Below are 57,199 nucleotides of genomic sequence, written 5' to 3' on the forward strand. Positions count from 1 at the left end.
ACGCATGGGTCGGCGGCGAGTCGATAAGATCCTGCGGGTGCGCGTGCGGCAATATACGATCGAGCGCGAAATAGCCGAGCAGGCCGACGATAAACATGCCATAGCCCAGCACCGGTGACATGCCTTCTTCGCCGAGCGCGGCGGGCAGCATTTCCATAAGCGAAATCAGCAGCATAATGCCTGCGGCAAAGCCCAGCGAGAAGGCCAGCAGCCGGTTGGAGGGTTTCTGCCCCAGCACACCGAGCAGCGCGCCGATAAACGTGGCGCCACCCGCCAGTAAGGTCAGGATCAGAGGCACTGACATCGAACACTCCTTTTTGATAATAATTATCATTAATTTATCGGGCGGAACGGAAAAGTCGAGGCCCGTCCGTGGCTTTTACAGATTACTTACATTCAAATTTTCTGACGGTCTTCATCACGGTTATCTCCGTTCTTTCTCTGTGCGATAAGCGTAAGGTAGCGTTATTGATATTACCGTTTCAGGATACAAAAATGACTGCTTCCACTCGCATGCCCGCACTGTTTTTGGGCCACGGCAGCCCGATGAACGTGCTGGAAGATAACCGTTATACTCGCGCCTGGCGCACGCTTGGCGAAACGCTGCCGCGTCCGAAAGCCATTGTGATGGTCTCGGCCCACTGGTTTACGCGCGGCACCGGCGTGACCGCGATGGAGCAGCCGCAAACCATTCACGATTTCGGCGGCTTTCCGCAGGCGCTGTACGATACGCACTACCCTGCGCCCGGCTCGCCCGCGCTGGCACAGCGCGTCGTGGATCTTCTGGCACCGCTGCCAGTCACGCTTGATAAAGAAGCCTGGGGCTTTGACCACGGTGCCTGGGGCGTACTGATAAAAATGTATCCGCAGGCCGATATTCCGCTGGTGCAACTGAGTATAGACAGCACCAAACCCCCGGTCTGGCACTATCAGATGGGCCAGCGCCTTGCGGCATTACGTGACGAAGGCGTTATGCTGGTGGCGAGCGGCAATGTCGTTCATAACCTGCGTACCGCGCGCTGGCATGGCGAAGGCGAACCCTATCCGTGGGCAGAGTCGTTCAATAACTTTGTTAAAGAGAATCTGACATGGCGCGGCGAGGCGGCGGATCACCCGCTGGTCAACTATCTGGCGCATCCCGGCGGCAGCCTGTCGAACCCGACGGCGGAGCACTTCCTGCCGCTGCTGTATGTACTTGGCGCGTGGAACGGCGTCGAACCGGTGACGATACCGGTCGACGGGCTGGAAATGGCGTCGTTGAGTATGTTATCGGTGCAGGTGGGTTAACCATGGCGCCCTGGGGCGCCATTTCGGTTATTCCACAAACATGTGAGGGTAGAAGCGGGAGAGATCCTGGGTGATCAGCGCTCTGTCTTCACGAATACCGATCCCGGCGGGCTGATCGTTGATAAGCCAGCTGCCGATAAGCGTGTAGCTGTCACCGAATTTCGGCAGCGGATGGAACTGCTGCACGATGGTGCCTTCTTCGCCATACGGGCCTTCCACCTGCGCGATAGTCTGGCCGTTTTCAACGATCGACACGTTAGCGCCTTCGCGGGAGAAAATGGGCTTCACCACATATTTCTCCATCGGCGGCGGGTTATCTTCGCTGAAGTACGCCGGCAGCAGGTTAGGGTGATTTGGGTAGAGTTCCCACAGCAGCGGCAGCAGCGCTTTGTTGGAGATAATGCTCTTCCACGCCGGCTCCAGCCAGCGCACTCCTGCGTCCTCAAGCTTGGTGGAGAACGTCTCGCGCAGCATGTACTCCCACGGATAGAGCTTAAACAGGTTACTGATGACCTGATCCTGGAGATCGGTAAACTGCCCCTTTTCGCCAAGGCCGATATCTTCGATAAACAGAAAATCGTTCTCGATCCCGGCTTCGCTGGCGCAATCCTGTAAATACTGCACCGTACCGCGATCTTCCACCGTATCGCGACAGCAGGCGAGATGCAGGCGGTTAAAGCCGTACTGCGCTTTTAGCTCACCGAAACGCTCGATGATCTTCTCCTGGAGGCTGTTGAACTGATCGCTGCCCTGCGGGAGATTCCCGGCGCGCAACTGATCTTCGAGCCAGATCCACTGAAAGAATGCCGCTTCATATAAAGAGGTCGGCGTATCGGCGTTATTTTCGAGAAGCTTTGGCTCGCCGTGTCCGTCCCAGGCGAGATCGAGACGCGAATAAAGTGACGGCTGGCCGCTGCGCCAGGACTGGCGCACAAATTCCCATGTGTGCTTCGGAATGCGGAATTTGGTCATCAGCGCGTCGCTCGCGACCACTTTCTCCACCACCTGTAAGCACATCTGGTGCAGCTCGGCCGTCACCTCTTCGAGCTTTTCGACCTGCGCCAGCGTCAGGCGGTAGTACGCGTCTTCGCACCAGTACGGCTCGCCGTACATGGTGTGAAAGTTAAAACCGTACTCCGTGGCCTTATCGCGCCAGTCCGGGCGCTCGCTGATAGCGATTCTTTCCATGTGTCAGCCGCCCATTGAACGAGAAGAAGAACCCGCCGCGCTGCGCTGCATCGTGGCCTGTTTCGCGACGGAATCACCAAAACCACCGCGGGTGATGGTTGACGTGGTCGCCGGTTTCGGTGCCATCGCGGATTTCGGTACGGTCATGGTACGGCCCGGCTGCGCGGCACCGTAATTACGGCCGCTGGCGTCGGTATATTTACCGTAAGCCGGGCTTGCCGGGTTGCGCGAGCTGAACAGCGGTTGTTGGGCGAATCCCATGCCGCCGCCCATCAGACGGCCCATCATGTAACCCGCCATCAGCGGCATCCACATGCTGCCGGTCTGCTGCGTGGCCTGGCTGGTATTGGTGTTATTGACTTGTTTGCACTGATCTTCGCCAAATTCCGCCACGCAGTCTTCACGCGTGGCGTATTTCGGCGCGGTGCGTTCCGCCTCTTTCAGGGCGTTGTTATACGCGGTGGTGCATTCAGCGCTTTTGCCGGGGTTGGCGGCCGAGCAGTCGTCTGCGTTTTGATAAAGCTGGACGGTTTCATCGCTCTTTTCGCAACCTGCCAGCATAAAGGCTGCCGTGACCGCGAAGGCCACCGGCGTTAAATGACGCGCGTTCCAGCTTTTGCGAAACATCGCGCGGTTAATCTGTTTTGTCCGTTTCATGCCTGCATCCTGACCCAGTGGTATTGCACAGTTATGGTGCTCAGGATAGTGGATGAGTGGTTGAAATTAAAGCGGGAGGCCGGAGGGGGCGGGGATCTTTACGTTGACTTACGTTCAGGCGGGAGGCCGTTGCGCCTCCCGCCACAGACGTTACTGACGGAACGGGTTGCCGCTGTTGCTGCTCCTGCGGGTGGCCGCGGCAGGCTGCATGGCAGGCGCATTGCCGCCGCCGTTCGCCATGTTATTCACGGCGGCGTCCTGCTCCGGGTTTTCCGGGGCGACGCTTTCAGGCGCGGTAGAGACCGGTTTGCCCAGCGAGTTATTCAGCGCGACCAGATCCTGCTCGTTGAGCGTACCCAGCGCAGATTTAATATTGAGCTGGTTGATCAGGTAATTATAACGCGCGCTGGAGAGCTGCTGTTTGGCGTTGTACAGCGTGGTGGTGGCGTCGAGCACATCGACGATGGTACGCGTACCGACCGAGTAACCGGCTTCCATCGCATCCAGTGAGCTTTGCGCGGACACGACCGCCTGCTCATAGGCTTTGATGCTGCTGATGGAGGCGTTAACGTTGTTATAAGACGAACGCACGGTCTGCACGACGTTGCGGTGCGCGCTTTCCAGTTTTTCACTGGCACCCACGAAGCTGTACTGCGCCTGTTTAACTTGTGATGTCACCGAGCCGCCGCTGTAGAGCGGCAGGTTGAAGCTCAGGCCGATGGAGTTCTGGCCGATTTTGCTGTCAGCGTAACGGCTTGCCGCTGCGCCGCTGGTTTTGCTGCCGCTGTAGTCGGTGTCCGACACGCTGCTGGACGCCGTTAAGCCGAGCGTCGGCATATGGCCGGTTTCAGCGTAGCGGATCTGCTCACGCGCCAGATCCTGGCTCAGACGCGCCTGCAGCAGCGTCAGGTTACGCTGTTCTGCCTCTTTCAGCAGCGCGTTAACGGCGGCCGGTTTGGTGGTTTTGAAATTATCGACGTTCAGCGACGCGAGCTGCGGGTAGTAGTTGCCCGTCACCTGGCGCAGCTGTTCCAGCGCGTTGTCGAGGTTGTTACGCGCGGTCACTTCGTTCGCCAGCACGTTATCGTACTGCGCGCGGGCGTTCTGCACGTCGGTAATCGCCACCAGGCCCACGTTAAAACGCTGGGTGGTTTGATCGAGCTGGCGGTAGATCGCCTGTTTCTGCGCTTCGGTGTAGGAGAGCGCGTCAATCGCGCTCAGCACCTGGAAATAAGCTGTCGCGGTGTTCAGCATCAGCGTCTGCTGATCGGTCTGGTAGGTCACATCCTGAATGCCTGCGGTTTTTTCCTGCAGGGTCAGGGCGCGCCATTTGGACATATCGAAAATGGTCTGCGTTAATTGCAGCGACGCGCTCTTGGCAGTGCTGTCTACGCCGTCGTTATCGCGAAAACCGCTGTTGTAGGTGTAATCTGCACCCAGGCCGAGCTGCGGAAGTAAAGGACTGCGGGCTTCGTTAATTTTTTCGAATGCGGCGTCGCGGTCAGCAGCGGAGCTGCGCAGGTCCGGGTTACTTAAACGTGCCTGCTGGTAAACCTGCAACAGGTTTTCTGCCTGGCTCATGGCGCTGAAGCCCGTCAGGCTCAGGCCGATAAGGATGGGGAGCAGTTTCTTCATTTGCATTCCTTGTTGTGAAGCATAAAGAATTTATTAGCGCTGTCAGAAGCCGAAAAATTGATCGCCGATTCTACCAGAGTCAACCCGCCGTGAGGCTTGGCGTAACGTGCCTTCTGCCGCTAAATTTCCACAATCTATCACATGGGCAATGAAACGGCAGGTAAACTGGCTTGAAATGCCCAGATTCGGCACCATCTCGAACCGGAAACCATCATGAGCAAATCAACCCCACGCCCCGTTACTTTCACCAAAAACGATGTAGAAATTATTGCACGGGAAAAGCTATATCGCGGCTTTTTTTCGCTCGATCTTTACCGCTTTCGCCACCGCCTTTTCAATGGCGAAATGAGCGGGGAAGTGCGGCGCGAAATTTTTGAGCGCGGCCATGCCGCAGTCCTGCTACCCTTTGACCCTGTGCGTGATGAGGTGGTACTGATCGAGCAGATTCGTATCGCCGCTTTCGATACCAGCGACACCCCGTGGCTGCTGGAACTGGTCGCCGGTATGATTGAGCCTGGCGAAACGGTGGAAGAGGTCGCGCGCCGCGAGGCGATGGAAGAGGCAGGCCTTTCCGTCGGGCGAGTAAAAAAATTTATGAGCTATCTGGCAAGCCCTGGCGGCACCAGTGAGCGCCTGTCATTAATGGTTGGCGAAGTGGACGCCACGACCGCGCAAGGCATACACGGTCTGGCTGATGAAAACGAAGATATTCGGGTTCATGTGGTAAGCCGGGAACAGGCATACCAGTGGGTAGAAGAGGGGAGAATCGACAACGCAGCCTCCGTCATCGCATTGCAATGGCTGCAATTACATTATCAAGCATTGAGAAACGAGTGGAACACCTGAATATGAAGCGTTATACACCTGATTTTCCAGAAATGATGCGCCTGTGCGAGACCAATTTCGCGCAGCTGCGCCGCCTGTTGCCGCGTAATGACGCGCCGGGCGAAGCCGTAAGTTATCAGGTGGCGGGCGCGCAATACCGTTTAACTATCCTCGAATCAACCCGGTACACCACGCTTGTACAGATAGAGCAAACCGCGCCGAAAGTGAGCTACTGGAGTTTGCCGTCAATGAGCGTAAGGCTTTACCATGACGCCATGGTCGCGGAAGTGTGTTCAAGCCAGCAGATCTTTCGCTTCAAAGCGCGTTATGATTACCCAAATAAAAAGTTGCATCAGCGCGACGAAAAACATCAAATTAACCAGTTTCTTGCCGACTGGCTACGCTACTGTTTAGCGCATGGAGCAATGGCGGTTCCGGTTTGTTAGCGTCGTGAAACCTAAGGACACCATTTGGAAAGCCTGTTAAATCTTCCTGTTGCTGGTGGGGCCAGCGTCAGGATTCTACAAATTACCGATACTCACCTGTTTGCCGGAAAGAACGATACCCTGCTCGGCGTCAACACCTGGGAGAGCTACCAGGCGGTGCTGGCAGAGCTTCACGCCGAACAGCGCGAGTGCGATCTGATTGTCGCGACAGGCGACCTGGCGCAGGATCATACGCCTGAGGCTTATGAACACTTTGCAACAGGTATCGCCTCTTTGCCCGCACCCTGCGTCTGGCTGCCGGGCAATCATGATTTCCAGCCCGCGATGTACAGCACGCTGCAGGACGCCGGCATTTCGCCCGCCAAGCGCGTGTTCGCTGGAGATAACTGGCAGGTGCTGCTGCTCGACAGCCAGGTCTTCGGCGTGCCGCACGGCGAGCTGAGCGACTACCAGCTCGAGTGGCTTGAGCGCATGCTTCAGGCGGCGCCGGAGCGCCATACGCTGCTGCTTTTGCACCATCACCCGCTGCCGTCCGGCTGCGGCTGGCTCGATCAACACAGCCTGCGCAACGCGCAGGCGCTTGACGATGTGCTGAACCATTACCCGCAAGTGAAGCATCTGCTTTGCGGGCATATTCATCAGGAGCTGGATCTCGACTGGAACGGACGCCGCCTGATGGCGACGCCGTCTACCTGCGTTCAGTTCAAACCTCACTGCGCGGGCTTTACGCTTGATACGGTCGCACCCGGCTGGCGCTGGCTGAATCTGCACCCTGACGGCTCGCTCACTACGGAAGTGTGCCGCCTCGAAGGCGCGCAGTTCCGCCCTGATACCGCATCAGAAGGATACTGATGTCTACGCTCCTCTACCTCCACGGTTTTAACAGTTCTCCTCGCTCGGCGAAGGCCACCAGCCTGCAACGCTGGCTTGCGCAGCAGCATCCAGAAATTAATATGGTCGTTCCGCAACTGCCGCCGTATCCGTCTGATGCCGCGGAGCTGCTGGAATCGTTAGTGCTTGAGCACGGCGGCGAGCCGCTCGGCGTCGTGGGCTCCTCGCTTGGCGGTTATTACGCGACCTGGCTTTCGCAATGTTTTATGCTGCCCGCAGTGGTGGTGAACCCGGCGGTACGCCCCTTTGAGCTGCTGACCGATTTTCTCGGCGCGAACGAGAACCCCTACACCGGGCAGCAATATGTGCTAGAGTCTCGCCATATTTACGATCTGAAAGTGATGCAAATAGAGCCGCTCGAAGCCCCGGATCTTATCTGGCTGTTACAGCAGACAGGCGACGAGGTGCTGGATTACCGCCAGGCGGTGGCGTACTACGCGCCGTGCCGTCAGACGGTGGAAACCGGCGGCAACCACGCTTTTGCAGGCTTTGAAGATTATTTCACGCAGATTGTCGATTTCCTTAGCCTGCGTTAACGCTAAGGCAACGATCCCGTTTTGTGACCTGACGATAAAATCATGACCCAATCCTATAATGCCGATGCCATTGAGGTGCTCACCGGGCTTGAGCCGGTGCGCCGCCGTCCGGGGATGTATACCGACACCTCCCGTCCCAACCATCTGGGCCAGGAAGTTATTGATAACAGCGTCGATGAAGCGCTGGCGGGGCATGCCAGACGCGTCGACGTGATCCTTCACGCCGACCAGTCGCTGGAAGTTATCGACGACGGGCGCGGCATGCCGGTGGATATCCATCCGGAAGAGGGCGTTCCCGCCGTGGAGCTGATCCTCTGCCGCCTGCACGCGGGCGGTAAATTCTCGAACAAAAACTACCAGTTCTCCGGCGGCCTGCACGGTGTTGGGATCTCGGTCGTTAACGCCCTGTCAAAACGTGTCGAAGTGAACGTGAAACGCGACGGGCAGATCTACAACATCGCCTTTGAAAACGGTGAAAAGGTCAAAGAGCTGAGCGTGGTCGGCACCTGCCCGAAACGCCAGACGGGTACCAGCGTCCACTTCTGGCCGGATGAGAAATTCTTCGACAGCCCGCGTTTTTCCGTCTCCCGCCTGACGCACCTGCTGAAAGCAAAAGCGGTGCTGTGTCCGGGCGTTGAAATCAACTTTAAAGATCAGGTGAACAACACCGAGCAGCGCTGGTGCTATCAGGATGGTCTTAACGATTACCTCTCCGAGGCGGTAAACGGGCTGATTACGCTGCCGGAAAAACCGTTTATCGGTAACTTCTCCGGTGAGACGGAAGCGGTGGACTGGGCGCTGTTATGGCTGCCGGAAGGCGGTGAGCTGCTGACCGAAAGCTACGTCAACCTGATCCCGACTATGCAGGGCGGCACCCACGTCAACGGCCTGCGCCAGGGCCTGCTGGACGCGATGCGAGAGTTTTGCGAATACCGCAATATTCTGCCGCGCGGCGTGAAGATCTCGGCGGAAGATATCTGGGAGCGTTGCGCTTATGTTCTGTCGGTGAAAATGCAGGACCCGCAATTCGCCGGCCAGACCAAAGAGCGTCTCTCCTCGCGTCAGTGCGCGGCGTTTGTCTCGGGCGTGGTGAAAGACGCCTTCAGCCTGTGGCTGAACCAGAACGTCCAGGCGGCGGAACAGCTCGCCGAGCTCGCCATCGCCAGCGCCCAGCGCCGACTGCGCGCCGCCAAAAAAGTGGTGCGTAAAAAGCTCACCAGCGGCCCGGCGCTGCCCGGCAAGCTTGCCGACTGCACCGCGCAGGATCTCAACCGCACGGAGCTCTTCCTGGTGGAAGGGGATTCCGCAGGCGGCTCCGCCAAACAGGCGCGCGATCGCGAATATCAGGCGATCATGCCGCTTAAGGGTAAGATCCTGAACACCTGGGAAGTGTCGTCGGATGAAGTGCTGGCCTCGCAGGAGGTGCATGACATCTCGGTGGCGATCGGCATCGATCCGGATAGCGACGATCTCAGCCAGCTGCGTTACGGGAAGATCTGTATCCTCGCGGATGCGGACTCTGACGGTCTGCACATCGCCACGCTGCTGTGCGCGCTGTTTGTGAAACACTTCCGCGCGCTGGTGAAAGGCGGTCACGTCTACGTCGCCATGCCGCCGCTTTATCGTATCGATCTCGGTAAAGAGGTTTACTACGCGCTGGATGAAGAAGAAAAAGCGGGCGTGCTGGAACAGCTCAAGCGTAAAAAGGGCAAGCCGAACGTCCAGCGCTTCAAAGGTCTCGGCGAGATGAACCCGATGCAGCTGCGCGAAACGACGCTCGACCCGAATACCCGCCGCCTGGTGCAGCTCACCATCAGCGATGACGACGACGCGCGCACGCTGGCGGTGATGGATATGCTGCTCGCCAAAAAACGCTCTGAAGACAGACGTAACTGGCTTCAGGAGAAAGGCGATATGGCAGATATCGAAGTCTGATAACGCCCGTTTTGTAACAACACTCCTTTCAGCGGCGCCTTTGGCGCCGCTGCTGTTTCCCTGATGTAACTCCTTACTTTTATGGCGGATTGCGTTTTACCGCTTCGTTTGCGATCCCGATCAAACACGCCAGCTTCCATCCGTCGTACTCAACAGGACACGATTCGCCTGCATCTCTTGTTGACGCTTTTGGCTGAAAAATACTGCACCGATTATCCGTCGCATTAGCAAGGCACAGGCTATCGAATCCGTAGATTAATTCAGGTAGGACTTATCAAAAAGCGGGGCTATCGTAGCCTGAAAATGGAAAACGGAGCGAAACATGAGCACGCCATCTGATCAACACAATACGTTATCTGCCGGGAAATGCCCTTTCCATCAGGGCAACAGCAACCAGACCGCGGGCGGTGGCACGTCCAGCCGTGACTGGTGGCCGAATCAACTGCGCGTGGAGCTGCTGGCCCAGCACTCAAACCGCACCAACCCTTTGGGGGAAGATTTCAACTACCGTAAAGCGTTCAGCGAGCTGGATTACGCGGCGCTGAAAGCCGATCTGAAAGCCCTGTTAACCGATTCCCAACCGTGGTGGCCTGCCGACTGGGGCAGCTACACCGGGCTTTTCATCCGCATGGCGTGGCACAGCGCGGGCACTTACCGCTCCGCTGACGGGCGCGGCGGCGCGGGCCGCGGGCAGCAGCGTTTTGCGCCGCTCAACTCCTGGCCAGACAACGTGAGCCTTGATAAAGCGCGCCGTCTGCTGTGGCCAGTGAAACAGAAATATGGCCAGAAAATCTCCTGGGCCGACCTGTTTATCCTCGCCGGTAACGTGGCGCTGGAAAACTCCGGGTTCCGTACTTTTGGTTTCGGTGCCGGGCGTGAAGACGTCTGGGAGCCGGATATGGACGTGAACTGGGGCGATGAGAAAAACTGGCTTGAGCATCGTCACCCGGAATCGCTGGCGCAGGCACCCCTCGGCGCGACCGAAATGGGCCTTATCTATGTTAACCCGGAAGGGCCGAACCACAGCGGCGATCCGGCCTCCGCGGCCCCCGCCATCCGTGCGACCTTCGGCAACATGGGCATGAACGATGAAGAGACCGTGGCGCTGATCGCAGGCGGTCATACGCTCGGTAAAACTCACGGTGCGGCAGCAGCGAGCCACGTCGGCGTCGATCCGGAAGCCGCGCCTATTGAAGCGCAGGGGCTCGGCTGGCACAGCAGCTTTGGCAGCGGCGTGGGCGCAGATGCCATCACCTCCGGGCTGGAAGTGACCTGGACCCAGACCCCAACCCAGTGGAGCAACTATTTCTTCGAGAACCTGTTCAAATATGAATGGGTGCAGACTCGCAGCCCGGCAGGCGCCATCCAGTTTGAAGCGGTCGACGCGCCGGAGATCATTCCTGACCCGTTCGATCCGTCGAAAAAACGTAAGCCGACGATGCTGGTGACCGATCTGACGCTGCGTTTCGACCCGGAGTTCGAGAAGATCTCACGCCGTTTCCTTAACGATCCGCAGGCGTTCAACGAAGCGTTCGCCCGCGCCTGGTACAAACTGACGCACCGCGATATGGGGCCGAAAGCGCGCTATATCGGCCCGGAAGTGCCGAAAGAAGATCTGATCTGGCAGGACCCGTTACCGGCGGCGATTTATCAGCCGACGCAGGCAGATATCGACAGCCTGAAAGCGGAGATCGCCAGCGCCGGTTTAACGGTTAGCGAACTGGTCTCCGTTGCCTGGGCGTCGGCGTCCACTTTCCGCGGCGGTGATAAACGCGGCGGCGCTAACGGCGCGCGTCTGGCGCTTGCCCCGCAGCGCGACTGGGAAGTAAACGCCTCTGCCGCCCGTGCGCTGGCGACGCTTGAAGCTATCCAGCGTACCGCGAATAAAGCATCGCTCGCTGACATCATCGTGCTGGCAGGCGTGGTCGGCGTTGAGCAGGCCGCGAAAGCCGCAGGCGTTGAGATTACCGTGCCGTTCGCGCCGGGCCGCGTCGATGCACGCCAGGATCAGACCGATGTGGCACTGTTTGAATTCCTGAAACCGAAAGCTGACGGCTTCCGTAATTATCGCGGCGTGCGCAGCAGCACCCCGACCGAGTCGCTGCTTATCGATAAAGCGCAGCAGCTGACGCTGACCGCGCCGGAACTGACCGTACTGGTGGGCGGGATGCGTGCCCTTGGCGCAAACTACGACGCCAGCGCGCACGGCGTGTTCACAGACCGCGTGGGCGTGCTCAGCACCGATTTCTTCGTGAATCTGCTGGATATGCGTTACGAGTGGAAAGCGACTGACGCGACCGCTGAAGTGTTTGAAGGGCGCGACCGCGAGAGCGGCGAAGTGAAATACACGGCGACCCGCGCGGATCTGGTATTTGGCTCGAACGCGATTCTGCGTTCTTTCGCGGAGGTCTATGCGAGCCAGGACGCGCACGAGAAGTTCGTGAAGGATTTCGTCGCGGCCTGGACCAAAGTCATGAACCTGGACCGCTTCGATATTCAATAAGCGTGATGCGATAAACAAAAAAGGCGATGAATATTCATCGCCTTTTTTATTCGCATTTAAGCGTCAGACGCCGCTTTCCAGAATGCGAATGGTGGTGTCCAGCACATCGCCTTTCACCGCGTCACGAAAGCCCAGCATATGCGGCGTTTCCAGGTGCGCTTTTAAGTGTTCTGCGCTCGCCCACTGTTCCACCATCACGATGGAATCCGGCGCGCTGGTCTGAAAATCAAGGCCGGTGGCGCTGTCCACCATCGGCGCGTAGCCGTGGCAGCCTGCTTCCGCGAGCACAACGGGAATGATCTTCTTGAACTCTTCCAGCACCGCCTGACGGTGATGCGCGCCAGGACGGGTACGAATTTCTGCTATTACTGTCAGCATGGTTAACTCCTTTTGTAAAACCGTCAGACAGTTAAGCAAAAATTTTCGCCAGATGCTCGCGATATTCTGCAATGTAGCGCGGCACGTCCGGCATTTTAATCACGTCGTTGGCGATAAACGTCGGCAGCGCGGTCAGGCCAATAAACTCATTCGCCTTGTGGAACGGCAGGTACACGCCATCCACGCCCACGCCGTGGAAGAACTGATCTTTCTCGGTGAACGCTTCCAGCGGCGCGTTCCAGGTGAGCGACAGCATATATTTTTTGCCCTGCAGCAGGCCGCCGGAGCCATACTTTTTCGAGGCGTCAGAGCGGGTGCGGCCATCGCTGGCGTACAGTGAGCCGTGGCCTTCGGTAAAAACATCGTCGATATACTTTTTCACGGTCCAGGGTGCGCCCATCCACCAGCCCGGCATCTGGTAAATAATGACGTCAGCCCAGAGGTAATTCTGCACCTCTTCTTTGACGTCATACTCGCTGTCTGCGCGGGTGACCTTAACATCATGCCCAACGTCGCGCAGGTAGCTCTCCGCGACCTCAGTCAGGGTGTCGTTAAGCTGGCCACTGGAATGCGCGAACTGTTTCGCGCCGTTAATGATAAGTACGTTGCTCATTATTTGTCCTCTAATTATCGCGTTTGTCATTAATTTTACCCCATCGGGCGAGACGGTAATATTGGCAAAACGCGCAAAGACATTTGCGAAATGAGCAATAATGAACCCTGCTGTGACTCGGCGTCGCAGATAAGGTACTATCGCGGCAATATTGCCGTTTCCCCCGTGTACGGCTGGCTTGTCTGAGGAATAACGAGTAATGAGTGATTTGACTCATGATGGTGCAGAGCGCCTGGCGCTGCATGAATTCACTGAAAACGCCTATCTCAACTATTCCATGTACGTCATCATGGACCGCGCGCTGCCTTTTATCGGTGACGGGCTTAAGCCTGTTCAGCGCCGCATCGTCTATGCCATGTCGGAACTGGGGTTGAATGCCAGCGCCAAATTCAAAAAATCCGCCCGTACCGTGGGCGACGTGCTGGGTAAATATCACCCGCACGGCGACAGCGCCTGCTATGAAGCGATGGTGCTGATGGCGCAGCCGTTCTCGTACCGCTACCCGCTGGTGGACGGGCAGGGGAACTGGGGCGCGCCGGACGATCCGAAATCCTTCGCCGCGATGCGTTATACCGAATCGCGTCTGTCTAAATACGCCGAAGTGCTGCTGGGCGAGCTGGGCCAGGGCACCGTGGATTATGTGCCGAACTTCGACGGGACGCTGAACGAGCCGAAAATGCTGCCGGCGCGCCTGCCGAACATTCTGCTGAACGGCACCACGGGCATCGCGGTGGGCATGGCGACGGATATTCCGCCGCACAACCTGCGCGAAGTCGCCAAAGCGGCGGTGAGCCTTATCGACAGCCCGAAAACCACGCTTGATGAGCTGCTGGATATCGTGCAGGGGCCGGATTACCCGACCGAAGCGGAAATCATCACTTCCCGCGCTGAAATCCGCAAAATCTACCAGAGCGGCCGCGGCTCGGTGCGCATGCGCGCCGTGTGGAAGAAAGAAGACGGCGCGGTGGTGATTTCCGCGCTGCCGCATCAGGTCTCCGGTGCCCGCGTGCTGGAGCAGATCGCAAGCCAGATGCGCGCCAAAAAGCTGCCGATGGTCGACGATTTGCGTGATGAATCGGATCACGAAAACCCGACGCGTCTGGTTATTGTGCCGCGCTCCAACCGCGTGGATATGGATCAGGTTATGAATCACCTGTTCGCCACCACCGATCTGGAAAAAAGCTACCGCATTAACCTCAACATGATTGGCCTTGATGGCCGTCCGGCGGTGAAAAACCTGCTGGAGATCCTCACCGAATGGCTGGCGTTCCGCCGCGATACGGTGCGCCGTCGTCTGAACTATCGTCTGGAGAAAGTGCTCAAGCGCCTGCATATCCTTGAAGGTTTGCTGGTGGCGTTTCTCAATATCGATGAAGTGATTGAGATTATCCGCAGCGAAGATGAGCCGAAGCCGGTGCTGATGAGCCGTTTCGGCATCAGCGAGACGCAGGCGGAAGCGATTCTCGAACTGAAACTGCGCCATCTCGCCAAACTGGAAGAGATGAAGATCCGCGGTGAGCAGAGCGATCTGGAGAAAGAGCGCGATCAGATCCAGGGCATTCTCGCCTCCGAGCGCAAAATGAATACCCTGCTGAAAAAAGAGATCCAGGCGGATGCCGACGCGTACGGCGACGATCGCCGTTCGCCGCTGCATGAGCGCGAAGAAGCGAAAGCGATGAGCGAGCACGACATGCTGCCGTCCGAGCCGGTGACTATCGTGCTTTCTCAGATGGGCTGGGTGCGCAGCGCTAAAGGTCATGATATCGACGCCAAAGCCCTGAGCTACAAAGCGGGCGACGGCTGGCTCTCGTCAGTCAAAGGCAAGAGCAACCAGCCGGTGGTGTTTATCGACTCCACGGGTCGCAGTTACGCGCTGGATCCGGTATCGCTGCCGTCGGCGCGCGGCCAGGGCGAGCCGATTACCGGCAAACTGACGCTGCCGCCGGGCGCGGTGGTGGAACATATGCTGATGACGGGCGAGGAGCAAAAACTCCTGATGGCGTCCGACGCTGGTTACGGTTTTGTCTGCACCTTCAACGACCTGATTGCGCGCAACCGCGCCGGTAAGGCACTGATTACGCTGCCGGAAAACGCGCATGTGCTGAAGCCGCTGGAAATTGAGCATGACGACGACATGCTGCTCGCCATAACGGCGGCAGGACGTATGCTGATGTTCCCGGTGGCGGATCTGCCGCAGCTTTCCAAAGGGAAGGGCAACAAAATTATCTCCATTCCTTCCGCCGACGCGGCGAAGGGCGACGATAAGCTGGCGTATCTCACCATCCTGCCGCCGCAGAGCACCGTGACGCTGCATGTCGGCAAGCGCAAAATCAAGCTGCGCCCGGAAGAGCTGCAAAAAGTGCATGGCGAACGCGGTCGTCGCGGTACGCTGATGCGCGGCCTGCAACGCATCGACAGCGTCGAAGTGGATTCGCCGTCGCGCCCGAAAGCCGACGACAGCGAGGCGTAACCCCCCGAAATAGTGGCAAACGCATCGCCGCCACGCTTTCTGTGATTCTCTGCAGGAAGCGCGGCGGCCTCGCTTGCGTAATTTTCCCGCCCACGCCATTGTTTGTTAGCGCGTGACGCATAAAAATAAGTGTTTGAGTCTGCTCAACATCATGAGCCGCCAGGGATGCCTGACCGTGAGCGGTGTGTTTTCCGTTAAAGCCGTTATACTGGTCCGCGGCTGCGGCTTCAGAGGTAGTTATGTTATCGATCGTTCGAATAATTATTGTGGTTCTCTACAGCATTGTGGTCTGTATTCTGGGTAGCATCTGGTGTCTGTTCAGCCCGCGCAATCCGCGCCACGTGGCGACCTTCGGCCATATGTTCGGACGCCTTTCCAGGGTGTTCGGTCTGAAGGTGGAACTGCGCAAACCGCAGGGCGCTGAAAACTACGGCAACGCGATTTACATCGCCAACCACCAGAACAACTACGACATGGTGACGGCGTCGAATATCGTTCAGCCGCCGACCGTGACCGTCGGCAAAAAAAGTCTGGTCTGGATCCCTTTCTTCGGCCAGCTCTACTGGCTGACCGGCAACCTGTTAATCGACCGTAACAACCGCAGCAAGGCGCACGGCACTATCGCCGAAGTGGTGAACCAGTTCCGCAAGCGCGATATTTCCATCTGGATGTTCCCGGAAGGCACCCGCAGTCGCGGGCGCGGCCTGATGCCGTTTAAAACCGGCGCGTTTCATGCCGCCATTGCCGCAGGCGTGCCGATTATTCCGGTCTGCGTTTCCAATACCCATGGTAAAATCAAGCTCAACCGTTGGAACAACGGTCTGGTCATCGTCGAAATGTTACCGCCTGTCGACACCCAGGGTTGGGGAAAAGAACAGGTACGGGAACTTGCCGCCCACTGTCGCCAGCTGATGGAAGAGAAAATCGCCCAGCTTGATAACGAAGTGGCCGAGCGCGAAGCCGCTGGCAAGATCTGAAACTGACGGGCAGACCGTCATTCATTACCCGTTTTCATGGAGCACTTATGTCACTCAGTCGGCGTCAGTTTATTCAGGCATCGGGCGCGGCGCTTTGCGCGGGCGCGGTGCCGCTGAGGGCACATGCCGCAGGTCAGCAGCAGGCGCTGCCGGTGCCGCCGCTGCTGGAATCACGCCGCGGCCAGCCGCTGTTTCTGACGCTCTCCCGCGCGCACTGGTCTTTTGTGCCAGGCACCCGCGCGCAGGTCTGGGGCTTCAACGGCCGTTATATGGGGCCGACTATTCGCGTCTGGAGCGGTGACGACGTTAAGCTTATCTACAGCAACCGCCTGCAGGAAAATGTCGCCATGACGGTGAGCGGGCTACAGGTGCCAGGGCCGCTGATGGGCGGCGCGCCGCGCATGATGTCGCCCGGTGCCGACTGGGCACCCGTGCTGCCGGTACGCCAGGCGGCCGCAACGCTCTGGTACCACGCCAATACGCCCAACCGCACTGGTCAGCAGGTCTATAACGGCCTTGCGGGCATGTGGCTGGTGGAAGACGCCGTGAGCAAAGCGCTACCAGTGCCGAACCACTACGGCGTAGATGATTTCCCGGTCATTATTCTGGACAAACGCCTCGACAACTTCGGCACGCCGGAGTACAGCGAGCCGGGCAGCGGCGGTTTTGTCGGCGACACGCTGCTGGTGAACGGCGCGCAAAGCCCGTATGTGGAGGTGTCGCGCGGCTGGGTACGCCTGCGCTTGCTGAACGCTTCTAACGCGCGTCGCTATCAGTTACAGATGAGTGATGGCCGCCCGCTGCACGTGATCGCAGGCGATCAGGGGTTTCTGCCCGCGCCAGTGGCGGTGAAACAGCTGGCGCTGGCACCCGGCGAGCGCCGTGAAGTACTCATCGATATGACCAACGGCGACGAGGTTTCCATTACCTGCGGTGAAGCGGCGTCGATTATGGACCGCATTCGCGGCATTTTTGAGCCGTCCAGCATTCTTATCTCCACGCTGGTGCTGACGCTGCGGCCCACCGGCCTGCTGCCGCTGGTGACGGATACGCTGCCGATGCGCCTGCTGCCGGATGAAATTATCAACGGCGCGCCGGTGCGTAGCCGCGATATCACGCTGAGCGACGATCCGGGTATTAACGGCCAGCTGTGGGATATGAAGCGTACCGACGTGCAGACCCAGCAGGGGGCGTGGGAGCGCTGGACGGTACGTTCCGATATGCCGCAGGCGTTCCATATGGAAGGCGTGAGTTTTCTGATTCGCAGCGTAAATGGCGCGGCACCGTTCCCGGAAGATCGCGGCTGGAAGGATACGGTGTGGGTGGATGGCCAGGTGGAGCTGTTGGTGTATTTCAGCCAGCCGTCGTGGGAGCATTTCCCGTTCCTCTATTCGAGCCAGACGCTGGAGATGGCCGACCGCGGCTCGGTGGGGCAGATGGTCGTGAACCCGGCCCCGTAAGCCGTTTGATAAATATGGAAAAAGCCGCTGAGAAGCGGCTTTTTTTGTATCAGTTGCATGACGCCTGTGGAGGGTAAACGGTGGATGCGCTGCGCTTATCCACCCTACAACGCCCTCTTCCAGCTCGTAGGGCGGGTAAGCGCAGCGCACCCGCCATATGCCGCAGCGCCAGGCCTGTTACTCCGCCAGGAACAGCTCCAGCAGCGAGTTAAGAAACAGCTTACCGTGCTCGGTTATCTGCCAGCTCTCCGGCGTCTCCACCAGATAATTCAGCGCAATCGCCTCGTCAATCTGCGTGCGGATCGCGGCTTCGCTAAGCCCTGTATAACGGGCAAACTCGGCGCGCGGCGCGGGCTCCAGCAGGCGAAAGCGGTTCATGAAAAACTCGAACGGCTTATCCTGCGCCTCGACCTCATGCTGCTTATCGAGGTAATTACCGGTCATATAGCCGCGCGGATGGCGGGTTTTCGCGGTACGCAAAATACGCCCGTCGGCGAGCGTCACCTTACCGTGCGCGCCGCAACCGATACCCAGATAATCCCCGAAGCGCCAGTAATTCAGGTTGTGCTGGCACTGATAGCCTGGTTTCGCGTAGGCCGAGGTTTCGTACTGCGCATACCCGGCGGCGGTCAGCAACCGATGCCCCTGCTCGAAAATATCCCACAGTGCGTCGTCGTCAGGCAGCACCGGCGGGCGCGAGCCAAACAGCGTATTCGGCTCAATGGTCAACTGATACCACGACAGATGCGGCGGGTTCAGCGCAATCGCCTCTCGCAAATCATCGAGCGCCTCTTCCAGCGACTGATCCGGCAGGCCATGCATCAAATCGAGGTTAAAGCTGCGAAGCCCAAGGCCGCTCGCAAGACGCGCGGCGCGCTTCGCCTCTTCCGGCCCGTGAATACGGCCAAGACGCGCGAGTTTCGGCTCGCTGAAGCTTTGCACGCCGATGGAAATGCGGTTCACGCCCGCGCGCTGATACTCCACAAAGCGGTCAGCTTCCACGGTGCCAGGGTTGGCTTCCATCGTGATCTCGGCATCCGGCGCGAGCGTAAGCCGCGCCCGCACGCCGTCCAGCAGCGTCTGCATCGCAGGTCCTGAGAGCAGGCTCGGCGTGCCGCCGCCGATGAAAATCGTCTTCACCTCGCGGCCCTGCGCCCACGGCGCGTCGTTATCCAGATCGCGTAACAGATGCTGGACATAATCGTCATGCGGCACTTCGCCCTTCAGCGCGTGGGAGTTGAAGTCACAGTAAGGGCACTTCTGCACGCACCAGGGGATATGGATATACAGACTTAAGGGTGGCAAATCAGCCATTACGCATTGCTTCCAGTAATAATTTCAGCGCCTGCCCGCGGTGGGAAACCGCGCTTTTCTCTTCACGCGTCAGTTCGGCGGCGGTTTTGCCAAGAGAAGGGACAAAGAAAATAGGGTCATAGCCAAAGCCGCCCTGGCCTGCAGGCGCGCGGGTAATCACGCCAGGCCAGGCACCGTGAAAGACCAGCGGTGTCGGATCGTCGGCATGACGCATATAGACCAGCACGCAGTGGAACTGCGCCTGACGCTGCTCGTCCGGTACGTCTTTTAACGCCTCAAGCAGCTTTTCCAGGTTTTCCTGATCGGTGGCGTCGTTGCCTGCGTAGCGCGCGGAGTAAATCCCCGGCGCGCCGCCCAGCGCATCAACCGCGAGACCTGAATCGTCAGCGATAGCCGCAAAGCCGGTCACCTGAGCCGCGTGACGCGCCTTCAAAATGGCGTTTTCGATAAATGTCAGGCCGGTTTCTTCGGCGGAGTCGACGCCAAGCTCGGTCTGCGCCACGATATCCAGCCCAAACTCCTGCAGCAATGAGGCGAGTTCGCGCACTTTACCGGCGTTGCCGGTCGCGAGGACAACTTTCTGCATAGCGTAATCCTGTATTAATCGGTGACAGCCGCAACTTCCGTTGGGATCTGTTGGGGTTCGATAATTTTGACTTGTTTATGACGGCCCAGTTCGCCTTTTTCGATCACCACCTGGCTTTTAGCCACGCGGAACTGTTTCGCGAGATATTTGACCAGATGGGCGTTGGCCTGGCCGTCAACCGGCGGGGCGGTAATGGCGACTTTCAGCTCGTCGCCATGTAAACCGATAATGCTGTCGCGGCTGGCTTTCGGCTGGATATAGAGCCGTAACACCAGTCCGTCGACGGTTTTACTGACGGCACTCACAGCAAATACCACAGCCCCGGGAAGAGATCCATGGCGAGGTAATTCAGCAGATAGAGCACGATAATGACGCCCATGGCGGAAAAATCGATGCCGCCCATGGCTGGCAGAATACGGCGGATCGGGGCCATCAGCGGTTCAGTCAGCTGAATCAGCACAAACTCAATCGGGCTGCGGCCCTGACTTACCCAGCTCATCAGCGAGCGGATAATAATCACCCAGAAGACTAACTGGCCTGCGGATTTCAGCAGCGACAGCAGGCCCACCACCAGGTTAAACGGATCGAGCGACAGCGCGCCTGACTGAATCAATAACAGCAGCGGGAATTTCAGCGTTGAGAGAATAAACGCCACCAGCAGCGATGAGGTGTCGATAGGCCCTATCGACGGAATAATGCGGCGCAGCGGGCCTATCACCGGCTGGGTAAATTTCACCACCGTCTGGGCGAGCGGGTTGTAAAAATCGCAGCGCGACCACTGCATCCAGATGCGCAGCAGCAGCACCATCACATACAGGTCGATCAGCGTTTTGACCAGGAAAGTCAACGTCAGCATGGCGTTCCTCAGAAGTTATTGTTGGGTGGCGCGGGCGTAATCGCGCGCGCCGAAAATCGCGGTACCAATGCGCACCATCGTGCTGCCAGCGGCGATGGCGGCTTCCATATCATCGCTCATGCCGAGCGAAAGCGTGTCTACCGTCGGGTAGCGCGCTTTAAGAGCCGTGAAGGCCGCCGCCATTTCACAGGCGACGGCAAACTGGCGCGCATACTCTTTTTCCGGCGCCGGAATGGCCATCAGCCCGCGCAGCCGCAGACGCGGCAGCGCCGCAATCTGCTCTGCCAGCGCGTCCAGCTCGCTTAAGGCGATGCCGGATTTGCTCTGTTCGTCGCTGATATTAACCTGAATCAGCACGTTAAGCGGCGTCATTTCATCCGGGCGCTGTTCATTCAGGCGAGTGGCGATGCGCAGTCGGTCGACCGTATGGCACCAGTCGAAATGCTCCGCCACCAGACGGCTTTTGTTGGACTGCAACGGACCGATAAAGTGCCAGGTCAGCCCGTCAACGCCCGCGTCGCGGAAGTGAAGGATCTTTTCCACGCCCTCCTGCACATAATTTTCACCAAATTCACGCTGCCCGGCGGCAATCGCTTCTGCTATCGCGCTCGCAGGTTTTGTTTTACTCACTGCAAGCAGCGTAACTTCTTCTGGAGCCCGGCCGCAGCGTTGTGCAGCCGCTGAGATCTTTTGCCGGACCTGCGTTAAGTTGCGTTCTGTCTCACTCATGATCAGGGAAGCTGTATGGAAATGGATGAATTAGTGGCGCTTAGTGTAAAGCATAACGTTTCGGATCTACACCTGTGTAGCGAGCTGTCGGCGCGCTGGCGCAGACAGGGGCGGCTGGAGACGCTGCAGGAGCCTGTCCCGAAGCCGGAAAACCTGCTGGCGCGCTGGCTTGACGACGCCCATCAGCGCGAGCTTGCCGAGCGCGGGCAGACCGATTTCGCAGTCAGTCTGGCGGGCGGCGTGCGGCTGCGCGGCAACGCGTTTCGCCAGATGCAGGGCATTTCGCTGGTATTGCGCCTGCTGCCGCGCGGCTGCCCAAAGCTTGAGGCGCTCGGCGTGCCCGCCGCCGTGCCGGGGTTATTGACGATGCCGGATGGCCTGCTGCTGGTCACGGGCGCTACCGGGAGCGGTAAATCGACCACGCTTGCGGCGATGGTCGGCCACCTGAACGAAACGCTCGACGGCCATATTCTGACGCTTGAAGATCCGGTCGAATTTTGTCATCAGCCGGTGCGCTGTCTCATCCAGCAGCGTGAAATCGGCACGCACTGCCAGAGCTTCAGCGACGGCCTGCGCGGCGCGCTGCGTGAGGATCCCGATGTCATCCTGCTGGGGGAGCTCCGCGACAGCGAAACGATCCGGCTCGCGCTCACGGCGGCGGAAACCGGCCATCTGGTACTGGCGACGCTGCACACTCGCGGCGCGGCGCAGGCCGTCGAGCGGCTGGTGGATGTCTTTCCCGCCTATGAGCAGAACAAAGTGCGCAGCCAACTGGCGGGCAGCCTGAAGGCAGTGTTGGCACAAAAGCTGGTGGCGGATGCGCAGGGCGGCAGAACGGCGCTGCATGAGCTGCTTATCAATACGCCCGCCGTGGCGAATCTCATCCGTGAAGGGAAAACGCACCAGTTGCCGGGCCTGATGGAAACCGGTCAGCAGCAGGGGATGCAAACCTTCGCGCAAAGCGTGGCGATGCGCCTGAACGAAGGCAGGCTGGCGCTGCAAAAAGACGCCAGCGCCGGGCACTGGGGCTAACGCACGTGGAGCGCGTAAAGGGCGGGCAGCGCGCCTGCGGTGCTGAGGATTTCAAGACGTATGACGCTCGCGGTGCGTGGCGCATCGACGCGGTATTCGCAGACGGCGTGATGGTTATCCGTCACGTCCGCCAGCAGCGTCTCATCGGCCCACAGGCGGTAATGCGTGACGCAGTGGGGCGTCACGGCGCAGTCATGGCCCATCTGGACGGTTTCCATCGCATTATCGAAATCGTTATCGAAAATCAGCGTCAGGGTGTCGAACGTTTGCGGCTGCGCCCAGCGCCATTCGACGGTGGGTTGCGGATCGTCCGCGGCGGGTGCCCAGGCGTTGGTTTGCTGTTCGGGCCGCAGGCGGCCGTTAAGCAGGTTTTCGGGCGGATAACAGCGCAGCGGCGCGTCGAGGCGCAGCGCGGGCATAATCTGGTGCGGGCGGCGGCGCGGCAGCCAGAAGTCAAACTCATCCACGCCGTAATCGCCATCGGCCACCTGGCGCGAGCGTTTGGCGACGCGCGCGTTAAGACTGTTAAATACCATCATGATGCCAGGCAAGTGCTGCGCGCTGAGCGCCATTTCAATGGCATCGCATCGCTCGAAAACAATAAACACGTAACAGTCCTGCTCGGCGGTATGGCGCAGCGCCACCCGGTAGGGTGCGGCATCGTGAACCTCCAGCTCGCACTCGTCCAGCCAGCGCTCCGGCGTATAGTTGCCCGGTTTATGGCTGGTGAGCAACTGAACGCGCAGGCGCTGTGGTGCCTCTGCCCGCAACGTGAAGTGCAGGGTCGGCAGCGACTGTCCGGCACGCAGGGGCAGCAGCAGCGCCGTGCGCGCCGAAAGCGTTGCCCATTCGCCGTTCGGCGTGAGTTCAGTGAGCTGATATTCACTGCTGACGCGAAGCCGCGCGCCGCGCGCCGGGTTGTCCAGCCGCTGGCGGGGAATATAACAGCCGGTCGCCTGCAGGTGCTGTTGCAACGCAGTGATGCGCTCGCGCGCCGCCAGCTGGCGCGGCGTGATGCCCTGCTGATGGCAGAGCGCGGCCGCCCGGCCAACCACTTCGCCCAGCAGCCCACAGGTACACATTACGCGGGCACTGCCGAAAGCTACATGCGAGGCGGAGATAAGCCGCCCGGTCAGAAACAGATTATCCAGCGAGCGGCTGTAGAGGCTGCGCCAGGGAATGGTGTATGTGCCTTTGCTGTGAAACTGGCGGCAGCCGTCATGCGTGCTGTAGACGCCGTCCGCCGGGTGCAAATCGATAGACCAGCCGCCGTAGGCGACAGCGTCGTAATGGTCGCGCTGCTCGATAATATCCTGCTGGCAGAGCAGGTGATCGCCCATAAACCGGCGGCTTTCGCGCTTGCCGGGAATGGTGCCGACCCATTCGATCGTGAGATTTTCCGCATCCGGGAACTGGCCGGAGTTTTTAATGTGATCCCACACACCCCAGACTATTTTCCACAGCTCCCATTTGATCTCTTCGCTCTGATGAACGGTATCAAGACGGCCGCCCCATTCGAGCCACCAGAGATCGCAGCCGTTGAGCGTGGAAGTAAGCCGCTGATAGCGCGGAATATCGGTTATCTCTTTCAGCGCAAACGACGGCGGAACAAAGCGCACCGGGCCGCTGGTCTGTTTGGTGTAGAAGTAAATCGAATGCCCGAGCTTGTGACCGAAGCTGTCGCCCGGTGCCATTTTTTCGCCAAGCTCGTCCGCCTCTTCCGCGCCGACGCGAAACTCGGCGCCCGCAAGATAGCCCAGCACGCCATCGCCTGTGGCGTCGCAAAACTGGGCAGCGGTAATGCTATAAAAAGTTTCGTTAATGGCGTTAAAGCCATGGACACGTGTAATCCGCTGGCCATTATTGACGACGTCAAAAAGCGCGGTGTTCAGCAACAGCGTCAGTCCCGGCTGCGAACGGGCGAGATCCAGCAGCACCAGATCGAACATCACCGGATTACCCTCTTTGTTGCGCCAGAGGTTTTCTTCGAGGATTTCGCCCATAATGCCGCCCTCGCGCGCCCAGCGATTGTTGTTGCCCATGTGCGAGGTTGCGCCGTTGGCCCACAGCCGTACTTCACTGGAGGCGTTGCCGCCCAGTACCGGCCTGTCCTGGACCAGAATTACCTGCAATCCGTCGCGGGCGGCCGCCAGCGCGGCGCACAAACCGGCAAGGCCGCCGCCTGCCACCAGCAGATCGGCATGGAGTTGTTCTTCAGGAAAGGTCCGGTCGGCGCTGCGGGGAAAGACGTTCATAAACTTGTATCCTTCTTAACTGGCATTACACTCATGACATTGTCATGCAACGGGACTTCGCTATGTCTTCACAACCCAACCAGAGCCTGATCGATGGGATCCGCTGCCTGCAATACCTGGTCTCCAGCGATCGGGCCATCGGGTGTCGGGAGCTTGCCCGGCTGATGGGCATCAACACCACACGCGTCAACCGCCTGCTGATGACAATGGCCTCTATCGGCCTCACCATGCAGGATGAGCAGCGCCGTTATCTGCCCGGCCCTGGCATTCACGCCCTGGCGGCACAGTCGATTCGTGGTTCTGCGCTTTTCTCCCATGCCCTGCCGCTACTTGAGCGTTACGCCCCTAAAGATGTGGTGGTGGCGCTGGGCGTGCTCTGGGAAGATCAAATCATCTACATCTATCACTCCACGCCCGGCACTCAGATGAGCCAGGCGCTGGCCGGTTTTCGCATGCTGCCTGCTTGGCAGTCGGTCATCGGCATGTCGCTGCTGGCGGCGGAGAGCGACGAGGCGCTGGAAGCGCGCTTCACGCCTGAGCAGTGGGAACAACTCGCGCCACACGTGGCGCAGCAGCGTGAACAGGGCCGGGTGGTCTGGCGCCACGACGACGGTGAAGTCTCGATGGCGAAACCGCTTGGCATTCATAACGCCGCGGTAGCGCTGGCTGGCATGTGGAACATCAGCAATCCTGAAATCCACACGCGTCTTGAGCAGCTTGATGCGCTTGCCGCGCGGCTGATGAAACCGGTCTGACGTAAACTGGCTATGTTTCTTTTATAGAAACGATCGGCGAGCCGGGCAAAGGCCACACCAGAGAAGTGTGATCCGGGGCGGATTCATGAGTGGAAATAAAGAATTCGGGCGGATAAGAGAAGGGCGAACGCAGCGCCTGGCAGCGCTGCGTAAATTGCGTTAGCCGTGTTGCTCGAAGTAGCTTTCCAGGATGACGACCGCCGAGGCGGAATCCACGCTGCCTTTGTTCAGCGCGCGGAAACCGCCGCGCTCGAAGAGCCCGGCGCGGGCTTCCACGGTGCTTAAGCGTTCATCGTGCAGCGTCACTTTAATGCCGAAGCGGCCATGCAGCCGGTTGGCGAACGTGCGTGCGCGCGCCGTCAGCGGCTGTTCGGTGCCGTCCATATTCAGCGGAAGGCCAACAATCACGTCGTCCGGCTGCCACTCTTTCAGGAGCTTTTCGATGAGCGTCCAGTCCGGGTTGCCGTTTTGCGCTTTGATTGCGGTAAGCGGGCGGGCTGTGGCCGTCACGCGCTGCCCAATCGCCACGCCGATACTTTTCGTGCCAAAATCGAAGGCCAGCAGGGTGCCGCTCATTACGCGTGCCCCGCTTCGCCAGGCATGGTATGGATGTCGATACCGATAAGCTTCGCGGCCTCGCGCCAGCGGTCGGCGATAGGCGTGCGAAAGAGAATGTTCAGATCCGCCGGTGCCGTAAGCCAGGCGTTCTCCAGGATCTCTTCTTCAAGCTGGCCTTTCTCCCAGGAGGAGTAGCCGAGCGCCACCAGTACGTCATCGGGCTGTTCGGCCGTGCCGAGCGTTTCCAGCACGTCGCGCGATGTCGTGATCACGGTGTTATCGGAAATACGGATGCTGGAGGAGAACGCATCCGGCGGCGTGTGCAGAATAAAACCGCGATCTTCGGCCAGCGGGCCGCCGAGAAACACGGGCTTATCGAGGCGAATTGCCGGGTCGCGCGGCTCCGGCGTGATTTTCAGTTTCTGAAGAACACCTTCAACCTGCAGATTTTCCAGAGGTTTGTTAATGATAAGGCCCATCGCGCCTTCATTATTGTATTCGCAGATATACACCACGGAACGGCGGAACAGCGGGTCCTGAAGGGCCGGCATGGCAATGAGGAAATGATGCTGTAAATTCATCGTCAAAAGTTCTGTAGTCCTGGTTGGAAAATCGGCAGATTCAGTATGCGGGGAAAGTCGCGAGCTGTCACCCCCGGTGGGGTAACGGGCGGGAGAGTTCCCGCCCGAAAGGCTTACTTAGCGAGGCGTTTTTCGATAGCGTCCATCAGCATGCCGGTAATGGAAACCGGGTACTGCGCTTCGATTTCACGCACGCAGGTAGGGCTGGTGACGTTAATTTCCGTCAGCTTGTCGCCGATGATATCGAGGCCGACAAAAATCAGACCTTTCGCTTTCAGCGTCGGCCCGACGCGACGGGCGATTTCCCAGTCGCTGTCCGTCAGCGGACGCGGTTCGCCACGGCCGCCTGCCGCCAGGTTGCCGCGGGTTTCGCCGCCCTGCGGAATGCGTGCGAGGCAGTACGGCACCGGCTCGCCGTCGACAACCAGCACGCGCTTGTCGCCGTCTTTGATAGCTGGCAGGTAGTTCTGTGCCATGCAGTAGCGGCTGCCGAGCACCGTCAGGGTTTCCGCAATGACGGAAAGGTTCGGATCGCCTTCTTTAACGCGGAAAATCGACGCGCCGCCCATGCCGTCCAGCGGTTTTAAAATGATATCGCCATGCTTTTCCCAGAAGGCTTTCAGCTGCGCTTTGTTGCGCGTCACCAGCGTATGCGGAGTGAGGTCGGCAAACCACGCGGTGAAGAGTTTCTCGTTGCAGTCGCGCAGGCTCTGGGGCTTGTTGACGATAAGCGTGCCTTTCTCTTCGGCGCGCTCAAGGATGTAAGTGGCGTAGATGAATTCGGTGTCGAACGGCGGATCTTTTCGCATCAGCACCACGTCGAGATCGGCCAGCGCAATATCCTGCTCGGTGCCGAACTCGTACCATTTGTCATAGTTCTGCTCGACGCTCACCAGACGCGTGCGGGCGCGGCCTTCGCCGTTATCAAGGTACAGATCCGCCATCTCCATATAGTGGAGTTCGTAGCCGCGGCGCTGGGCTTCCAGCAGCATAGCGAAGCTGGAATCTTTCTTGATGTTGATGTTTGCGATGGGGTCCATCACGATGCCGAGCTTGATCATTATTTTTCTCCTTTAGCCCAGATCGCCAAAGCGCACCTGCAGTGCGGTGATGGCGGTGAGCGCAGTGGTCTCTGTGCGCAAAACGCGTGGTCCTAACAGGATATCAGTAAACTGGTAACGTGCGGTCATGGCAATTTCGTCAGCGGAAAGGCCGCCTTCCGGGCCAATCAGCAGACGCACGCGCTCAACGGGCTGCGGCAGCGTGTTGATGCTGTGGGCGGCGCGCGGGTGAAGATTGAGCTTAAGGCCGCTGTCCGGCTCGGCGCACCAGGCTTCAAGATCCATCGCCGGGCGGATTTCCGGCACCACGTTGCGACCGCACTGCTCGCAGGCGGCAATCGCGATTTTCTGCCACTGCTGCAGCTTCTTATTAAGACGCTCTTCATCAAGCTTAACGCCGCAGCGCTCGGAGAAGAGCGGGGTAATGACGCTGACGCCAAGCTCAATCGATTTCTGGATGGTGAATTCCATTTTCTCGCCGCGCGACATCACCTGGCCCAAATGTAAAAAGAGCGGCGATTCGCGGTTCGCCTCTTCACGGCTCACCACATTCACCAGCACGCTTTTTTTGCTCGCCTGCGTGATTTCAGCGGCAAAGACGTGGTTGCTGCCGTCGAACAGTTGCAGCGCCTGGCCTGCGCTCATGCGCAGCACGCGGCCAACGTGGTTCGCGGCGTCTTCATCAAGAGCGATTTCACGCCCGACGACCAGCGGCTCGGGGTGATAGATGCGGGGAATTCGCATGGGCATTTTCCGGTAAACGGGCTTGCGGCATCGCGCGGCAAGCCCTGCGTTAACAATTGCCCGGTAGTGTAGGTTAGCGGTTTTGCCCCTGGCAAGCCTGCTGTACATAGGGGTTATGGTTGCCCTGCACCTTCGCGATGCGTTCGTCGCGGGTACACTCCCACGGTGTCACCGGGTAGAGCTTGTTCCAGGCCTCGAAAAGCTGCGTCTGGGCGCGCGACAGGTTGAGCTGATATTTATCGCGCATATAGAAATAGGTGCGTGCGATAGCGCCGCGGGCGCGGGCAGGCGGCTCGGCCTGTTTATTTTTAAAGTCGACTTTCATTTCGCACTGGCCGTACTGGCCTTCACCGCCGCGCCACTGGCTGTAAAGGAAATTGCCGCGATCGCCGTTCACTTCGCCGACGGCGGGTTGCAGGTTATGAAGATCGGTTTCCATATCGCGATAGACCGGGTCTTTATCGCAGTTTTTCCGTCCGCCATCCTGCCAGCACTGGCGCTGGTGGCCGAACTGCCACGCGGGCACCACGTGCTCCCATTCGATGCGCGAGGCGCGGTTTTCGTTTTTCCGCACCTGATAGCCGCAGGCCTTGAGATCGGGGATCCCTTTTTTGCCCTGCCAGGTAATCGGGCAGCCGCAGTAGAAATCGCCAGGCGCGTCGGCGTTGATTTTCACGCCAGCCGCTTTGGCCTGGCTGAAACTATGAATACCGGACGCCAGCGCGGCGGGTGCGGCAAAGGCGACGCACAGCGCCGCCACCAGTGTAATTTTGCGAGACATCTTCCAGCTCCTTGTCCGAAGGTGTTCGCAACGTAACGAAGGCAGGCGCCGGAAGCAATCGGTTATTGCCAGAAATTTCCTGAAGGCGTCAGTTTTCCGCAACCAGCGTATCGCCGCAGCGCACGCAGCGGTACTGGGTTTCGCCGCGCACGACGCGGTTATGACGGCGCACGGTCAGTTGATGCTGCTGGCAGCGACAGCGGTAGGGGAAGGTGTTAGCTCGCACCGAATCGAGCTCAAACTGATGCGTACGGCGCGCCGGAACGCCAAGCACGCTTTCCATCATCCATTTCCACTCTTTGCCGTGCGGCGGCACGCGGCCAAAATGCTTCCAGACCAGCAGATGCGCCAGCTCGTGCGGCACCACTTCATCAATGAACGCCTGCTGGTTTTCCATCAGCAGTACCGGATTTAAGCGGATTTCATAGCTTTCGAGCCAGGCGGTGCCCGCCGCTGTACCGCGCTGTTGATAGACCAGTTTCGGTTCAGGGTAGTTGCGGCCAAGTTTGAGGTTAGCGCGTGCGAGCGCGTCGCGCAGACTGCGCATTACGGCCTGTTGAATGGCGATAGGGAGACGTGGGGTTTTCATAGCGAGAGGATAGAGCTGAGGCGGGGATGGGCGCAAGGGGCGGCTGCCCCTTGCGTGCGCCGCCCGCGTAAACGGGCGGCAAGATCAGGCTTAGTCGTTCGAACCGATATCGCGCAGTTTACGGCCCTGCATCAGGTTACGTTCAATATGCTCCAGCGACACGTGCTTGGTTTCCGGTACCAGCAGTACGGTCAGCACGATGAAGAACAGGTTGAGACCGGCATAGACCCAGAAGGTCGGCGCGTTGCCCAGCGTGTTGAGCATGGTGAGGAAGGTCGCACCGACAATCATGTTCGCAATCCAGTTGGTCGTGGTGGAGAGCGTGATGCCGAAATCGCGGCCTTTCAGCGGCTGAATCTCAGAGCACAGCACCCAAATCAGCGGACCGGCGCTCATGGCGAAACCGATGATGAACATCAGCAGCATCGCGACGGCGAAGTACTGGCCAGCCGGGCTGTCGATGCCCATGTGCAGCATGGTGCCGAGAATGCCCATACCGGCGGCCATGACGATAAAGCCCAGAATCAGCGTCGGCTTACGGCCCCAGCGGTCAACCAGGCCGATGGCGATAAAGGTCGCCAGGACGTTGGTCAGGCCGACAATCACGGTGCCCCACATCTGCTCTGTGGTGTTGGAGTAACCCGCCAGTTCAAAGATTTTCGGCGCGTAATACATGATGACGTTCATCCCGGTGAACTGCTGCATCACCTGCAACAGAATGCCGAGGAAGACCGCGCGGCGGAAGTTGCTGTTGTCTTTAAACAGCGCCCAGCCGCCCTGTTTCACCTTCAGGCTTTCACGAATCTCTTCCAGCTCGCGTTTGGCTTCGGCGCTGGAGTCACGCAGGCGCAGCAGGACGCGCTCGGCGTCGTGGAAGCGGCGTTTGGCGGCGAACCAGCGCGGGCTGTCCGGCAGGAAGAAAACGCCAATCAGCAGCAGGATGGCCGGGATAGTGATAACACCCAGCATCCAGCGCCAGGCACCGCTGTAGCTGAACGCGGTGTCAGAGAGATACGCGCCCAGAATACCGATGGTGATCATCAGCTGATACATAGAAATCATACTGCCGCGGATTTTCTCCGGCGCAATTTCAGAGAGGTACAGCGGCGCGGTGTAAGAGGCGATACCGACCGCGAGGCCCAGCAGTACGCGGGAGATAATCAGCACTTCCACATTTGGCGCGAACGCCGAGCAGAGGGAGCCGATAACGAACAGCACGGAGCCAATCATCAGGCTGTATTTACGCCCGAGACGCGAAGAGAGCCAGCCGCTGCCGACCGCACCGACGGCGGCGCCGAACATCATGGAGCTGACCACCCACTCCTGCTCGTGGGGTGTGATATTAAAATCTTTGGCGATAAAGGGCAGTGCGCCCGCAATGACGCCGATATCGAGGCCGAAAAGAAGTCCTGCCAGGGCCGCCAGAAAGCAGACGAAGAACGTCATGGCCTTGTGTGAACGCCCCTGTTTTTTATTGTCAGGCATACTGCCCTCCAGTTGGGTTATTGATTTTATCGTGGTAAAGGGTAAGTTAGCGTAACGTAAAAATATGTGATATCAGTCACGTGCGTGTAATCGGTTACACTACTGTCAGCTTGTGTAAAGCGCTTATCCCTTTTTTAATCAGTTAATTAGTGTAGCCAGAAACGAAGCGGCGGAGAGGAATTCAGACTAAACCGAAGCGGGATGTAACAGAATGCAGAAAGAGCATTTGCCTATAGACAATTCTGAAAAAACGCCGCTTTTCCTGCTCATGTAATCGGTTTCAGTGAGATCGTGTCCGTCGCGATGGCAGAAAGTATAGCTGCTGGCAGAAAAGAGGAAGGGGCGGGGGGCTATCACCACCCAAAAAGCAAAAGGCCAGCACAAGGCTGGCCTTTAAGAGAACCACGCAGAAATTATTTCAGACCGGCAGCGTCGCGCAGCAGTTGCGCTTTGTCGGTTTTTTCCCACGGGAAGTGTTCGCGGCCAAAGTGACCGTAAGCGGCGGTCTCTTTGTAGATCGGGTGCAGCAGATCCAGCATCTGGATCAGGCCGTACGGACGCAGGTCGAAGAACTCACGCACCAGCAGGGTGAGCTGCTCGGTCGCAATTTTCTCGGTACCGAACGTTTCAACCATGATGGAGGTCGGCTCTGCGACACCGATAGCGTAGGAAACCTGGATTTCACAACGGTCAGCCAGGCCTGCGGCCACGATGTTTTTCGCGACATAACGCGCCGCATACGCTGCGGAACGGTCAACTTTAGACGGGTCCTTACCGGAGAACGCGCCGCCACCGTGACGCGCCATGCCGCCATAGGTGTCAACGATGATCTTACGACCGGTCAGACCGCAGTCGCCCATCGGCCCGCCGATAACGAAACGGCCCGTCGGGTTGATGAAATATTTGGTGGATTCATTCAGCCATTCCGCAGGCAGAACCGGCTTGATGATCTCTTCCATGACGGCGTCGTGCAGAACGTTCTGCTCGATGTCTTCCGCGTGCTGGGTGGAAAGCACAACGGCGTCGATACCCACGATTTTGCCGCCATCGTACTGGAACGTGACCTGGCTTTTCGCATCCGGGCGCAGCCACGGCAGGGTACCGTTTTTACGCACTTCCGCCTGACGCTGTACCAGACGGTGCGCGTAGGTGACCGGTGCCGGCATCAGCACGTCGGTTTCGTTGGTGGCGTAGCCGAACATCAGGCCCTGGTCGCCCGCGCCCTGCTCAAGCGGATCGGTGCGGTCAACGCCCTGGTTGATGTCCGGAGACTGTTTGCCGATAGCGCTCAGTACGGCGCAGGAGTTGGCGTCAAAGCCCATATCGGAATGGACGTAGCCGATTTCGCGTACCGTGTTGCGGGTAATCTCTTCGATATCGACCCACGCGCTGGTGGTGATTTCACCGCCGACCAGCACCATGCCGGTTTTTACGTAGGTTTCGCAGGCCACGCGTGCTTTCGGATCCTGCTCAAGAATGGCGTCCAGCACTGCATCGGAGATCTGGTCCGCAATTTTATCGGGATGTCCTTCTGAGACAGATTCAGAAGTAAAAAGGTGTTTTGCCATGTTTTGTATCACCCTGGATAAATCAATTAGCTCAGCATACCGTGTGTCGGTGCCATCTAAGAAGAAAATTCTGCGGCCATGCAGGTAAACACACAGGAAGGCTAAGTGTTAATCAGTATAGATGGATTAACATCTGGACGGCTATTCTAGGTTAAATCTTAAGCCGATTTCCAGCAGTTTTTGCAGCATTGAACAATGCCTTTAACGCCGCGCTGGCAAGAATTCCTGACAAGGACGGCAAACGGCGCTTTTTTGTTTTGCTTTTTACCTGTGTTCCCGGTATAAAACGGCGCGCGCGGCTCCTGCAAAAAAGCGCACGGAAACAGTCTCCGTGTCGCCACTTCCAGCCGGGCTGAGAGTGATTTTTAGCTTTGGCTTATCGCCGGTCTACAAGGGCTGGCGTGGAGGTGATACCAGATAATGAACCGCCGTTATTCGCTTAATCTGCCATGCCGTTCTGGCGTGCGCTTTTCCCCCGCAACCTGCATCTCTTTTTTGCAAACCTGCCGATGTTCTACCCATCTCGGCGCTTCTCAGGATTCCCGGGCCGGTCACGGCTTGCGATAACTGAACAAGGGCTCTCCTGACGTCAGGAGTTTTCTCGTGGTTTCGCCGACCCGTCACACGGAGTTCGGTTACGTGTTTTACAATGATATGAATAAGAAACCGGTCGCGCGGCAGGGTGGTCAGCACTATGTGCTGGATAACTCTGCTGTTTATGGGTTGTTATCACAGTGTAACGCTGCGATAGTAGTTAACTGTTTTACACTTTCGACAAAATTTGAGGTTCGCTATGTCTGACGACATCTTTTCATCTTCGCCTTCGTCAGCGGGCGAACAGGGTGTACTACGTTCCATGCAGGAGGTTGCAATGAGCTCCCAGGAAGCCAGCAAGATGCTGCGTACTTACAATATTGCCTGGTGGGGCAATAACTACTACGACGTTAACGAACTGGGCCATATCAGCGTTTGCCCGGATCCTGACGTCCCCGAAGCGCGCGTCGATCTCGCGAAGCTGGTAAAGGAGCGTGAAGCTCAGGGCCAGCGCCTGCCTGCGCTGTTCTGCTTCCCGCAGATCCTGCAACATCGCCTGCGTTCCATTAACGCGGCGTTTAAACGCGCCCGTGAATCCTACGGCTATAACGGCGACTACTTTCTGGTCTACCCGATTAAGGTAAACCAGCATCGTCGCGTGATTGAATCGCTGATCCACTCCGGCGAGCCGCTGGGCCTGGAAGCGGGCTCCAAAGCGGAGCTGATGGCGGTACTGGCGCACGCGGGCATGACCCGTAGCGTTATCGTCTGCAACGGCTATAAAGACCGCGAATACATTCGTCTGGCGCTGATCGGCGAGAAGATGGGCCACAAGGTCTATCTGGTCATCGAGAAGATGTCGGAAATCAAAATCGTGCTGGAAGAAGCCGAACGCCTGAACGTGATCCCGCGTCTTGGCGTGCGTGCGCGTCTCGCCTCGCAGGGCTCCGGCAAATGGCAGTCTTCCGGCGGCGAAAAATCGAAGTTCGGCCTGGCGGCGACGCAGGTGCTGCAACTGGTTGAGATGCTGCGCGAAGCCAATCGTCTCGACAGCCTGCAACTGCTGCACTTCCACCTGGGCTCCCAGATGGCGAATATCCGCGACATCGCCACCGGCGTGCGCGAATCCGCCCGCTTCTATGTGGAACTGCACAAGCTTGGCGTGAATATTCAGTGCTTCGACGTGGGCGGTGGCCTGGGCGTGGACTATGAAGGGACGCGCTCGCAGTCTGACTGCTCGGTCAACTATGGCCTGAACGAGTACGCGAACAACATTATCTGGGCTATCGGCGACGCGTGTGAAGAAAACGGCCTGCCGCACCCGACGGTCATTACCGAATCCGGCCGTGCGGTAACCGCGCACCACACCGTGCTGGTCTCCAATATCATCGGCGTTGAGCGTAACGAATATACCGAGCCGACCGCGCCGTCTGAAGACGCGCCGCGCCCGCTGCAAAGCATGTGGGAAACCTGGCAGGAGATGCACGAGCCGGGCACGCGCCGTTCGCTGCGCGAGTGGCTGCACGACAGCCAGATGGATCTGCACGATATTCATATCGGCTACTCTTCCGGGTCATATTCGCTCCAGGATCGCGCCTGGGCGGAACAGCTCTACCTGAGCCTGTGCCAGGAAGTGCAGAAACAGCTCGATCCGCAAAACCGCGCGCATCGCCCGATTATCGACGAACTGCAGGAGCGCATGGCGGATAAGATTTACGTCAACTTCTCGCTGTTCCAGTCGATGCCGGATGCCTGGGGTATCGATCAGCTCTTCCCGGTGCTGCCGCTGGAAGGTCTGAACCACGCGCCGACGCGCCGTGGCGTGCTGCTCGATATTACCTGTGACTCCGACGGCACCATTGATCACTACGTCGATGGCGACGGCATCGCGACCACCATGCCGCTGCCGGAATACGATCCGGAAAACCCGCCGCCGCTGGGCTTCTTTATGGTGGGGGCGTATCAGGAGATCCTGGGCAACATGCATAACCTCTTCGGCGATACCGAAGCGGTGGACGTGTTTGTATTCCCGGATGGCAGCGTGGAAGTGGAGCTTTCCGATGAAGGCGACACCGTGGCGGATATGCTGCGTTACGTCCAGCTCGACCCGGATACGCTGCTGACGCACTTCCGCGATCAGGTCAAACAGACTGGTCTTGATGCCGCGCTGCAACAGCAGTTCCTGGAAGAGTTCGAGAGCGGCCTGTACGGCTACACCTATCTCGAAGACGAGTAACCAGGTTTTAGCCTCCTGCCGGTCAGGAGGTTAAAAAACGCGCGGCGAAATTTCCTGTTCTATACTGACGAGCATGAGCCGCGCGCTATTGAACCTGAACGAAAATCTGGCGATAATCCGCGCCAACATGCTGTACACGAATCCATCCCTTCCTCGTCGGGTTTAACGACGCGGAGGGGATTTTTTTTATCCCACGTCTCAACCTTAAAAGAGGTCAGATTCATGAACACCTTAGGCCATCAGTACGACAACTCCCTGGTTTCCAATGCCTTTGGTTTTTTACGCCTGCCGTTGAATTTCATGCCGTATGACAGCGACGCCGAGTGGGTGATCACCGGTATTCCGTTTGATATGGCCACCTCTGGCCGTTCGGGCAGCCGCTTCGGACCTGCCGCTATTCGTCAGGTGTCCACTAACCTCGCGTGGGAAGGCAACCGCTTCCCGTGGAACTTCGATATGCGTAAGCGCCTGAACGTCGTGGACTGCGGCGATCTGGTCTACGCGTTCGGCGATGCGCGCGAGATGAGCGAGAAACTCCAGGCGCACGCGGAAAAACTGCTGGCGGCCGGTAAGCGTATGCTCTCTTTCGGTGGTGACCACTTCGTGACGCTGCCGCTGCTGCGCGCCCACGCGAAGCACTTCGGTAAAATGGCGCTGGTGCATTTCGACGCGCATACCGATACCTACGCCAACGGCTGTGAATTTGACCACGGCACCATGTTCTACACCGCGCCGAACGAAGGCCTGATCGATCCGACCCGCTCCGTGCAGATTGGTATCCGTACCGAGTTCGACAAAGACAACGGCTTTACCGTGCTGGACGCGCCGCAGGTGAACGACCGCACCGTTGACGACGTAGTCGCGCAGGTGAAACAGATTGTCGGCGACATGCCGGTATACCTGACGTTCGACATCGACTGCCTGGATCCGGCGTTCGCACCGGGCACCGGCACGCCGGTGATTGGCGGCCTGACCTCCGATCGCGCGCTGAAACTGCTACGCGGCATTCAGGATCTGAACATCGTCGGTATGGATATTGTGGAAGTGGCACCGGCATACGACCAGTCTGATATCACCGCACTGGCCGCGGCGACGCTGGCGCTGGAAATGCTCTACATCCAGGCGGCGAAAAAAGGCGAGTAATCTTTGCCTGGCCCGGCAGCGTAACGTAATGCTTGCCGGGCTGACAGTATTCATTCGCAAAAACGCCGGACAAGGCGAAACCTTGTCCGGCGTTTTCTTTTATATAGCTAAAGCCGCTTATTTCAGCCCGTCTGCCTTCATGCGATCGCGAATGTGCTGCGCGCGCGCTTCTGAGGCCGGGTGATCGTCAAACATGGAGCTCTGACGGCCTTTTTCCAGCTTCGCGAGTTTCTCAAAACTGGTGGCAAGCCCTGACGGATTAATACCGCGTTTACGCAGCAGATCGTAAGAGTAGTCATCCGCTTCAGATTCCTGACGCTGCGAGAACTGCGCGTTCACCAGCTGTTCGCCAAGCTCGCCCAGCTGCGACTGCGACAGGCTGCCCACGATGCCGCCCGCAGAAGCCGCCGCACCACGCAATGCGTTGGTGCCAAGCGCCACCTGCATGCCGCGCTTCACGTGGCCCAGCGCGACGTGGCCCATTTCATGGCCAATCACCGCTTCTACTTCGTTATCGTTCATCATGTCCATCAGACCGCTGTAAACGCGGATGCAGCCGTTCGCCATCGCGAAGGCGTTGACGTCTTTTTCCTCGTAAACCTTGTAGTTCACCGGCTGGCCGTTGATGTTATCGCCAAGCGCCGCGGCGATTTTGTTCAGGCGCTGCGTATACTGGCTGTTCGCTGGCGCGATTTTCGCTTTGCTGTCCTGCGATTTACAGGCTTCGTCACTCAGCGCTTTTACCTGCGCGTCGCTTAAGGTATAGGCCTGGAATGCCTCGGCACCTGAGCTCAGCAGGCCGTTGGAATTCATGTTTTGGCAGCCGCTCAGCAGCGCTGCTGCGGTCATGCTCAGTACTATCGCGCGCATTTTCATCGTTATGCTTCCACGCTCCATTGAGGTTTTCATTATCGTCGCCGCGAAACGGCTTCGCTGGCTTGCGGCTTAGTATAAAGAGGTTTGCGCACCTGCGGCGAGTGGGTTGCGCAAACTGCGAGCGGCTTCCAGAGATTTCTTATCGGACAAAAGGATGCTCCATGTACATGCCCAGCCGCTTGGGTTACATTGTGGGACACTTTTTCGGGCGTAGCCCATAACGCGTAGTAGTCAAGCCGTTAACAAGGCGTGGCCTTCAACTATCCGATCTGGAGTCAAAATGTCCTCTCGTAAAGAGCTTGCCAATGCTATTCGTGCGCTCAGCATGGACGCAGTACAAAAAGCCAAATCCGGCCATCCGGGTGCCCCGATGGGCATGGCTGACATTGCCGAAGTCCTGTGGCGTGATTTCCTGAACCATAACCCGCAGAACCCGTCCTGGGCCGACCGCGACCGCTTCGTGCTGTCTAACGGTCACGGCTCCATGCTGATTTACAGCCTGCTGCACCTCACCGGTTACGATCTGCCGATCGAAGAGCTGAAGAACTTCCGTCAGCTGCATTCCAAAACGCCGGGCCACCCGGAAGTCGGCTATACGCCGGGCGTGGAAACCACGACCGGTCCGCTGGGGCAGGGGATTGCGAACGCGGTCGGCATGGCTATCGCCGAGCGCACGCTGGCAGCGCAGTTCAACCGTCCTGGGCATGACATTGTCGACCACTACACCTACGCCTTCCTGGGCGACGGCTGCATGATGGAAGGCATCTCCCACGAAGTCTGCTCGCTGGCGGGTACGCTGGGCCTCGGCAAACTGGTGGCGTTCTACGATGACAACGGCATCTCCATCGACGGCCACATTGAAGGCTGGTTCACCGACGATACCGCTAAACGCTTTGAAGCCTATGGCTGGCACGTGGTGCGCGGCGTGGACGGCCACGACGCCGATTCCATCAAGCGCGCCATCGAAGAAGCGCGTTCTGTTACCGACAAACCGTCTCTGCTGATGTGCAAAACCGTTATCGGTTTCGGCTCGCCGAACAAAGCAGGCACCCATGATTCCCACGGCGCACCGCTGGGCGACGCCGAAGTGGCTGCGACCCGCGAACAGCTGGGCTGGAAATATGAGCCGTTCGTGATCCCGCAGGAAATCTACGCGCAGTGGGATGCCAAAGAGATGGGCCAGGCCAAAGAAAGCGCCTGGAACGAAAAATTCGCGGCCTACGCGAAAGCGTTCCCGCAGGAAGCCGCTGAATTCACCCGCCGTATGAAAGGCGAAATGCCGGCTGATTTCGCCGCGAAAGCGCAGGAGTTCATCGCGAACCTGCAGGCGAACCCGGCGAAAATCGCCAGCCGTAAAGCCTCTCAGAATGCTATCGAAGCCTTCGGTAAACTGCTGCCGGAATTCCTGGGCGGCTCTGCCGACCTCGCGCCGAGCAACCTGACCATCTGGTCTGGCTCGAAAGCAATTAATGAAGATGCCGCAGGCAACTACATTCACTACGGCGTGCGCGAATTCGGCATGACCGCCATCGCGAACGGTATCGCGCTGCACGGCGGTTTCCTGCCATACACCTCGACCTTCCTGATGTTTGTGGAATATGCCCGTAACGCGGTGCGTATGGCTGCGCTGATGAAGCAGCGTCAGGTGATGGTCTACACCCACGACTCCATCGGTCTTGGCGAAGACGGCCCGACCCACCAGCCGGTTGAACAGCTGGCGGCGCTGCGTGTGACCCCGAACATGAGCACATGGCGTCCGTGCGACCAGGTGGAATCTGCGGTAGCGTGGAAATACGCGGTTGAGCGCCACGATGGCCCGACGGCGCTGATCTTCTCCCGTCAGAATCTGGCGCAGCAGGAACGTAGCGAACAGCAGCTGGCGGATATCGCCCGCGGTGCCTACATCCTGAAAGACTGCGACGGTCAGCCGCAAATCATCTTCATCGCCACCGGCTCTGAAGTTGAACTGGCTGTTGCCGCTGCCGATAAACTGGCTGCAGAAGGCGTGAAAGCGCGCGTGGTTTCCATGCCGTCTACCGATGTTTTCGACAAGCAGGATGCCGCTTACCGCGAAGCCGTGCTGCCGAAAGCGGTCAGCGCGCGCGTGGCTATCGAAGCGGGCATCGCCGACTACTGGTTCAAATACGTTGGCCTGAACGGCGCTATCGTCGGTATGACGACCTTCGGCGAATCCGCGCCGGCTGAGCAGTTGTTTGAAGAGTTCGGCTTTACCGTGGATAACGTGGTAAGCAAGGCAAAAGCGCTGCTGTAATCGCGCATAGCGTTATAAAACGAACGGGAGGCCAGCGCCTCCCGTTTTTTTTGGCTCAGTCGCCCGGATATTTTTCCCGCAACGCGATGGCAAACGGTGAGTTATCGTAGTCAGAGACCGGCCAGTCGCGGTAGTCCAGCAAATCATCCGCCATTTCCTGAATCACCGCGTTAAGCTCAAGCCGCGCCAGCCATGTTTCCGGCAGAGCCGTGATGCCGTACATCGCGCCGAGCAGGTTCCCGGCTATCGCACCGGTCGAGTCGGAATCGCCGTCATGGTTTACCGCCATCAGTACGCCCTCTTCAAACGAGCGGGCGCGCAGCGCGCAAAACAGCGCGATGGCGAGCGCCTCTTCGGCCACCCATCCCTCGCCCAGTGTTTTGATAGCCTCCCGCGGCGTAAGCGGCGCGGCGGCGAGCGTGCGCGCATGCTCCAGTGCGCGCCATGTTTCTTCATGCTGCGGCGCGTTTTTCAGTAAATCCAGCGAGCGCGTCAGCGCTGCGTCAAGGGGTTCGCCCTGAACGAGCTGCAAAACCAGCGCTGCCAGCACACCGCCGGTGAGATAGCCGGTAGGATGACCGTGCGTGAGTGCGGCGAGCTGGCAGCCGGTGTCAAACGCCGCTTTCAGTAAATCGCTGCCCGGGTAACGCACGTAAAAAAGCCCCACCGGCGCCACGCGCATAACGCCGCCGCAGCCCTTGCTGTCGTTACGGGCCGGTTCGCCGAAGGCGCGCATTTCGCGCAGTGCGCTGAGGCACGTATTGCCCGGCGCGCGGGCATGGAAGAGCGCGTTATGCCCGGCAAGCCAGCCGGACATCTGCGTTTTATCCAGCAGATTGTGGCGGTTGCGCTCGCCCTGCGTCAGCAGCCAGCGCAAATACGCGTGAGCGGTCACACCGGTGAACGACGGGCCGATGCCGCGCATCGCCGCACGCATCCAGGCCCGCAGCAACCCTTCAGCGGTAAAGAGCGTCATCTGCGTGTCGTCCGTGATTTTCCCGATGCCGCCCCATGCATATTCATAATCCGTGACGCCCTGCGCCCCGAAGCGCGCGGTGATTTCCGCAAGCCGTAAAAATTCCACCGGGCCGCCGAGCGCATCGCCCACGGCGCCGCCAAGCAGGCAGCCGCGAAAGCGCGCGCGCAGGGCGGCGAGACTTCCTGCGTTTTCGTACTCTTCTGGATACGCCATCACCATCCCTTTGTTAATGTGGAGCCGTGACCATTGTAGGATGCGGCGGCGGGCGCGTAACGTCGATATTGACTGCCGTTATGGTTTATTTCTGTCCGTCATTCACCCTGGCAGGTGTAATGGTGGAATTTATTCCAGAAAAAATGTGATGCAGGTCAGAAGTTAGTGTCATTTCGCTGCGTTATCATTCCTTTTATTCCACGTTTCGCTTATTCTTGCTGAAGCGTTTCAGTCGACTGATTGTTCGACAATCCATCAAACGGTTGTAGTTTGTGACGGGCGAGGATTCCCCTTCAAAGGTGGCTGCATTACTCTGTCAGCTCCTTCACATCCGGGATTCTGGCAGGAGAGATATGACCTTACGCGTAGCGATTAATGGCTTCGGTCGCATCGGGCGCAACGTAGTTCGTGCGTTGTATGAGTCCGGCCGTCGCGCGGAAATCAGTGTGGTCGCCATTAATGAGCTGGCCGATGCTGCGGGCATGGCGCATCTGCTGAAATATGACACCAGCCACGGCCGTTTCGCGTGGGATGTTCGTCAGGAAGGCGAGCAGCTCTGGATTGGTAACGATGTCATTCGTCTGCTGCATGAGCGCGACATCAACGCGCTGCCCTGGAAAGCGCTGGATGTGGACGTGGTGCTCGATTGCACCGGCGTTTACGGCAGCCGCGCCGATGGCATTGCCCATCTCGAAGCGGGCGCGCGCAAAGTGCTGTTCTCACACCCGGGCGGCAACGATCTCGATGCCACCGTCGTTTACGGCGTTAATGAAGAAGAACTGCGCGCTGAGCATCGCATTGTTTCTAACGCCTCCTGCACCACCAACTGCATTATTCCGATTATCAAGCTGATGGACGACGCGTTCGGGATTGAATCCGGCACCGTGACGACCATCCATTCCGCCATGCACGATCAACAGGTTATCGACGCTTATCATCCGGATCTGCGCCGCACTCGCGCGGCCAGCCAGTCCATCATTCCGGTCGATACCAGGCTTGCCGCCGGTATAACGCGTATTTTTCCTAAATTCCATGACCGCTTTGAGGCAATTGCGGTGCGCGTGCCTACCATTAACGTGACGGCCATTGATTTAAGCGTGACGGTGCAAAAACCGGTAAAAGCCCATGAAGTCAACCTGTTGCTGCAAAAAGCGGCACAGGGTGCATTTCATGGTATAGTTGACTATACGGAATTACCGTTGGTCTCAACAGATTTTAACCACGATCCGCACAGCGCCATTGTGGACGGCACCCAGACACGGGTGAGTGGAGCGCACCTGATTAAAACACTGGTCTGGTGCGATAACGAATGGGGCTTCGCTAACCGGATGCTCGACACCACGTTAGCGATGGCAGCTATTGGTTTCAGGTAAGATTTCATGCGTTACGGCCTTAAGGCCAGCGCGTATGGTGTCTGCAAAACTTTAAGAATCAACGAGAGGATTCACCATGTCTGTAATTAAGATGACCGATCTGGATCTGGCAGGTAAACGCGTTCTGATCCGCGCCGATCTCAACGTTCCGGTAAAAGAGGGCAAAGTTACCTCTGATGCGCGTATCCGCGCCTCCCTGCCGACCATCGAACTGGCTCTGAAACAGGGCGCTAAAGTGATGGTGACGTCCCACCTGGGCCGCCCGACCGAAGGCGAATACAACGAAGAATTCTCTCTGCTGCCGGTAGTTAACTACCTGAAAGACAAACTGAACTCCCCGGTTCGCCTGGCGAAAGACTACCTCGACGGCGTTGAAGTGGCTGAAGGCGAGCTGGTCGTTTTAGAAAACGTTCGCTTTAACAAAGGCGAGAAGAAAGACGACGAAACACTGGCGAAAAAATACGCGTCCCTGTGCGACGTATTCGTAATGGACGCGTTTGGTACTGCGCACCGCGCGCAGGCTTCCACCCACGGTGTCGCGAAATTCGCTGACGTCGCGTGCGCAGGCCCGCTGCTGGCAGAAGAACTGGACGCGCTGGGTAAAGCGCTGAAAGAGCCGGCTCGCCCGATGGTTGCTATCGTGGGTGGTTCTAAAGTTTCTACCAAACTGACCGTACTGGACTCCCTGTCTAAAATCGCTGACCAGCTGATCGTGGGCGGCGGTATCGCCAACACCTTCGTTGCAGCCCAGGGCCACAACGTCGGTAAATCTCTGTACGAAGCGGATCTGGTTGACGAAGCGAAACGCCTGCTGGGCACCTGCGACATTCCGGTTCCGACAGACGTTCGCGTAGCGACCGAGTTCTCTGAAACCGCACCGGCTACCCTGAAATCTGTTACTGAAATCAAAGATGAAGAGCAGATCCTGGATATGGGCGACGTTTCCGCTGAGAAACTGGCTGAAATCCTGAAAAACGCCAAAACGATTCTGTGGAACGGCCCGGTAGGCGTGTTCGAGTTCCCGAACTTCCGTAAAGGCACCGAAATTGTGGCTCGCGCTATCGCTGAAAGCGACGCGTTCTCCATTGCCGGCGGCGGCGACACCCTGGCGGCTATCGACATGTTCGGCATCGCCGACAAAATCTCCTACATCTCCACTGGCGGCGGCGCATTCCTCGAATTCGTGGAAGGCAAAGTCCTGCCGGCAGTTGCGATGCTCGAAGAGCGCGCGAAGAAATAATCTAAGCAGGCGGGGCATCCCGCCTGTTTTTCAGCGCGCCTGACAGCTCGCTTACCCTTTTCAACGGTCGAAGATACACATACAGGACAACGCAATATGTCTAAAATTTTTGATTTCGTAAAACCGGGCGTCATCACTGGCGACGACGTACAGAAAGTATTCCAGGTAGCTAAAGAGAACAACTTTGCGCTGCCGGCAGTTAACTGCGTGGGTACCGATTCCATCAACGCCGTTCTGGAAACCGCTGCGAAAGTTAAAGCGCCGGTTATCGTTCAGTTCTCTAACGGCGGTGCCGCGTTTATCGCAGGCAAAGGCTTCAAAGGCGAAGGCCAGCAGGCAGCCATTCTGGGCGCTATCTCCGGTGCGCATCACGTTCACCAGATGGCTGAACATTACGGCGTGCCGGTTATCCTGCACACCGACCACTGCGCGAAGAAACTGCTGCCGTGGATCGACGGCCTGCTGGACGCGGGTGAAAAACACTTTGCCGCTACCGGCAAACCGCTGTTCTCTTCTCACATGATCGACCTGTCTGAAGAGTCTCTGGAAGAGAACATCGAAATCTGCTCCAAATACCTGGAGCGCATGTCCAAAATGGGCATGACCCTGGAAATCGAACTGGGCTGCACCGGCGGTGAAGAAGATGGCGTGGACAACAGCCATATGGACGCTTCCGCACTCTACACCCAGCCGGAAGACGTTGACTACGCGTACACCAAACTGAACGCGATCAGCCACCGTTTCACCATCGCGGCGTCCTTCGGTAACGTACACGGCGTTTACAAGCCGGGTAACGTAAAACTGACCCCGACCATCCTGCGCGACTCTCAGGAATATGTTTCTAAGAAACACAACCTGCCGCACAACAGCCTGAACTTCGTGTTCCACGGCGGTTCCGGTTCTTCCGCTCAGGAAATCAAAGATTCCGTCAGCTACGGCGTAATCAAAATGAACATCGATACCGACACCCAGTGGGCAACCTGGGAAGGTATTCTGAAGTACTACAAAGAAAACGAAGCTTACCTGCAGGGTCAGCTGGGCAACCCGAAAGGCGAAGACCAGCCGAACAAGAAATACTACGATCCGCGCGTATGGCTGCGCGCCGCGCAGACCAGCATGGTGACTCGTCTGGAGCAGGCGTTCAAAGAACTGAACGCGGTAGACGTACTGTAATCTTTTCTACAGCGTCATCTGAAAAAGCCCACCTCTGGTGGGCTTTTCTTTTTGGGAAGAGCAACATACCGAAATCTGATTCGCGGGTGGTCGACTGGCAGAGCGCCGGGGTTTTGTTTACCCTTTAACGACTGGCGCTGCCGCAATCCGGGCAGTTTATCAATCACCCGACCAGGGGAAAGGATGTCGAATGGATGATTTACACGTAATAGACAGCATTAATAACGCCGGCGGCTGGCTGGTGCGCAACCAGGCGCTGCTTATCAGCTACGCCGTGAATATTGTGGCGGCCATCGCCATTATTATCGTCGGGATGATTGTGGCGCGCGCCATTTCCAATACGCTTAACCGCGTTATGGTTGCCCGTCATATCGACGCCACCGTGGCGGATTTCCTCTCAGCCCTGGTGCGCTACGGGATCATCGCCTTTACGCTGATTGCCGCGCTGGGCCGAGTGGGTGTGCAGACGGCGTCCGTTATCGCCGTACTCGGTGCCGCCGGTCTGGCCGTGGGTCTGGCTTTACAAGGCTCACTCTCAAACCTCGCGGCAGGCGTTCTGCTGGTCACGTTCCGTCCGTTCCGTGCGGGTGAATATGTCGATCTCGGCGGCGTCGCGGGCTCCGTGCTGCATGTGCAGATCTTCTCCACTACGCTTCGCACGCCGGATGGCCGTATCGTCGTGGTGCCGAACGGAAAAATCATCGCAGGCAACATCATTAACTTCTCGCGCGAGCCGGTACGCCGTAATGAATTTATCATTGGTGTGTCTTACGACGCGGATATCGATAAAGTGCGCGCGCTGCTGACTGAGATCATTCAGTCCGAAGACCGCATTCTGAAAGATCGCGAAATGACCGTGCGCATGAACGAACTGGGCGCGTCGTCTGTGAACTTTGTCATTCGCGTGTGGAGTAAGAGCAGCGATCTGCAGGAGGTTTACTGGGACGTACTGGAGCGCATCAAGAAAACGCTGGATGCCAACGGTATCGGCATTCCTTACCCGCAGATGGACGTGCATTACAAGCCGGTAAAAATCGAGGCTGAAGAGAAAACTCAGCCGCAAGCGCCGCAGTCAGGGATTATTACACAGCCTGACGCGCCGAAAGAAAAACCGGCCGACGGCCAGTAAGCTCAGGACGGTCTGCCACGCGCAGGCCGTTTTTTTACGCCTCACTATTAGCGTTGCTTATTGGTGATTAAAACTATTCGTTTTTGCTAATAAAAAGCAGCCCGTACACTGAGCGCCAGACATCACCACTCTTCGGGGACGCAACGTGCTAAGTTTTTATTTTCAGGGGCTTGCGCTGGGAGCAGCGATGATTTTGCCGCTCGGCCCGCAAAACGCTTTTGTGCTCAATCAGGGCATCCGCCGCCAGTATCATCTGATGATCGCCTCGCTCTGCGCGCTCAGCGATGTCGTCCTGATTTGCGCCGGAATTTTTGGCGGCAGCGCCATCCTGATGCAGTCGCCGTGGCTGCTGGCGCTGGTCACGTGGGGCGGCGTGGCGTTTTTGCTGTGGTACGGCTTCGGGGCGCTGAAAACCGCGCTGGCGGGCAACCCGGAGCTGGCATCGGCAGACGTTCTCAAACAGGGCAGGCTGCGTATTATCACCACGATGCTTGCGGTAACCTGGCTTAATCCGCACGTTTATCTCGACACCTTTGTGGTGCTCGGCAGCCTTGGCGGGCAGCTTGACGCCATACCGAAGCGCGCCTTTGCGCTCGGCACCATCAGCGCGTCGATTATCTGGTTTTTCAGCCTTGCGCTTCTGGCCGCCTGGCTTGCGCCGCGGCTTCGTACCGCACGCGCGCAACGGATGATTAATCTGTTAGTTGGTCTGGTGATGTGGGTTATCGCCTTCCAGCTGGCGCGCGAAGGGATAGAAAATCTGTCTGCGCTCGGCCTCTAAGCCTTCTCTGATGGACATTCGGCACTGAACCGCTAAGCTTGCAGGCAGATGCCCGACACTCTCTGGCGGGCAGTTTTACTTGCACGCAGCATGGAGGAAGAACAGTGAAGTTTAAAGTGATGGCCCTTGCGGCAATGATTGGTTTCGGCGCGGCGTCTGTGCAGGCGAATGAACTGCCCAACGGCCCGCATATCGTCACCTCCGGCACGGCGAGCGTGGATGCGATACCGGATATCGCGACGCTGGCTATTGAGGTCAATGTTTCCGCGAAAGACGCGGCGGCGGCAAAAAAACAGGCGGACGAGCGAGTAGGGCAGTACCTGACTTTCCTGCAAAATAACGGCGTTGAGAAAAAAGACGTTAACGCCGCTAACCTGCGTACCCAGCCGGAATATGAGTACCTCAAGGATGGTAAAACCCAGCTGAAAGGCTATCGCGCGGTGCGTACCGTCGACGTGACGTTGCGCAAACTCGATAAACTGAACGAGCTGCTGGATGGCGCGCTGAAAGCGGGCCTGAATGAAATCCGCTCCGTCTCTTTAGGCGTGGCGCACCCGGATGAATATAAAGATAAAGCCCGCAAAGCGGCTATCGATGACGCGGTGCGTCAGGCGCAGCAGCTGGCGAGCGGCTTTAACAGTAAACTTGGCCCGGTTTACAGCGTGCGTTATCACGTCTCTAACTACCAGCCGACGCCAGTGATGCGCATGATGAAAGCCGAAGCGGCAGCGCCGGCTTCTGCGCAGGACACCTACGATCAGCAGACTATCCAGTTTGACGATCAGGTGGATGTGGTGTTTGAACTTGAGCCTTCTCAGGCGCAGAGCGGTACGGCGAATCAGAATGGTTCGGGAAGCCAGGGCACTGCGCCTGCGGCGACCAACGCGCCATCACAGCAGTAAACGAAAAACCCGCCATCCGGCGGGTTTTTTAATCCTGACGCAACACTTTGTGGCCGTATTCCAGCAGCGCATCGGTAACCTTGCGCATCATTCTGCTTTCCGGCGCAAAGCGGTGCCAGAAGAGCATCCGGCGCTGGTACAGCCCCGGCGTGAGATCGATAAGCTCACCGCTTTGCAGCTCTTTTTCAATTTGCAGGTGCGGGATCATACAGCACGTAGTGCCCTGACGGGCCAGCTGTACGAAGGCTTCTGACGAGTTAACGATGTGGCAGGGCACGCTGCCTGGCGGCAGATCGAAATTCTGCTGTAAAAACGCCTGATGCATATCATCCAGATGGTCGAACGCGACGGCGGGCGCTTTCAGAAGCGACGCGCGCGTCACGCCGTTTGGAAAGTAGCGATCGGCAAAAGGTTTCGAGGCGACAAAGAGATAGTCCAGCGCGCCCAGTTGATCGACAAGGCAGCTTGGCAACGCCTGCGGCTGAATACTTACCGCGCCGACCACTTCACCGCGGCGCAGCCGCTCCTGGGTACGGGTTTCATCTTCCACCTGCAAATTGAGACGCACTGGCGAATCTGCAAGCACGGGGGCAAGCGCGGGCAAAAGCCAGGTCGCGAGACTGTCGGCGTTGACCGCAAGCGACAGCAGCAGCGGCGTTGAACCGGTCTGTTCATCGCCAAGCCACTCTTCTTCCAGCAGCTCAACCTGGCGCAGCAGAGCCAGCAGCTTTTGCCCTTGCTCGGTCGGGCGCGGCGGTACGGTGCGCACCAGCAGCGGTTGGCCGAAGGTATTTTCCAGCTGTTTAATACGTTGTGACACGGCGGACTGCGTAATACACAGCTTTTGTGCGGCGCGCTCAAACCCGCGCTCTCTGATTACCGCATCCAGCGCCTGTAGTGTTCGGTAGTCCGGGCGTTTCATCTCTCTGGTGTGCTCCCTGTCTCGTTATGTTCCGCACTATGACATAAATTTGCACCGGATACAGACCCAAACGCAAACATCGGAGCTGTGCCGCAGAATGACTCCCCCATTGCCCGGCGGGTTGTTTTATAATGCGCCACAGTTTTTACACCACAGGCAAAACTCTCATGACGCAGGATGAACTTAAAAAAGCCGTCGGCTGGGCCGCACTGAAGTACGTCGAGCCGGGCACGATTGTCGGCGTAGGCACAGGCTCCACCGCCGCGCATTTTATCGACGCGCTGGGCACCATGAAAAACGAGATTGAAGGCGCGGTTTCCAGCTCTGACGCCTCCACCGCAAAGCTCAAAAGCTTAGGCATTACTGTTTTCGATCTTAACGAGGTGGATTCTCTGGGCATCTATGTCGATGGCGCAGATGAAATCAACGGCCAGATGCAGATGATCAAAGGTGGCGGCGCGGCGCTGACGCGCGAGAAAATCATCGCGTCGGTGGCACAAAAGTTCATCTGTATCGCGGATGCGTCCAAACAGGTGGATGTGCTCGGCACTTTCCCGCTGCCGGTAGAAGTGATCCCGATGGCCCGCAGCGCGGTCGCGCGTCAGCTGGTAAAGCTCGGCGGACGCCCGGAGTATCGCCAGGGTGTGGTGACGGATAACGGCAACGTGATTCTGGACGTTTACGGTTTAACCATTCTCGACCCGATCGCGCTGGAAAATGCCATTAACGGCATTCCGGGCGTCGTTACCGTTGGTCTGTTTGCCAATCGCGGCGCGGACGTGGCGCTCATCGGCACCGCCGATGGCGTGAAAACCATCGTAAAATGATCTGACCGGGGCGCTCCGGCGCCCCTGCGGTTAAAAAAATTCCCCTGCGTTAAATTTGGTGACATCTCTCACATTTTTGTTTCCATCCTGTTAATCCTTCCGTCATATTTCTGCCATGCAACATTTTCTTCTGCCTTTTATCTCTGCGTGATGTTTCTTCAACGTCGCGACGCAAACGTTCATATTGCCGGGAACGCAAATTTTGATATGTTGGCAGAAGGCTGGCTTATTTCAGCTTCATAACAGTTCAGACAAGACAGGGTCGGGAAATGGCAAAAGTATCGCTGGAGAAAGACAAAATTAAATTCTTGCTGGTGGAAGGGGTTCACCAGAAAGCCATCGATAGCCTGCGTGCCGCAGGTTATACCAATATCGAATACCACAAGGGCGCGCTCGACAGCGAACAGCTGAAAGCGTCCATCCGCGATGCGCACTTTATCGGCCTGCGATCCCGTACTCATCTGACTGAAGAGATTTTTGCCGCGGCGGAAAAACTGGTGGCGGTCGGCTGCTTCTGCATCGGCACCAACCAGGTGGATCTGGACGCGGCGGCGAAGCGCGGCATTCCGGTCTTTAACGCGCCGTTCTCCAACACCCGCTCGGTGGCCGAGCTGGTCATTGGCGAGCTGTTGCTGCTGCTGCGCGGTATTCCGGAGGCGAACGCCAAAGCGCATCGCGGCATCTGGAATAAGCTCGCGACGGGCTCGTTTGAAGCGCGTGGTAAAAAACTCGGTATTATCGGCTACGGCCATATTGGCACTCAGCTCGGTATCCTCGCGGAATCGCTGGGGATGAACGTGTTTTTCTATGATATCGAAAGCAAGCTGCCGCTCGGTAACGCCACGCAGGTGCAGCACCTCTCCGATCTGCTCAATATGAGCGACGTGGTGAGCCTGCACGTGCCGGAAAACGCGTCCACCAAAAATATGATTGGTGCCGAAGAGCTGGCGCTGATGAAACCCGGCGCGCTGCTGATTAACGCCGCGCGTGGTACGGTGGTCGATATCCCGGCGCTGTGCGAGGCGCTCTCCAGCAAACATCTGGCCGGTGCCGCGATTGACGTTTTCCCGGTTGAGCCTGCGACCAACAGCGATCCGTTTAACTCGCCGCTGTGCGAATTCGACAACGTGATCCTGACGCCGCATATCGGTGGTTCAACCCAGGAAGCGCAGGAAAATATCGGTCTCGAAGTGGCGGGTAAACTCGCGAAATACTCCGATAACGGCTCTACGCTCTCAGCGGTGAATTTCCCGGAAGTTTCTCTGCCGCTGCACGGCGGAAGCGTCAGCCGTCTGCTGCATATTCATGAAAACCGCCCGGGCGTGCTGACTGCCATCAACCAGATCTTCGCCGAGCAGGGCGTCAACATCGCGGCGCAGTATCTGCAAACTACGCCGCAGATGGGTTATGTGGTGATTGATATTGATGCGCCGGAGGACATCGCGTACAACGCACTGCAAAGCATGAAGGCGATTCAGGGCACGATCCGCGCGCGTCTGCTGTATTGATGTGATAAGGCTGGGCATTTTGCCCGGCCTGCTGAACGAGATGTTGAGCCGGGTTAGCGTAAGCGACCCGGCTTTTTATTTCACCAGCGCCAGGTTTGGGTGGGCGTCACTACCACAGGCAGCGGAATATCCCACTCCTGCACAGGCAGGCTTTCCACCTGCTGACAGTCATGCGCGTAGCCGACCGGCAAGAACCCGTGCGCGCGCCAGTTTTGCAGCGTGCGGTCGTAAAAGCCGCCGCCCATGCCGAGGCGCTGCCCTGTGCGGTCAAACGCCACCAGTGGCGTGATAAGCACGTCGAGACGGTCTAACGGCAGCACATGGCGCACATCCAGCGCAGGCTCAAGAATTTTCAGACGATTCGTGGCGAGCAGGCTGTCCGGCAGGTATCGCAAAAACAGCAAATTGCCGGGGCTGAAAGGGTGAAGTACAGGCAGGTATACCTGTTTTCCGGCGCGCCAAAGGCCTTCGATCAGTGGGCGGGTATCGAGTTCGCCATCAAAAGAGAGAAACACCGCGACGCTTTTGGCTTCCACCACCGGCGCGAAGCCCAGCATACGGGCAGCGGCCTGTTCAGCGAAATGTGCCTGCTGCTCAGCCGTCAACGCGCGACGCTTCTGGCGGATCTCTTTACGGATGTGCTGACGAAGGTCTGAAGTAACGGGAAGTTCTGTCATGGTAGTAAAAGAAGGGGAATCTCCGAGATGCCGCCGCAGGCTGTAACCCTTGAACCCGCGGTTCAAGGTGAATGCGTCGTCACGGTTTTCAGGCTTCTCGGACGAACCGAGCATGCTCACCAACCGTGGAGCGTCACATTCTGTTTTTTTGAAATATCGGCTCAGGGGACTGGCCCGCTTGCGAACATCTCAGAGAAATTTTTTGCTTCACGGTCACTCTACCATAGTAGACCCAGAAGCGTTATTCAAACTTAGGCTCCGCTCTTTCGCTTATGCGACCTTGCTCAAGTAATGCTTGTTCAATGGTCTGCTGGAGCATCCGGATACGCTGTTCCATGTTGGCCGCGTAGTCACGGGTTTTCACTTTTTCCTGAGCCAGCTCATAACAGATGTTTAATGCTGCGATGAAAACTAACTGCTCAGTATTGGTGACTCTAGTGCGAACTTTCAGATCTTGCAACCGTTGATTCAGCTCGTCCGCAGCCTGATTCAGTGCATCTCGCTGTTCAGGCGGGCAATTCACCCGCAGTGAACGCCCAAAAATTTGGATATCGACTGGTTGTGCAGACATTCCACTTTCCTGCTGTTGACTCGCCAACCATTCGCGCCGGGGCTGCGAAGGGGCGACACTATAGCTACCCTGATATGAAGACACAAGCCCTTTTCTGGTATCACCAGGGCACGAAGTGGTAGCATAACACGAACTCATCCTCCCAACGACGACGAATGCGCATGTCTATACAGAACGAAATGCCTGGTTACGACGAGGTCGGCCAGTTGCTTAATCAGCAAGGCGTGGGCCTGACCCCCGCAGAAATGCATGGCCTTATCAGCGGAATCCTGTGCGGCGGCAATCATGACAGCAGCTGGCAACCGCTGCTGCACGACCTGACCAACGAGGGGCTGGCGTTCGGCCAGCAGCTCGCTCAGGCGCTGCGCCAGTTACACGCCGCCACCAGCGACACGCTGGAGGATGACGGTTTTCTGTTCCAGCTCTGGCTGCCGGACGGCGATGATGTGTCGGTGTTTGACCGCGCCGACGCGCTGGCAGGCTGGGTAAACCATTTCCTGTTAGGCCTCGGCGTCACCCAGCCGAAGCTCGACAAAATCACCGGCGAAACTGGCGAAGCCATCGACGATCTGCGCAACATCGCTCAGCTCGGCTATGACGAAGGCGAGGATCAGGAAGAGCTGGAGATGTCGCTTGAGGAGATCATCGAGTATGTGCGCGTCGCGGCGCTGCTCTGCCACGACACCTTTACGCGCCAGTCACCGACCGCGCCGGAAGTGAAAAAGCCCACGCTTCACTAACATTCGTTTACTCAGGAGGTGCAATGACACAGCAAGAGTTTCTGCGACGCCGTCAGGCGTTGCTGGCGAAAATGGCTCCGGCCAGCGCGGCGCTGATTTTCGCCGCGCCGGAAGCGACGCGCAGCGCCGACAGCGAATACCCGTACCGTCAGAACAGCGATTTCTGGTACTTCACCGGCTTCAATGAACCCGAAGCGGTGCTGGTGCTGATTAAAAGCGATGAAACGCACAGCCACAGCGTGATTTTCAACCGCCTGCGCGATAAAACCGCGGAAATCTGGTTCGGCCGTCGTCTCGGCCAGGAGGCTGCACCGGCGAAGCTTGGCGTCGACCGCGCGCTGGCGTTTAACGAAATCGACGAGCAGCTGTATCAACTGCTGAACGGGCTGGATGTGGTCTACCACGCGCAGGGCGAATATGCCTACGCCGACACCATCGTGTTCGCCGCGCTGGATAAACTGCGCCGCGGCGCGCGTCAGAACCTCTCCGCGCCCGCCACCCTCACCGACTGGCGGCCCTGGGTACACGAAATGCGCCTGTTTAAATCACCGGAAGAGCTGGCCGTTATGCGCCGCGCCGGCGAAATCAGCGCGCTGGCTCATACCCGCGCGATGCAGAAGTGCCGTCCGGGCATGTATGAATACCAGCTCGAAGGCGAAATTCTGCATGAGTTCACCCGCCACGGCGCGCGCTTTCCGTCTTACAACACCATTGTGGGCGGCGGCGAAAACGGCTGCATCCTGCATTACACCGAAAACGAAAGCCAGCTACGCGACGGTGATTTAGTGCTTATCGACGCGGGCTGTGAATACAAAGGCTACGCGGGCGATATCACTCGTACCTTCCCGGTGAACGGTAAATTCACACCCGCTCAGCGCGCAGTTTATGACATCGTGCTGGAATCGCTCGAAACCGCCCTGCGTCTTTTCCGTCCAGGCACCTCGATTCAGGATGTAACCGGCGATGTGGTGCGCGTGATGGTGAAAGGGCTTATCGGGCTCGGCATTCTGAAAGGCGACGTGGAACAGCTGGTCGCCGAAAACGCCCACCGTCCATACTTTATGCACGGGCTCAGCCACTGGTTGGGGCTGGATGTGCATGATGTCGGCTTCTATGGCCCGGATCGCTCGCGCATCCTGGCGCCAGGCATGGTCATTACCGTTGAGCCGGGGCTTTATATCGCACCGGACGCCGACGTGCCTGAAGAGTACCGCGGCATTGGCATCCGTATCGAAGACGATATCGTCATTACCGAAACCGGCAATGAGAACCTGACCGCCAGCGTGGTGAAATCGGCGGACGATATCGAAGCGCTGATGGCGGCGGCGCGTCGCTCATGAGCGTGATTATCGCCGGCGGCGGCATGGCTGGCGCGACCCTTGCGCTGGCGCTCTCTCGTTTTACTCATGGCGCGTTGCCGGTGCATCTGGTGGAAGCCAGCGCGCCGGAATCCGCCGCGCATCCGGGCTTTGACGCCCGCGCCATCGCGCTTGCCGACGGCACCTGTCGTGAGCTGGCGCGCGTTGGCGTCTGGCAGGCGCTCGCCCCCTGCGCCACGCCTATCACCACCGTTCACGTCAGCGATCGCGGCCATGCCGGTTTTGTGACGCTGAACGCGCGCGATTACCAGACGCAGGCGCTGGGGAACGTGGTGGAGCTGCACGACGCCGGGCAGCGGCTCTTCAGCCTGCTGCGTAAAGCGCCGGGTGTTCATCTGCACTGCCCGGCGCGCGTGACGGCTATTACACGTCGTGACGAGACAGTCAGCGTACAGCTTGATAACGGCGAGACGCTGGAAGGGCAATTGCTGGTCGCGGCCGACGGTTCGCGCTCGTCTATTGGCGCGCAGTGCGGCATCGAGTGGCGTCAGCAGCCTTATCATCAGGCGGCAATCATCGCGAATGTCGCGACCGCGCTGCCGCATCAGGGCCGCGCGTTCGAGCGTTTTACCGAGCACGGCCCGCTGGCGCTGTTGCCGATGTCGGGCGGTCGCAGTTCGCTCGTCTGGTGCCATCCTCTCGATAAACAGGCCGAGGTGCTCGGCTGGAGCGATGAGCGTTTCTGCCGCGAACTCCAGACCGCCTTTGGCTGGCGGCTGGGGCGCATTACGCACGCGGGCGCGCGCAGCGGTTATCCGCTCGCGTTAAGTCTCGCCTCGCGGGTGATTTCTCACCGCACGGCGCTGGTCGGCAACGCCGCCCAGACGCTGCACCCGATCGCAGGACAGGGGTTTAACCTCGGGCTTCGCGATGTCATGACGCTCGCCGAGACGCTGGCACAGGCTTTCGTGCGCGGCGAAGATATCGGCGCATATCCGGTGCTTGGCGCGTATCAACAGCGCCGCGAGCAGGATAAAGCCGCAACCATCGGCGTGACCGACGGACTGGTGCAGCTTTTCGCCAACCGCTGGTCGCCGCTGGTGGTCGGGCGCAACCTTGGCCTGATGGCAATGGATCTATTTACCCCGGCGCGTGACGCGCTGGCCAGACGCACCCTCGGTTGGGTGCCGCGCTAAGGAGTCGAATGTGCAAAGTGTAGATGTAGCGATTGTTGGCGGCGGCATGGTTGGGCTGGCAGTAGCTTGCGGGCTGGAAGGCAGCGGGCTGCGTGTCGCGGTGCTGGAGCAGCGCGCGCCGGAACCCCTGGAGGCGAGCGCACCGCCAGCGCTGCGGGTATCAGCGATTAACGCCGCCAGCGAAGCGTTACTCAAAAAGCTTGATGTCTGGGACGCCATTCTTCGCCAGCGCGCTGCCGCCTATCACGGCATGGAAGTCTGGGAGAAAGACAGTTTCGGGCGCATCGCGTTTGATGACGCGTCGTTTGGCTTCAGCCATCTCGGGCACATTATTGAAAACCAGGTGATCCACTACGCGCTGTGGCAAAAAGCGCAGCAGTGTAAATCGGTGACGCTGATGGCACCCGCGACGCTGCAGCAGGTCGCGTGGGGAGAAAACGAAGCCTTCCTTACGCTTGAAGACGGCAACATGCTGACGGCGCGTCTGGTTATCGGCGCAGATGGCGCGAACTCCTGGCTGCGCACGAAAGCGGAAATTCCGCTGACATCCTGGGATTATCAGCATCATGCGCTGGTCGCCACGATCCGCACCGATGAGCCGCATGGCGGCGTGGCGCGCCAGGTGTTCCACGGCGACGGTATTCTGGCGTTTTTGCCGCTAAGCGACCCGCATCTGTGTTCCATCGTCTGGTCGCTTTCGCCTCAGGAAGCCGACCGGATGCAGCAGGCACCGGTGTCGGCGTTTAATCAGGCGCTCTGTGTGGCGTTCGATAATCGTCTCGGCTTATGCTCGCTTGAAAGCGGTCGCCAGGTCTTTCCGCTCACCGGGCGCTATGCGCGCCAGTTTGCCGCGCACCGTCTGGCGCTGGTCGGCGACGCGGCGCACACCATCCATCCGCTGGCCGGGCAGGGCGTTAACCTTGGCTTTATGGATGCCGCCGAACTGATAAGCGAACTGCGCCGTCTGCAACAGCAGGGCAAAGATATCGGCCAGCACCTTTATCTGCGCCGCTACGAGCGCAGCCGTAAACATGCCGCCGCGATGATGCTGGCGGGCATGCAGGGTTTCCGCGAACTTTTCTCCGGTGCTAACCCGGCGAAAAAGCTGCTGCGCGATCTGGGCTTAACGCTTGCCGATAAATTGCCGGGCGTTAAACCGCAGCTGATTCGTCAGGCGATGGGGCTTAATGACCTGCCGGAGTGGTTGCGTTAACTGCGTCACACTTCTCTTTCCGGCGCACGGAAAGAGAAGTCTCTCCCCGTTTGAAATATTCTAATTTCACCCTCTTTTTCGGATTAGTTTTTTTAATCTCTGGATTTTTCGCTTTCCATTATTTTTCCTTCAAAACAGCGTTTTCTGCCCGGTTATTTTGAAAATGCGGCAAAGCGTTAGCGTTTTGACGGCACCTGAAACCATTCAGGCAGTGTTTCATGCTGCGCCGTGAAAAAGGATTTTGCGCCATAAGCTAATCTGATGACACAGCCTGGCTTATGGTTTACGCCCTCGTTCGGTGATAAGTTCAGACGCAAGTTAACGTTTGCGTCGCCGCCGGGATCGGCGTCGGCGCCGGGTTTCATTCAGCGCGTTGCGCCGTTCGAAACCCACACCAACCCGGCTGACAGGATGAGGAAAAGATGGCTCAACAAACCCCGTTGTATGAACAGCACAACCTCTGCGGCGCGCGCATGGTGGATTTCCACGGCTGGATGATGCCGCTGCATTACGGCTCGCAGATTGATGAGCACCATGCGGTGCGTAACGACGCGGGGATGTTTGATGTCTCCCATATGACCATTGTCGACCTGCGCGGCGCGCGTACCCGCGACTTCCTCCGCTACCTGCTGGCAAACGATGTGGCAAAGCTCACCCAGCCGGGCAAAGCGCTCTACACC

Annotated in this window: 54 protein-coding genes and 1 other RNA gene (2 of these 55 cut by a window edge); 29 read left to right on the forward strand and 26 right to left on the reverse strand. The window is 58.3% G+C overall.

Annotated elements, in window-relative coordinates:
* Positions 1-304, reverse strand: the 5' portion of a protein-coding gene (zupT, locus tag G9X48_RS14910) for a zinc transporter ZupT (RefSeq protein ID WP_032987919.1). Its footprint begins 473 nt before the window's first position; 304 of the gene's 777 nt are visible here — the first part of the coding sequence; it begins with the start codon at positions 302-304; its stop codon lies off the left edge, out of view.
* Positions 305-495: 191 nt separating this feature from the next.
* Between zupT and ygiD the strand changes: the two genes are divergently transcribed.
* Positions 496-1,287: a 4,5-DOPA dioxygenase extradiol gene (gene ygiD / locus G9X48_RS14915; protein ID WP_097641828.1), complete on the forward strand. Its 792-nt coding sequence runs from the start codon at positions 496-498 to the stop codon at positions 1,285-1,287.
* A 27-nt stretch (positions 1,288-1,314) separates the two neighbouring features.
* Here the strand turns inward: ygiD and G9X48_RS14920 are convergent, their stop codons facing one another.
* The 3 genes from G9X48_RS14920 to tolC all read right to left on the reverse strand — a co-directional run bounded on the left by G9X48_RS14920 (position 1,315) and on the right by tolC (position 4,767).
* Positions 1,315-2,475, reverse strand: a complete 1,161-nt coding sequence (locus G9X48_RS14920; RefSeq protein ID WP_097641827.1) for a glutathionylspermidine synthase family protein — start codon at positions 2,473-2,475, stop codon at positions 1,315-1,317.
* Between the two features lie 3 nt (positions 2,476-2,478).
* The gene (locus G9X48_RS14925; protein WP_004385609.1) at positions 2,479-3,132 is read right to left on the reverse strand and encodes a DUF1190 family protein; all 654 of its coding nucleotides are present in this window, start codon (positions 3,130-3,132) and stop codon (positions 2,479-2,481) included.
* A gap of 150 nt (positions 3,133-3,282) precedes the next feature.
* Positions 3,283-4,767, reverse strand: a complete 1,485-nt coding sequence (gene tolC, locus G9X48_RS14930) for an outer membrane channel protein TolC (protein WP_105629546.1) — start codon at positions 4,765-4,767, stop codon at positions 3,283-3,285.
* Between the two features lie 213 nt (positions 4,768-4,980).
* Between tolC and nudF the strand changes: the two genes are divergently transcribed.
* The 6 genes from nudF (at position 4,981) to katG (ending at position 11,903) form a co-directional block, all read left to right on the forward strand.
* Positions 4,981-5,613 carry an ADP-ribose diphosphatase gene (nudF, locus tag G9X48_RS14935; RefSeq protein WP_004385611.1) on the forward strand — a complete coding sequence of 211 codons (633 nt, stop codon included), beginning with the start codon at positions 4,981-4,983 and terminating at the stop codon, positions 5,611-5,613.
* A gap of 2 nt (positions 5,614-5,615) precedes the next feature.
* Entirely contained in the window at positions 5,616-6,038 is a 423-nt protein-coding gene (locus tag G9X48_RS14940) for a DUF1249 family protein (RefSeq protein ID WP_004385612.1), read from the forward strand.
* A gap of 24 nt (positions 6,039-6,062) precedes the next feature.
* A complete protein-coding gene (cpdA, locus tag G9X48_RS14945) occupies positions 6,063-6,890 on the forward strand; it encodes a 3',5'-cyclic-AMP phosphodiesterase (protein WP_004385613.1) in 828 nt (275 codons plus the stop codon).
* Entirely contained in the window at positions 6,890-7,465 is a 576-nt protein-coding gene (gene yqiA / locus G9X48_RS14950) for an esterase YqiA (protein ID WP_004385614.1), read from the forward strand. Before cpdA ends, yqiA begins: the two co-directional genes overlap by 1 nt.
* A gap of 42 nt (positions 7,466-7,507) precedes the next feature.
* On the forward strand, positions 7,508-9,400 hold the full coding sequence (parE, locus tag G9X48_RS14955; RefSeq protein ID WP_105629545.1) for a DNA topoisomerase IV subunit B: 1,893 nt from the start codon (positions 7,508-7,510) through the stop codon (positions 9,398-9,400).
* A 322-nt stretch (positions 9,401-9,722) separates the two neighbouring features.
* Positions 9,723-11,903 carry a catalase/peroxidase HPI gene (katG, locus tag G9X48_RS14960; protein WP_097641825.1) on the forward strand — a complete coding sequence of 727 codons (2,181 nt, stop codon included), beginning with the start codon at positions 9,723-9,725 and terminating at the stop codon, positions 11,901-11,903.
* Positions 11,904-11,966: 63 nt separating this feature from the next.
* Here the strand turns inward: katG and G9X48_RS14965 are convergent, their stop codons facing one another.
* Positions 11,967-12,281 (reverse strand): putative quinol monooxygenase, encoded by a 315-nt coding sequence (locus G9X48_RS14965; protein ID WP_004385617.1) that lies wholly within the window; start codon positions 12,279-12,281, stop codon positions 11,967-11,969.
* 31 nt (positions 12,282-12,312) lie between these two features.
* Positions 12,313-12,894, reverse strand: coding sequence for an NAD(P)H-dependent oxidoreductase (locus tag G9X48_RS14970; RefSeq protein ID WP_004385618.1), 582 nt, complete (start codon positions 12,892-12,894; stop codon positions 12,313-12,315).
* Between the two features lie 199 nt (positions 12,895-13,093).
* On the opposite strand from G9X48_RS14970, the gene parC reads away from it, so the two are divergent.
* From parC to ftsP, 3 genes are all read left to right on the forward strand, one after another.
* Positions 13,094-15,364, forward strand: coding sequence for a DNA topoisomerase IV subunit A (gene parC, locus G9X48_RS14975; protein ID WP_004385619.1), 2,271 nt, complete (start codon positions 13,094-13,096; stop codon positions 15,362-15,364).
* Positions 15,365-15,603: 239 nt separating this feature from the next.
* Complete coding sequence (locus G9X48_RS14980) at positions 15,604-16,341, forward strand: 1-acylglycerol-3-phosphate O-acyltransferase (RefSeq protein ID WP_004385620.1); 738 nt, start codon at positions 15,604-15,606, stop codon at positions 16,339-16,341.
* Positions 16,342-16,388: 47 nt separating this feature from the next.
* Entirely contained in the window at positions 16,389-17,801 is a 1,413-nt protein-coding gene (ftsP, locus tag G9X48_RS14985; protein WP_097641824.1) for a cell division protein FtsP, read from the forward strand.
* Between the two features lie 177 nt (positions 17,802-17,978).
* On the opposite strand, the gene hemW is transcribed toward ftsP, so the two are convergent.
* The 5 genes from hemW to G9X48_RS15010 are packed head-to-tail and all read right to left on the reverse strand — an operon-like array spanning position 17,979 to position 21,286.
* The gene (gene hemW, locus G9X48_RS14990; protein WP_032987911.1) at positions 17,979-19,115 is read right to left on the reverse strand and encodes a radical SAM family heme chaperone HemW; all 1,137 of its coding nucleotides are present in this window, start codon (positions 19,113-19,115) and stop codon (positions 17,979-17,981) included.
* Entirely contained in the window at positions 19,108-19,701 is a 594-nt protein-coding gene (locus G9X48_RS14995; RefSeq protein WP_054624010.1) for an XTP/dITP diphosphatase, read from the reverse strand. Before G9X48_RS14995 ends, hemW begins: the two co-directional genes overlap by 8 nt.
* A gap of 14 nt (positions 19,702-19,715) precedes the next feature.
* The gene (gene yggU / locus G9X48_RS15000) at positions 19,716-20,006 is read right to left on the reverse strand and encodes a DUF167 family protein YggU (RefSeq protein ID WP_004385624.1); all 291 of its coding nucleotides are present in this window, start codon (positions 20,004-20,006) and stop codon (positions 19,716-19,718) included.
* Positions 20,003-20,557, reverse strand: coding sequence for a YggT family protein (locus G9X48_RS15005; RefSeq protein ID WP_004385625.1), 555 nt, complete (start codon positions 20,555-20,557; stop codon positions 20,003-20,005). Before G9X48_RS15005 ends, yggU begins: the two co-directional genes overlap by 4 nt.
* A gap of 15 nt (positions 20,558-20,572) precedes the next feature.
* Positions 20,573-21,286: a YggS family pyridoxal phosphate-dependent enzyme gene (locus G9X48_RS15010; RefSeq protein WP_004385626.1), complete on the reverse strand. Its 714-nt coding sequence runs from the start codon at positions 21,284-21,286 to the stop codon at positions 20,573-20,575.
* Positions 21,287-21,301: 15 nt separating this feature from the next.
* Between G9X48_RS15010 and G9X48_RS15015 the strand changes: the two genes are divergently transcribed.
* Positions 21,302-22,318, forward strand: a complete 1,017-nt coding sequence (locus tag G9X48_RS15015; RefSeq protein ID WP_097641823.1) for a type IV pilus twitching motility protein PilT — start codon at positions 21,302-21,304, stop codon at positions 22,316-22,318.
* On the opposite strand, the gene G9X48_RS15020 is transcribed toward G9X48_RS15015, so the two are convergent.
* Positions 22,315-24,573 carry an FAD-dependent oxidoreductase gene (locus G9X48_RS15020; RefSeq protein ID WP_097641822.1) on the reverse strand — a complete coding sequence of 753 codons (2,259 nt, stop codon included), beginning with the start codon at positions 24,571-24,573 and terminating at the stop codon, positions 22,315-22,317. The genes G9X48_RS15015 and G9X48_RS15020 overlap by 4 nt on opposite strands.
* 62 nt (positions 24,574-24,635) lie before the next feature.
* Between G9X48_RS15020 and G9X48_RS15025 the strand changes: the two genes are divergently transcribed.
* Positions 24,636-25,328 carry an IclR family transcriptional regulator gene (locus G9X48_RS15025; RefSeq protein WP_097641821.1) on the forward strand — a complete coding sequence of 231 codons (693 nt, stop codon included), beginning with the start codon at positions 24,636-24,638 and terminating at the stop codon, positions 25,326-25,328.
* Between the two features lie 159 nt (positions 25,329-25,487).
* Here the strand turns inward: G9X48_RS15025 and ruvX are convergent, their stop codons facing one another.
* The 8 genes from ruvX to metK all read right to left on the reverse strand — a co-directional run bounded on the left by ruvX (position 25,488) and on the right by metK (position 32,695).
* Positions 25,488-25,904, reverse strand: coding sequence for a Holliday junction resolvase RuvX (ruvX, locus tag G9X48_RS15030; protein ID WP_007870755.1), 417 nt, complete (start codon positions 25,902-25,904; stop codon positions 25,488-25,490).
* Positions 25,904-26,467, reverse strand: coding sequence for a YqgE/AlgH family protein (locus G9X48_RS15035; protein WP_004385631.1), 564 nt, complete (start codon positions 26,465-26,467; stop codon positions 25,904-25,906). The genes ruvX and G9X48_RS15035 overlap by 1 nt, the downstream gene beginning before the upstream one ends.
* Before the next feature lie 113 nt (positions 26,468-26,580).
* Complete coding sequence (gene gshB / locus G9X48_RS15040; protein ID WP_004385632.1) at positions 26,581-27,528, reverse strand: glutathione synthase; 948 nt, start codon at positions 27,526-27,528, stop codon at positions 26,581-26,583.
* 12 nt (positions 27,529-27,540) lie between these two features.
* Entirely contained in the window at positions 27,541-28,272 is a 732-nt protein-coding gene (gene rsmE / locus G9X48_RS15045) for a 16S rRNA (uracil(1498)-N(3))-methyltransferase (protein ID WP_004385633.1), read from the reverse strand.
* 73 nt (positions 28,273-28,345) lie between these two features.
* Positions 28,346-29,053 (reverse strand): deoxyribonuclease I, encoded by a 708-nt coding sequence (gene endA / locus G9X48_RS15050; RefSeq protein WP_097641820.1) that lies wholly within the window; start codon positions 29,051-29,053, stop codon positions 28,346-28,348.
* 88 nt (positions 29,054-29,141) lie between these two features.
* Positions 29,142-29,642 carry a SprT family zinc-dependent metalloprotease gene (locus tag G9X48_RS15055; protein ID WP_004385635.1) on the reverse strand — a complete coding sequence of 167 codons (501 nt, stop codon included), beginning with the start codon at positions 29,640-29,642 and terminating at the stop codon, positions 29,142-29,144.
* A 90-nt stretch (positions 29,643-29,732) separates the two neighbouring features.
* A complete protein-coding gene (locus G9X48_RS15060; RefSeq protein WP_004385636.1) occupies positions 29,733-31,127 on the reverse strand; it encodes a sugar porter family MFS transporter in 1,395 nt (464 codons plus the stop codon).
* Between the two features lie 413 nt (positions 31,128-31,540).
* Positions 31,541-32,695 (reverse strand): methionine adenosyltransferase, encoded by a 1,155-nt coding sequence (metK, locus tag G9X48_RS15065; RefSeq protein ID WP_004385637.1) that lies wholly within the window; start codon positions 32,693-32,695, stop codon positions 31,541-31,543.
* Positions 32,696-33,349: 654 nt separating this feature from the next.
* Here metK and yqgB point away from each other — a divergent pair.
* From yqgB to speB, 3 genes are all read left to right on the forward strand, one after another.
* A complete protein-coding gene (yqgB, locus tag G9X48_RS15075; RefSeq protein ID WP_004385639.1) occupies positions 33,350-33,496 on the forward strand; it encodes an acid stress response protein YqgB in 147 nt (48 codons plus the stop codon).
* Complete coding sequence (gene speA / locus G9X48_RS15080; protein WP_004385640.1) at positions 33,489-35,465, forward strand: biosynthetic arginine decarboxylase; 1,977 nt, start codon at positions 33,489-33,491, stop codon at positions 35,463-35,465. The genes yqgB and speA overlap by 8 nt, the downstream gene beginning before the upstream one ends.
* 222 nt (positions 35,466-35,687) lie before the next feature.
* On the forward strand, positions 35,688-36,608 hold the full coding sequence (gene speB, locus G9X48_RS15085) for an agmatinase (protein WP_007718896.1): 921 nt from the start codon (positions 35,688-35,690) through the stop codon (positions 36,606-36,608).
* 117 nt (positions 36,609-36,725) lie between these two features.
* On the opposite strand, the gene G9X48_RS15090 is transcribed toward speB, so the two are convergent.
* Positions 36,726-37,484 carry a M48 family metallopeptidase gene (locus G9X48_RS15090; protein WP_004385643.1) on the reverse strand — a complete coding sequence of 253 codons (759 nt, stop codon included), beginning with the start codon at positions 37,482-37,484 and terminating at the stop codon, positions 36,726-36,728.
* Between the two features lie 280 nt (positions 37,485-37,764).
* On the opposite strand from G9X48_RS15090, the gene tkt reads away from it, so the two are divergent.
* On the forward strand, positions 37,765-39,756 hold the full coding sequence (gene tkt / locus G9X48_RS15095; RefSeq protein WP_004385645.1) for a transketolase: 1,992 nt from the start codon (positions 37,765-37,767) through the stop codon (positions 39,754-39,756).
* A 55-nt stretch (positions 39,757-39,811) separates the two neighbouring features.
* Here the strand turns inward: tkt and G9X48_RS15100 are convergent, their stop codons facing one another.
* Positions 39,812-40,948, reverse strand: coding sequence for an ADP-ribosylglycohydrolase family protein (locus G9X48_RS15100; protein WP_105536294.1), 1,137 nt, complete (start codon positions 40,946-40,948; stop codon positions 39,812-39,814).
* Between the two features lie 353 nt (positions 40,949-41,301).
* On the opposite strand from G9X48_RS15100, the gene epd reads away from it, so the two are divergent.
* From epd to G9X48_RS15130, 6 genes are all read left to right on the forward strand, one after another.
* Positions 41,302-42,321 carry an erythrose-4-phosphate dehydrogenase gene (gene epd / locus G9X48_RS15105; protein WP_014728100.1) on the forward strand — a complete coding sequence of 340 codons (1,020 nt, stop codon included), beginning with the start codon at positions 41,302-41,304 and terminating at the stop codon, positions 42,319-42,321.
* Positions 42,322-42,397: 76 nt separating this feature from the next.
* A complete protein-coding gene (gene pgk / locus G9X48_RS15110; protein WP_004385648.1) occupies positions 42,398-43,561 on the forward strand; it encodes a phosphoglycerate kinase in 1,164 nt (387 codons plus the stop codon).
* A 96-nt stretch (positions 43,562-43,657) separates the two neighbouring features.
* Positions 43,658-44,734, forward strand: coding sequence for a class II fructose-bisphosphate aldolase (fbaA, locus tag G9X48_RS15115; RefSeq protein ID WP_004385649.1), 1,077 nt, complete (start codon positions 43,658-43,660; stop codon positions 44,732-44,734).
* Positions 44,735-44,924: 190 nt separating this feature from the next.
* On the forward strand, positions 44,925-45,863 hold the full coding sequence (locus tag G9X48_RS15120) for a small-conductance mechanosensitive channel MscS (protein ID WP_097564063.1): 939 nt from the start codon (positions 44,925-44,927) through the stop codon (positions 45,861-45,863).
* A gap of 145 nt (positions 45,864-46,008) precedes the next feature.
* Positions 46,009-46,644, forward strand: coding sequence for an arginine exporter ArgO (gene argO, locus G9X48_RS15125; protein WP_097564062.1), 636 nt, complete (start codon positions 46,009-46,011; stop codon positions 46,642-46,644).
* Positions 46,645-46,748: 104 nt separating this feature from the next.
* The gene (locus G9X48_RS15130; RefSeq protein ID WP_007870732.1) at positions 46,749-47,546 is read left to right on the forward strand and encodes an oxidative stress defense protein; all 798 of its coding nucleotides are present in this window, start codon (positions 46,749-46,751) and stop codon (positions 47,544-47,546) included.
* A gap of 28 nt (positions 47,547-47,574) precedes the next feature.
* Here the strand turns inward: G9X48_RS15130 and argP are convergent, their stop codons facing one another.
* Positions 47,575-48,468, reverse strand: a complete 894-nt coding sequence (argP, locus tag G9X48_RS15135) for a DNA-binding transcriptional regulator ArgP (protein WP_004385653.1) — start codon at positions 48,466-48,468, stop codon at positions 47,575-47,577.
* Between the two features lie 167 nt (positions 48,469-48,635).
* Between argP and rpiA the strand changes: the two genes are divergently transcribed.
* Together rpiA and serA are read left to right on the forward strand one after the other, a co-directional pair.
* A complete protein-coding gene (gene rpiA / locus G9X48_RS15140) occupies positions 48,636-49,295 on the forward strand; it encodes a ribose-5-phosphate isomerase RpiA (RefSeq protein WP_007796106.1) in 660 nt (219 codons plus the stop codon).
* A gap of 269 nt (positions 49,296-49,564) precedes the next feature.
* A complete protein-coding gene (serA, locus tag G9X48_RS15145) occupies positions 49,565-50,803 on the forward strand; it encodes a phosphoglycerate dehydrogenase (protein ID WP_007892625.1) in 1,239 nt (412 codons plus the stop codon).
* Positions 50,804-50,883: 80 nt separating this feature from the next.
* Here serA and G9X48_RS15150 read toward each other — a convergent pair whose 3' ends face one another.
* From G9X48_RS15150 to zapA, 3 genes are all read right to left on the reverse strand, one after another.
* Entirely contained in the window at positions 50,884-51,480 is a 597-nt protein-coding gene (locus G9X48_RS15150; protein WP_032975607.1) for a 5-formyltetrahydrofolate cyclo-ligase, read from the reverse strand.
* A gap of 15 nt (positions 51,481-51,495) precedes the next feature.
* Positions 51,496-51,679: non-coding RNA, 6S RNA (ssrS, locus tag G9X48_RS15155), on the reverse strand.
* Between the two features lie 42 nt (positions 51,680-51,721).
* Complete coding sequence (zapA, locus tag G9X48_RS15160; protein ID WP_004385658.1) at positions 51,722-52,051, reverse strand: cell division protein ZapA; 330 nt, start codon at positions 52,049-52,051, stop codon at positions 51,722-51,724.
* A gap of 161 nt (positions 52,052-52,212) precedes the next feature.
* Between zapA and G9X48_RS15165 the strand changes: the two genes are divergently transcribed.
* The 5 genes from G9X48_RS15165 to gcvT all read left to right on the forward strand — a co-directional run.
* A complete protein-coding gene (locus G9X48_RS15165) occupies positions 52,213-52,791 on the forward strand; it encodes a YecA family protein (protein WP_004385660.1) in 579 nt (192 codons plus the stop codon).
* 23 nt (positions 52,792-52,814) lie between these two features.
* On the forward strand, positions 52,815-54,131 hold the full coding sequence (gene pepP / locus G9X48_RS15170) for a Xaa-Pro aminopeptidase (RefSeq protein ID WP_004385662.1): 1,317 nt from the start codon (positions 52,815-52,817) through the stop codon (positions 54,129-54,131).
* Positions 54,128-55,306 carry a 2-octaprenyl-6-methoxyphenyl hydroxylase gene (ubiH, locus tag G9X48_RS15175; protein WP_007892622.1) on the forward strand — a complete coding sequence of 393 codons (1,179 nt, stop codon included), beginning with the start codon at positions 54,128-54,130 and terminating at the stop codon, positions 55,304-55,306. Before pepP ends, ubiH begins: the two co-directional genes overlap by 4 nt.
* Positions 55,307-55,316: 10 nt before the next feature.
* Positions 55,317-56,519 carry an FAD-dependent 2-octaprenylphenol hydroxylase gene (gene ubiI / locus G9X48_RS15180; protein ID WP_097641981.1) on the forward strand — a complete coding sequence of 401 codons (1,203 nt, stop codon included), beginning with the start codon at positions 55,317-55,319 and terminating at the stop codon, positions 56,517-56,519.
* Positions 56,520-56,941: 422 nt separating this feature from the next.
* Positions 56,942-57,199, forward strand: partial view of a glycine cleavage system aminomethyltransferase GcvT gene (gene gcvT, locus G9X48_RS15185; protein ID WP_105536293.1) — the 5' end (the start) only. 840 nt of this gene lie beyond the right edge of the window; only the first 258 of its 1,098 coding nucleotides appear in the window; it begins with the start codon at positions 56,942-56,944; the stop codon falls past the right edge of the window.

Source organism: Cronobacter sp. HA18006 (genome assembly GCF_011605445.1).
Lineage (GTDB): Bacteria > Pseudomonadota > Gammaproteobacteria > Enterobacterales > Enterobacteriaceae > Cronobacter > Cronobacter sakazakii.

Coding starts and splice junctions, on each gene's coding strand:
- ygiD (WP_097641828.1), top strand. CDS start 496: ATGACTGCTTCCACTCGCATGCCCGCACTGTTTTTGGGCCACGGCAGC.
- G9X48_RS14920 (WP_097641827.1), bottom strand. CDS start 2,475: ATGGAAAGAATCGCTATCAGCGAGCGCCCGGACTGGCGCGATAAGGCC.
- G9X48_RS14925 (WP_004385609.1), bottom strand. CDS start 3,132: ATGAAACGGACAAAACAGATTAACCGCGCGATGTTTCGCAAAAGCTGG.
- tolC (WP_105629546.1), bottom strand. CDS start 4,767: ATGAAGAAACTGCTCCCCATCCTTATCGGCCTGAGCCTGACGGGCTTC.
- nudF (WP_004385611.1), top strand. CDS start 4,981: ATGAGCAAATCAACCCCACGCCCCGTTACTTTCACCAAAAACGATGTA.
- G9X48_RS14940 (WP_004385612.1), top strand. CDS start 5,616: ATGAAGCGTTATACACCTGATTTTCCAGAAATGATGCGCCTGTGCGAG.
- yqiA (WP_004385614.1), top strand. CDS start 6,890: ATGTCTACGCTCCTCTACCTCCACGGTTTTAACAGTTCTCCTCGCTCG.
- parE (WP_105629545.1), top strand. CDS start 7,508: ATGACCCAATCCTATAATGCCGATGCCATTGAGGTGCTCACCGGGCTT.
- katG (WP_097641825.1), top strand. CDS start 9,723: ATGAGCACGCCATCTGATCAACACAATACGTTATCTGCCGGGAAATGC.
- G9X48_RS14965 (WP_004385617.1), bottom strand. CDS start 12,281: ATGCTGACAGTAATAGCAGAAATTCGTACCCGTCCTGGCGCGCATCAC.
- G9X48_RS14970 (WP_004385618.1), bottom strand. CDS start 12,894: ATGAGCAACGTACTTATCATTAACGGCGCGAAACAGTTCGCGCATTCC.
- parC (WP_004385619.1), top strand. CDS start 13,094: ATGAGTGATTTGACTCATGATGGTGCAGAGCGCCTGGCGCTGCATGAA.
- G9X48_RS14980 (WP_004385620.1), top strand. CDS start 15,604: ATGTTATCGATCGTTCGAATAATTATTGTGGTTCTCTACAGCATTGTG.
- ftsP (WP_097641824.1), top strand. CDS start 16,389: ATGTCACTCAGTCGGCGTCAGTTTATTCAGGCATCGGGCGCGGCGCTT.
- hemW (WP_032987911.1), bottom strand. CDS start 19,115: ATGGCTGATTTGCCACCCTTAAGTCTGTATATCCATATCCCCTGGTGC.
- G9X48_RS14995 (WP_054624010.1), bottom strand. CDS start 19,701: ATGCAGAAAGTTGTCCTCGCGACCGGCAACGCCGGTAAAGTGCGCGAA.
- G9X48_RS15005 (WP_004385625.1), bottom strand. CDS start 20,557: ATGCTGACGTTGACTTTCCTGGTCAAAACGCTGATCGACCTGTATGTG.
- G9X48_RS15010 (WP_004385626.1), bottom strand. CDS start 21,286: ATGAGTGAGACAGAACGCAACTTAACGCAGGTCCGGCAAAAGATCTCA.
- G9X48_RS15015 (WP_097641823.1), top strand. CDS start 21,302: ATGGAAATGGATGAATTAGTGGCGCTTAGTGTAAAGCATAACGTTTCG.
- G9X48_RS15020 (WP_097641822.1), bottom strand. CDS start 24,573: ATGAACGTCTTTCCCCGCAGCGCCGACCGGACCTTTCCTGAAGAACAA.
- G9X48_RS15025 (WP_097641821.1), top strand. CDS start 24,636: ATGTCTTCACAACCCAACCAGAGCCTGATCGATGGGATCCGCTGCCTG.
- ruvX (WP_007870755.1), bottom strand. CDS start 25,904: ATGAGCGGCACCCTGCTGGCCTTCGATTTTGGCACGAAAAGTATCGGC.
- G9X48_RS15035 (WP_004385631.1), bottom strand. CDS start 26,467: ATGAATTTACAGCATCATTTCCTCATTGCCATGCCGGCCCTTCAGGAC.
- gshB (WP_004385632.1), bottom strand. CDS start 27,528: ATGATCAAGCTCGGCATCGTGATGGACCCCATCGCAAACATCAACATC.
- rsmE (WP_004385633.1), bottom strand. CDS start 28,272: ATGCGAATTCCCCGCATCTATCACCCCGAGCCGCTGGTCGTCGGGCGT.
- endA (WP_097641820.1), bottom strand. CDS start 29,053: ATGTCTCGCAAAATTACACTGGTGGCGGCGCTGTGCGTCGCCTTTGCC.
- G9X48_RS15055 (WP_004385635.1), bottom strand. CDS start 29,642: ATGAAAACCCCACGTCTCCCTATCGCCATTCAACAGGCCGTAATGCGC.
- G9X48_RS15060 (WP_004385636.1), bottom strand. CDS start 31,127: ATGCCTGACAATAAAAAACAGGGGCGTTCACACAAGGCCATGACGTTC.
- metK (WP_004385637.1), bottom strand. CDS start 32,695: ATGGCAAAACACCTTTTTACTTCTGAATCTGTCTCAGAAGGACATCCC.
- yqgB (WP_004385639.1), top strand. CDS start 33,350: ATGAATAAGAAACCGGTCGCGCGGCAGGGTGGTCAGCACTATGTGCTG.
- speA (WP_004385640.1), top strand. CDS start 33,489: ATGTCTGACGACATCTTTTCATCTTCGCCTTCGTCAGCGGGCGAACAG.
- speB (WP_007718896.1), top strand. CDS start 35,688: ATGAACACCTTAGGCCATCAGTACGACAACTCCCTGGTTTCCAATGCC.
- G9X48_RS15090 (WP_004385643.1), bottom strand. CDS start 37,484: ATGAAAATGCGCGCGATAGTACTGAGCATGACCGCAGCAGCGCTGCTG.
- tkt (WP_004385645.1), top strand. CDS start 37,765: ATGTCCTCTCGTAAAGAGCTTGCCAATGCTATTCGTGCGCTCAGCATG.
- G9X48_RS15100 (WP_105536294.1), bottom strand. CDS start 40,948: ATGGCGTATCCAGAAGAGTACGAAAACGCAGGAAGTCTCGCCGCCCTG.
- epd (WP_014728100.1), top strand. CDS start 41,302: ATGACCTTACGCGTAGCGATTAATGGCTTCGGTCGCATCGGGCGCAAC.
- pgk (WP_004385648.1), top strand. CDS start 42,398: ATGTCTGTAATTAAGATGACCGATCTGGATCTGGCAGGTAAACGCGTT.
- fbaA (WP_004385649.1), top strand. CDS start 43,658: ATGTCTAAAATTTTTGATTTCGTAAAACCGGGCGTCATCACTGGCGAC.
- G9X48_RS15120 (WP_097564063.1), top strand. CDS start 44,925: ATGGATGATTTACACGTAATAGACAGCATTAATAACGCCGGCGGCTGG.
- argP (WP_004385653.1), bottom strand. CDS start 48,468: ATGAAACGCCCGGACTACCGAACACTACAGGCGCTGGATGCGGTAATC.
- rpiA (WP_007796106.1), top strand. CDS start 48,636: ATGACGCAGGATGAACTTAAAAAAGCCGTCGGCTGGGCCGCACTGAAG.
- serA (WP_007892625.1), top strand. CDS start 49,565: ATGGCAAAAGTATCGCTGGAGAAAGACAAAATTAAATTCTTGCTGGTG.
- G9X48_RS15150 (WP_032975607.1), bottom strand. CDS start 51,480: ATGACAGAACTTCCCGTTACTTCAGACCTTCGTCAGCACATCCGTAAA.
- zapA (WP_004385658.1), bottom strand. CDS start 52,051: ATGTCTGCACAACCAGTCGATATCCAAATTTTTGGGCGTTCACTGCGG.
- G9X48_RS15165 (WP_004385660.1), top strand. CDS start 52,213: ATGTCTATACAGAACGAAATGCCTGGTTACGACGAGGTCGGCCAGTTG.
- pepP (WP_004385662.1), top strand. CDS start 52,815: ATGACACAGCAAGAGTTTCTGCGACGCCGTCAGGCGTTGCTGGCGAAA.
- ubiH (WP_007892622.1), top strand. CDS start 54,128: ATGAGCGTGATTATCGCCGGCGGCGGCATGGCTGGCGCGACCCTTGCG.